We start from the raw sequence: 57266 nt of genomic DNA, 5'->3' as shown, positions 1-57266 counted from the left end.
GCGGCGCGTAGAGCCCCGCCGGCGGCGGCGGCTTCCAGAACAAAGTCCGCGGCCTTCTGCGCGGCGCTCGCGGCCTTGAAGATCGCCCGCTTGTCCTCTTTCAACACTGCGAGCCAGCTCTCGAGATAGGATGCCGCCTCGTCGATGGTCGGCTCGACGCCAATGCGCGCGCCAAGGAAGCAGCTGCCGATTTCGGCTATCAGCTCCTCGCGGGCATAGTCGGCCTTGGCGCTACCGACCTTGAAGCGGTCCAGCCGCGACCGATGACCGGTCCAATGGGTGACCTCGTGGCAGAGCGTCGCCGTGTAGTGCTGCGCGGAAATGAACGCGGACACAGGCGGCATCTGGATCCGATCCTCCGCCGGGATGTAACACGCCCTTGCACCGCCATGCGTAACTTTGGCCCCGACCGCTTGGAAAAACGCATCGACCTCCGGCAGGGGCTGGGTGCCAAGATCCTCCTGCGCCTCAGGGCGGCGGTAGAAGTCTTCCGGCAAGCCCTCGATCTGGTCGGCGTTGAAAACACGATAGGCGCGGGCATAGGGGATCGCGACCGCCTCGCCATCTTCATTCTCCCGCTCGACGGTCCCGTATTTCACCACGGTCGACGACTTTTGGCCCTTGCGCACATGCGCGCCCAACTCCTTCGCCTGCTTGAAGGTGAACCAATGCGCCGACCCGAACCCATTGGCATGGGCTGCAAGCCACAGCATCAGAACATTGATCCCGCGATACGGTTCGCCATTCGACCGCAGCGGGAACGATACGCCTTGCTCCCCGCCGGACCAAGGCTTGCGCCACGGCGAAACGCCCGCTTCCATCGCCTCGATGATCTGGTTGGTGACGTGCTGGTAGATGTCGAAATCCGATTTTGCCATTTGTGGCCTCCTTCAAAGTGAGACGGGGAGGCTGGGCGCCATCCTTCCGCCGATGGGCTGCGCCTCGGCCACCTGATCCGACCGAAAACGCATGTTTTCGGCGGAACAGAGTGGGGGAGGGCGAAGCCCGACCCACGGGCCTGAACCGGACAGTCAAAGGATCGGAGACGAGGTTGGTGCGGCCCGCAGGCCGAAGGCCGAGGACACGGCTTCGTCGGAGACGACGCGCCTGCGCGGCGCTTGTCTTTTGACTTTCCGGGTCAGGTCTGTTGGGCGGACCAAGAAAGAGAAAAAATGCCAGGGCGGGGGTGAGCGGGCGTAGCCCGTCGATCCCCTGGTCTGACCTCTGATTGGATCTGACCCGCGCAAGCTACGCGGGTCTCTTCTGATCTTTATGAAAAGGGCAGGGGCCGACGCTCGCCCCAGGGGCCGTCAGCCCTCCTCTGGTGGCCGATCGAGGTTGCGCGAGTAGCTGACCTCGACCTTCAGAAAGCCGGGGACGCTGAGCGCAACGGAGATCTTGAGGTTCGCTTTTGTGGCGAGGCTTCGCAGGATTGAGCGCAGACGGCCGATGATCTTGTTCATTGTGGTGCTCCTTTCGGTGTTGGACGATTTCGGGAGATCACCGCGACGGCTCAGATCGGACGGGTGCACCGCCTGCGGTCGCAACGAAGCGCAGCGCAGTGAAGAAGGGCCTGCCCTTGCACCGGGACGTGGCCGGCGCACGCTCTCTCAATCAAATCGCCACACCGCGAAGGCGCTTTCGCACACTGACGGATGCCCGAACCTGCGCGTTCTTTCCTGCGCTGCGCCACCCCGAACCGATCGCGAAATGCGGGCCAGACCTCTGGCCGAGACGGAGGCCGCTGAGCGACCATTCGGCCGCGCTAAGGGCTGGCTCGGAGAGACAGACCGCAGCTCTCTTGGTCGAAGGGAGCACGGGGGTGTCCGGCTCGGGGTGGAGGACGGCACCGCCGGCCGGAACCTCGGCACGCGCTCCCGCGCCCGCGCGGGATTCGCCCAGACCCAACGTCCCGCCGCGGTTTCCCACAGGCCCCTCTCTCGATACTTGGGGTCTCGTTCGGGGCCTGCTCCGGCCTGAAACTCCGCTCCCAAGGTCACTCCATTCCAGGCTGGAAAACCGCTCGCCCCCCAACCGCCCGTCGCAGGTCGGCTTGGAGAAAATTTGGTTTCGGATCGTATTCGCAATGCGCTATCCCAAAGTGGAATACGCGTAAAAGCTGAATCTCAGCCTTTAAAAATGGCTGGGACATATTCAAAAAATTTCATATTTTCAGGGTCTTGATATGAGTTTGATTGGCATTTTTCCGCGCAACCAGCGAATACCTAGGTGCAACTACAGGCTGTTTTACAGTAGCACGTCCACGCGTGGTTCATAGTGGTGCATGTCCACGATGACCGCTTTTCGCGTCTGTCTCAGTGAGGCCGCGAAGACCGGCGTCATGGGCTCCTTACTCCCGAGCCAGCATGACGTTCCCAGCCAACCGCTTCTTTCCAAGCGGCAAGCCGACACGACCCGTTGCGCCGCCGGTCACTCAATCTGTGGCTTGACGCAGATGAACCAAGAAGGAGATATAAATGGTCCAATCGAGCGAGGCTGTCCGACAACCGAAGCGCGCCCTACTGCTAGGCAACAGGGTACGCCAGTTCATCAAACGCGGGGGCCGCCTGCGCTACGAACCCCATAAAGACCCTTCGAACGGAAAAACCGTCTGGGTCGTCATGGGCGTCTTTCCCGACGAGACGGAAGAGCCGGTGTTCACATCATCGTCTGGCGAGCACAAGCACTTCCGCTCGGCCGACGCCATGATCCAGTATCACAGCCAGATGTGCCCGGATGAGGATGTTCTGATCGTTCCGATGCCCACGAGCCATTAACTCCCGGATTGGAACGGCCTCGTATGAGGCCATTTCGCCGCGACAGCGGCACCCGCGCGAGTGGTCTCGTCCCCGAATATACTTTTCAACTTCGCCGCCCTTTTCAACTCATCGGAGTTGAAAAGGGTCGGAAGGATAAATTTTAGGTTGATTAGATCGGGATGCCTGTGTGACGAACTCCGGACGCCTGGCACCTGCTTCTTGGGTGCGGAACAATAGCCCTTGTATCTGCGCTGACCGCCAAAAATGATCGCTATGTGAATATCGTGGCTTGGTCCTTATGGACCTCGACGCATTCCGACATGCGCGAAGTTACGGTTATAATGAACTGTAAATATGTACGACATTCAGGCGCAGATCCTCGCCTCCGGTCCTATCCGTGAGAGCCTGACATACCCGTTTTGAAGGATATTCGAAATTTCCTTCCGGGATGTTTTCCTGTAAATCCTGATCGGAGAAATCGTAATATATGCGAGGCATCCCAATGATCACGCAAAAGACGAAATATGCGCTGAAGTCTTTAATGGTGATGGCCGACGAGAAGGCCGGCGATGCCAAGGCGTTGCGCATCGAGGAGATCGCGGAACGTTCGGGTGCGCCGAAACGGTTCCTGGAGCATATCCTCCTGGATCTGAAGCGCGCAGGACTGATCGGTAGCAAACGCGGCCGCCATGGCGGCTACGAACTGATCAAACAGCCCGCGACAGTGTCACTGGCAGAAATCCTGCGGCTGATCGACGGTCCGATGGCGCCGCTGCCGTGCCTTTCACGCAATGCCTACCAGCCCTGCGAGGATTGCCCCGATGAGAAAGCCTGCCGTGTGCGGGCGGTTTTCGGCGCGCTTTATGCCAGCTATGTGCTGATGGTCGAATCGCTGACCATCGCCGATCTGATGGCCGATCAGAGCAAGCTGGAGGGCTTTTGCCTTCCCCCCTCCCCTACCGGAGAATAATCTTCTTTAATCACGATAAAAATAGACGTGATTTTTCCTTTGCAAATCACGAGTAACTCTGTCGTAATAGTCGTGTCATGAGGCGTGAAGCTTCACCGCTTCTGGCACGAGGGTTCAACAGGGTAAGCAAAGGACATCACATGCTCAGGACCATCCAGATCGGCAGCCATGTTCTGGCGCAAGGCACGTTCATCCGCTCGCTTGGCAATGGCCGGATCGAGATCGACACCGGCAATGCCCGCGTCTCGGGGCTTGCTGTGACCGGCCCCAGCCCAAGGACCGCAGAGGGCCTCTCCTTTATCGGAGCGTTCCGCCGTGCTGTAGCGCGGGGCTATATCGGGGCACTCGGAATCGCGGCACTCGGCGCGGGTCTGGCCCTTTCCACACCGGCGCCCCTACATGCCGAAAGTATTGATATTCTCAATGTCTCCTATGACCCGACGCGGGAATTCTACAAGGATTACAATATCCTGTTCAATGACTGGTGGGTTTCACAGGGCCATGATGCGGCCAATCTGCGCCAGTCGCATGGAGGATCGGGCGGGCAGGCCCGAGCGGTGATTGACGGGCTCGAAGCCACAGTGGTCACGCTGGCGCTGGCACCCGATGTCTCGGCCATCGCGGAAAAGACCGGTAAAATCCCCGCCGACTGGCAATCGCGCCTGCCGCATCAGGCTGCGCCCTACAGCTCGACCATCGTGTTCCTTGTGCGCAAGGATAACCCCAAAGGCATCAAGGACTGGGCCGATCTGGTACGCGACGATGTCTCGGTCATCACTCCCAATCCCAAGACCTCCGGCGGTGCGCGGTGGAATGTGATGGCGGCATGGGCATGGGCACAAAAGGAATTCGGCGGCGACGAGGCGAAATCGCGCGCCTATCTGGCGGACCTCTTCGCCCATGTGCCAGTGCTCGATACCGGTGCGCGCGGGGCGACCAACACATTCGTCAAGCGCGGTCTGGGCGATGTACTGCTGGCATGGGAGAACGAGGCGTTTCTCGCGCTGGCCGAACAGGGCGAGGATGCGTTCGAGATCGTGGTGCCGTCGGTCTCCATTCTGGCCGAGCCGCCGGTGGCGCTGGTCGATGGCAATATCACTTCGGAGGCGCAGCGCGAGACGGCCGAAGCCTATCTGACCCATCTCTACTCACCCGAGGCACAGGCGCTCGCACTTAAAAACTACTACCGCGCATGGGATCTGTCGCAGGCCGCGCCCGAAGATATCGCTCGCTTCCCCGAGCTTGACCGCGTCTCCATCGACCAATTCGGCGGCTGGGAAAAGGTGCAGCCCGAATTCTTCGGCGATGGCGGGATCTTCGACCAGATCTACGGGGCACAGTGACCATGGCGCTCCTGTCCCGCAGCCCCTCCCCCCTGCCCGGTTTTAGGCCAGCCTTCGGTCTTCTGATCGCCGCGCTGTCGATCGTGGTACTGGTGCCGATCGTGACCCTGCTGGGTCATGGCGCGGCGATCGGCCCCGCCGAGATCTGGTCTGTGGTCAGCGGCCCGCGCGTGCGGGCCGCCCTTGGCCTGTCCTTCGGAATGGCCTTCCTTGCCGCAGCGTTCAACCTTGTCTTCGGCGCGGCTCTGGCATGGGTACTGGTGCGCTACCGATTTGCCGGGCGGCGGCTGATAGATGCGGCGGTAGACCTGCCCTTCGCGCTGCCCACCGCCGTGGCGGGCATCGCTCTGACCGCCCTTTACGCGCCAAACGGGCCTTTCGGATCGGTGCTTGCGCCACTCGGGATTAAGATCGCCTATGGTCCGATCGGCATCTGGCTGGCACTGGTCTTCATCGGCCTGCCCTTCGTGGTGCGCACGGTGCAGCCGGTGATCGAGGAAATCGATGCCGAGCTCGAGGAAGCCAGCGCCACCCTTGGTGCGCGCCGCCCCTATACGCTGCGCCGGATCATCCTGCCCACGCTGGCGCCCGCCCTGTTGACGGGCTTCGCGCTGGCATTGGCGCGGGGGGTGGGGGAATATGGCTCGGTCATCTTCATCGCCGGCAACCTGCCCTTCAAAACCGAGATTGCGCCGCTCCTGATCGTGATCCGGCTCGAAGAGTTCAACTATGACGCAGCGAGCGCGATCGGTATCGCCATGCTGGTGATCTCGTTCACGATGCTTTTGCTCATCAATCTTCTGCATGTCTGGAGCCGAGGGAGAACCGGCAATGTCTGACACCCTGTCCCGCACCCCTTCCGTCACCACAGAACCCCGTCTGGCGCGGGGGCTGATGATCGCGGGCACCGTCACCCTGACGGCGATATTTCTCTTCGCGCCGCTGGTCATCGTCTTTATCGAGGCTCTGGCCGAGGGGATCACTGCGGCGCTGTCCAGCCTGACCTCCCCCGATGCGGCCTCGGCACTGCGGCTCACGCTGATCGTCTGCGCGATCTCGGTGCCGGTCAACGCAGTGATCGGGATCGCCGCCGCATGGGTGATCACCAAATTCGACTTCCGCGGCAAGGCGCTCTTGATGACGCTGATCGACCTGCCCTTCTCCATCTCGCCGGTGGTGGCGGGGCTGGCGCTGGTGCTGGTCTTCGGCGCGCATTCCACGCTGGGGTCATGGCTGATCGCCCATGATATGAAGGTGATCTTCGCGCTGCCGGGCATCGTGCTGGCCACGTTGTTCATCACATTCCCCTTTGTCGCCCGCGAGCTGATCCCCGTAATGATGGAACAGGGCCGCGCCGAGGAAGAGGCCGCGCTGACGCTCGGGGCCTCGGGCTGGCGGATGTTTTTCACCGTGACCCTCCCCAACATCCGCTGGGCGCTGCTTTATGGGGTGCTGCTATGCAATGCCCGCGCGATGGGCGAGTTTGGCGCGGTGGCGGTGATCTCGGGCAAAATCCGAGGTGAGACCGCGACCATGCCGGTCATGATCGAGATGCTCTACAACGAGTATCTATCGGTTGCGGCCTTTTCACTGGCCTCGGCGCTTGCCCTGATGGCGCTGCTGACGCTTGCCGCCAAATCCCTGATCGAATGGCGCTATGCGGGCCTCACCGCCGCCACGCGCCGCCATTGACCCTTTGCAGGAAAGGCTTTCACATGCTTATCGAAATCGACGCTATCGCCAAGGAATTCGCCGCAACGCGCGCGCTGCATCCGGTATCTTTGACCATCCCCTCAGGGGCAATGGTGGCGCTGCTGGGGCCATCGGGCTCGGGCAAGACTACGCTTTTGCGCATCCTCGCAGGACTCGAATATCCGAGTTCGGGCCGCGTGCTGTTTGACGGCCAGGATGCCACTGGCCTCAGCGTACAGGACCGCCGTGCGGGCTTCGTGTTCCAGCATTACGCGCTCTTCAAACATATGACCGTGTTCGAGAATATCGCATATGGGCTGCGCGCCCGTCCGCGCCGCCTGTGCCCGACCGAGGCCGAGATCGGGCGGCGGACTAACCGCCTCTTGGATCTGATCCAGCTGCCCGATATCGGCACGCGCTATCCCGCGCAGCTTTCGGGCGGCCAGCGCCAGAGGGTGGCGCTGGCCCGCGCGCTGGCGATCGAACCGCGAATGCTTCTGCTCGATGAACCTTTCGGGGCACTTGATGCGCAGGTGCGAAAGGATCTGCGGCAGGGCCTGCGCGAGATCCATGACACGACGGGACTGACCACCGTCTTCGTGACCCATGATCAGGACGAAGCAATGGAACTGGCCGATCTGGTGGTGGTGATGTCGATGGGCCGGATCGAGCAGATCGGCCGCCCCGCCGATATCCGCGCCCGCCCCGCCAGCGATTTCGTCCGTGCCTTTGTCCAGGCCTGACAACCGCAAAGGGAGGAGAGAGATGCAGCTTGACCGGATCGACCGCAAGATCCTTGATCTCATGATGCGCGACGCGACATTGCCCGTAGCTCAGATAGCCGAAGTCGTGGGCCTATCCCAGACACCCGCATGGAAACGATTACAGAAGCTCGAAGCAACCGGTGTCATCACAGGCCGCGTAGCGCTGGTTGACCCGGCCAAGATCGGCTTGGGGCTTATTGTCTTCATGGGGGTGGAGGCCGCCGATCACAGTGTGGAATGGCGCGAGACCTTCCGCGCGACGATCGAGGACTTCCCTCAGATCACCGAAGTCTACCGCATGGCGGGCGCGGTCGATTACCTGCTGAAACTGGTTTTGCCCGATACAGCGGCCTTCGACCGGTTCTATCTTGAGTTCACCACCCGTCTGCCCTGCCGCAATATCACCTCGAGCTTCGCAATGGAGACCCTGCGCCATCGCAGCGGCTGGCCCATTAATGTAACGACGGCCTGATACGAACTATACGGGTAGTAGTTGTCGCGCGAATATATGGACTGCATAGGCCCCGTTTGCTGAATGCACGCCAAAGGATGCCGGGTATTAGCGAAGGTGCTATGAGGCAATTCTGCGATAGACCGCCAAAATCTCCGCGCGGATCGCCCATAGCCTGCGCGGACGACAGACGCGACGCTACGACTCAAACGGGATACATCGCTAGCCCGCCACCAGCTTCTCAAGCTGATATGGCCAAATATTTTCGCGCTTAGGCGTTTCGTGACGGATAATTTGCGTCAAGGAACGAGGCTAAACGCCGATTTTCGCTAGGCCTGGAGCATTGCTCTTACGAAGATCTAAAAAACGAAGTAAAATACAGGTTCGGCACATGTTGACCAAAGAGTTAGTCCGCCTCCTATCGATTGCCGAACCGCGCGTGAGAGTATCCATCGCGCTCACCTATTGCCCGGCAACAGATACGTTAGCACCCGCCCATTCAACGAAGTATGCGGATCGTAGATGGATCTTTATATCTTCGACAGCGCAGGCATAGCGCTAGCCGATCGTCGGATGACGCAGAATACGGAATAATGAATTCATGCCCCATCAGGTTGACAGCCGTCAACCGAACGAAGGCACTGGGTAGTTGACCGCTGTCAACTGTAGCAATCTAATGACGCCGGAGACACCGAAGGCGTTGACTTGCTTTCTCTGGCACTGATTGAGCCAGCGTACGGAATATAGATGGCCGACATGCTTCTTTTTTGCAGCAGAACCCACGCCCTCCACAAGCTAATCGACTATGTGTTGAATTAGTTGAGTTTCACAGCCAGTAGATAACGACCGCCGCGACAGCGATGGCAAAGCTAGATGCTTTGGGGCATTGGTCGTACCTGGTTGCCACACACCCCCAGTCCTTGTGCCTGCTGAACATAATCTCGTTGCGATTACTCCGTTTGCACATGCGTTTGTCGCATTCGACCGGAGACTTGCGTCGCTTCCGGTGCGGACTACATATGCTCATCTTTTGTCCCGCGTGGCTCTTCAAAACCACGTAGCCTCATTGCCCCGGGACAACCGAGCACACGCGTCCAACTCTTCGACTGCTAAAAGCATCATACACCGGTTCATCACGACGGTGTTGACAGCCGTCAACACCGTGAGAACTCCGCTTTACCTAGCTAGGCTGATTGGTCCGCGTCTTGAGGTGGTAGTCCCAGCGACTACCATCAAAGATAAACCGCGCGACATTTCGAGCGTTGGCAATCGACCGTCGAAAGAAGGCCATATTTCAACAACACTTCATGCATACGCATAGAGACAAGATGTTAAAGTTTGGCTCAGGGGATTTTTCAAGACTTGCGCAGACATTACTAGATGCACCAAGGTCCGAGTCAAAACCTGGCGGCAAGCGGTCCTGGAGGATTTTCCAAGCGTTTCTTGCTAGGACGTCTCAAGTCGGCCTCAATACTCTGTTCAATTGATGTGTGAGTATCCATCATGGACTTCGCTCTGAGTGGCAAGGTTTCATCAGGTCAAGAGGTGTTAAACGCGTTTAGTGATATGTGAGCCACTGAGAACAGTCTTTATGCCGCCTGTAACTGACGTTTCTGCAACATTCGGAGCAATCCGGCGGGATTGTAACTGAAGGTCTCAGCTTGATGTGTTAGGCGGCGTAGATAGCCTCCGGGATTGCGGATCTCGGAAGAGCGTTGCAGGAGGGCTAACACCGTTGAGGCAGCCGCTTCAGGGCCCATCGTATCTTGAGCATGATGCAGGGTTTCTTGGGTAATGCCCATCATCGGCGCTAGATAATGGCTCAAAGCAATTGCATCTTGCCAGCTTTGCATCGGCGTTTCGCAGTAATCTGATGCGTCAGAACAGACGTTCAATACATTTTGCAGATCAAGTTCGGCTGGGGCAGGGCGCTTCTTTATTGTTTGCTCTGTTTTCTCAGTAGAGTCAGAATCTTTTATAAGTTTGTTTTTGATCTCTGAGTGACAGTCATTTTGGGATGCATTGCCAGTCAAATCTTCTGATTTTTCGTTTGGGATGAGAGATTTGAGTGCGGAGACTATAGTGTTGGCCACATGATAAAGCTCCTCGAGTGCGGCAGCCGTCAATTTGCGGCGCTTTTCACGCCAGATCTGGTTTATCTCCTCGGTCTGCGTTTGTTTCAGAGGGCTCAAGTGGAGCAGGGCGCTCGCATCGCGCAGCAGCAGGGAGATGGCATCATGTAAAGCTTTGCGTCGCTGTTGCGCGATATGGGCCGCCGCTGCTGCATCTGCGATTTCGCCTTCCCGCAGGATGAGGGGGCGAAGGTCAAACCCGAAGGCCATATAGATTTGCTCACCCGATCGGCGGGCATAGCGTTTGCCATTGGGGCTGTCGTGGCGAAGGATCAGACCGGCATTGACCAGTGCGTTCAAATGACGGCGCAGGGTGCTTTCGCTCATACCATTGCAACGTTCGATAAGCGAACGGTTAGCGGGAAAGACAATCGTTGTATCACCCTCGGCCAGAGTCCTATGCGGATGGAAGGTGAGAAGGGCGTTCAGCACCGCCAAAGCGGCGGGCTTCAGACCGTAGGTTTCGCGCGCGGCTGTCAACTGCTTGAACAGCTGCCATTTGTCAGCAGAGATTTCGGGCAAGGCATGACTTACCATACGCGCAGCTGTCACATCGGATGCGCGAAGACCCCGCCCGAAAGGCGTTATAGAGATATGTTGCATTTTATTGTCACAAAGACATGAAATATCGCCCCGCGGCATTGGCGGCTTGTTGACAGGAGTCAACAAAAGGGGATACGTTCAAGGTGCTAGAAAGAACGGCCCTTCGAGATTGGTAATGCCTGTCTTGGGGGGTCTTTTTCTGTCTGCCCGTGCCTCCTTGCTGTTATGGTTGTATCATTCGCCGCGCGATTTCAGATAATCGCGGTGAATTTCGTGTAGGTGTCTGGCCAGCCAATCGCCGAATTCTTTATCATGCATGTTCAGCACAGGTCTTCCTGCGCGAAGAGAAACTTCCGCCAATAAATCGCCATCCGGAGTGGTCAGGAGCTCGGGACCTTTCGTGACTTTTGGCTTGGCCAAAGCGTCAAACAGCGCCTGAAACCGCAGATCACTCGTCTCGCCACGCGCCAGAGCGACCACCGAGGCCACAGGGGTTTCGCCCAAGCGTTTGGCCAGCGCCACCCAACGGTCGCGCCCCGCCGACGGCGCCGCCCCGATCGCTTCGATCAACTCTTGTGGGATGGAGTTTGTCACGTTGAGCATGCGCGAGACAACGGTTTTATCTACATGCAACGCGTCGCAGATCACCTTGCGATCAAAGCCCGTATCAACCATCTGTCTGGCAAAGTTGGCTTTTTCGATAAACGATAGATCCTTGCGGGCAGCGTTTTCCTGCCCTTGCGCAACAACCAGCGAACGATCGTCCAGATCGCGCAGCATGGCCTTGATGGGCAGTTGCAGCGCCCGAAGGGCTGCAACGCGCCGCCGACCATAGACGATTTCATAGCGGCCTTCGACAGTAGGTGAATGGCGCAGCATCACCGGCACTTGTTGGCCATAGTCGCGGATACTGTCCATCAACTCGGCAAGGCCCGCATCATCGCGATCAAGGCGGTCCTTCAGGCCCGCATCATCAATCATCTCTGCGGGAACCTCGACCATGGCGCGGGTCTTCAGATCGGCCAATGATTGGCTTACCGCGCCAATCGCGCCGGTCTGACGGCGCGGGGCGGCCGGTTGCGCCGCTGCTGCGGGTTTCATCAGCCCTTCCAGAAGGTTCTTGCGTGCCATCAGCTGCGCCCCCATGCGGATTGGATAAGCCCCTCTATCTCGCCATTCACCAGGTTGAGGCTTTCAAGCGCGCGCTCATAGGTCGCACGGGTGAATTGCGATTTCTCGACCTCGTAAAGCGTCTGCTTGGTAATGCCAGCATCCGAAATCGCTGTGGATTTCAGGGCAGGGTGGTTGAGCACATGTTCGCCAAACATCGATCGCATGAAACTGACCATCTGGTTTTGCGGCCCGTCGCCTGGTTCGTAGCGTGTCACCAGATAGCGCAGCCAGTCGTAAGACATATCGCCGCCCGCATCGGCCACGACGCCCAAGAGATTAGAGGTCATTAACAGGAACTGGCACATCGACATCACATCCAGCATTTGTGGATGCACGGTCACCAATACGGCCGTGGCCGCCGAGAGCGCGGACATGCTGAGAAAGCCCAGTTGCGGCGGGCAATCGATCACAACGACATCGTAATCCGCCTCCACCTCGGCGAGTTTCTCGCCAACGCGGGTAAAGAACAGCTCGCGCGAACCCTGCGCCAGAACGCGCGGCGTATCATGTTCGAACTCCATCAGGTCCAGATTGCCCGGAATGATGTCGAGATTGGTGAAATAGGTTTTTTGGATAACCTCGCGCATGGGCAGCGGGTCATCATAGCGAATTGCATCATAAAGCGTGCCGCCATCCAGCAGGTCGAATTCCGGCTGGAACCCGTGAAGCGCCGAGAAAGATGCCTGCGGGTCTAGGTCGATCCCTAGCACGCGATAGCCATCCAGCGCCAGCTTTTGGGCCAGATGGGCGCTTGTCGTGGTTTTGCCTGAGCCGCCCTTGAAGTTGATCACCGAGATGACCTGCAGGTGGTCACCGTCGCGCCGCCCCGGCAAATAGGTGCCCGGACTTTTCGCACCCTTCTCCAGCATCTCGCGCAAAGCCTGAACATCCTCGGGCGAATAATAGCGTCGGCCGCCCGTGCGGATTTCCGGTTCGGGTCCGCGCCCATCCAGATGCAGCTTGCGTAGATAGGCATCCTTAACGCCCAGAAGGTCGGCCACCTCGCCGGAGGTGAATTTGCGCAGCACGCGCCGTGCATCCGGCGGATAGAGCGCCTGCCGATGTTCCTGTAGCTGTTGCGACAGGTTTGCAGCATGCTGCCCCACAAGCAGATCTATTCTATTCTGGCTTTGCGTATTGCGGCCTGTCATTTGCTCTACCATTATCCCGCAGGAGCGGATTTGTTCTAAAGCTCGAAGCGTTTGTTACGCTTTCTCGCGTCCTATTCGGTTATTTCCGTATAAATCACCTGAGGAAATCGAGTCTGTCCAGTGTTTTTTCTCGCTTTTAGGCGGATTTACTGTCCTGCGAGGGTTTTACACCATAATTCATGGAAACGGTCGTTGCCATCCAGGGTAAAACCCTAGAAATTCGCACTAAATGGAAATGATCCTTTCCTTTTCTGGACATTTCCCGATTCTCCACTTAGAAGGGAAGGGTCTTTTCCTTTTCGGGGCGTATCATGTCACTGTCTTCGCACTCTCTGGGGCTTGCGCTGCGCGAAAAGCGCCGTTCGATGGGGCTGACGCAGGAAGCTCTATCGATGCAGACCGGAATTTCGCGTCCCACGATTCGCGCCATCGAGCAGGGAAAACCCACCGCGCAGATCGGGCTGGTTTTACAGCTTTGCGCGGATCTCGGGCTGGTATTGGAGTTACGCGATGCTGGTGCTTGATGTTCATCTCGAGGGGGTCGCGGGGCCTGTGGCGGAGCTTGCGCGCGATGATCACGGGCGGACCTCGCTGCGCTATCTGCGCGAGGATCTTCCCCATCCCCTGTCGCTCTCCCTGCCTGTGCGCGAGGCACCCTATGGTGATGCGCAGACGCGAGGGTTTTTCGCGAATATGATGTTCGAGAATAACCAGCAGTTGGATCAAGTTCTTGCGCGCTATCAGCTGGAGCGTTCGGATTTCGTGGGGCTTCTGGAACATCTGGGTTCGGATTGTCCGGGCGCGATCTCTGTCGGGCCGAAGGGGCAGGGGGGGGCGAAAATCCCCGGTGATATGAGCCGCGACTACGACCCGCTGACCCCCGAAGACCTGCACCAGATCATCGCCGATCTGCGCGACAGGCGCCCCCCGCTGGGTCAGAGGAAGGATCCTTCGCCTCTGGCGGGTGTACAGGGCAAACTGGCACTGACCCGTTTGTCGGATGGGCGCTTTGCTCTGCCCAAGGCGGGGCGACGCGTGCCCACAACGCATATTCTCAAGGTGCCTCGCGCCTCCGAGATGGCACTTGTCGGGCAAGAGCAGACAGCAATGGCGCTATTAGCGCGTCTGGTCGACCATCCTGTGGCCCAGACCGAAATTCTGGGTGAAGGCGAGTTGCGCGGGCTGTTGGTCACCCGTTTCGACCGGCATATTCACGGCGAGACCCTGCACCGAATCCATCAGGAAGATTTCGCGCAGGCATTGGGGCTACCGCCGCTGTTGAAATATACGCGGAATGCGGGGCCGGGGGCGCGTTTCGACGCCGAGGCTATGGGCCGGATCATCGCCGCATGTGCCAGCCCGGGCGCTGCACGTCTCGCACTCTTTACCCTTACGATGGCCAATCTTCTGTTGGGCAATAGCGACAATCACGCGAAGAACCATGCGTTACTGTGGCAGGGTCCGCGGCCCGACCTCGCTCCGGCCTATGATGTGTTGCCGATCCTCATGGACCGCGAGGTAACGCATGAGCTGGCCTTTCCGATAGGGCATGCCCGGCTGCTGGACGAGGTCACCCATAGCGATCTGGACCAGTTTGCCCGCGCCTTGGGGATGCGGCGTATAACCGCAGCGCTGCAGGGGCGTATAAGGTCACTTCTGGGCACTGCCTTCGAGGCCCATGCGCTCATGCGGGGGCCACAGAGCAAGGGGTTGCGCGACGTGATCGCCGAGCAGGGGAGCCATTTGGCACAGCTGTTTGCGTATGACGATCCCATCCCTGAGGGAGATCTTGTGCCCCTCAACCGGCCCTGACGCCTGAAATATTCGCTGCTCCAATACGAATATGTTGCAATTCTCCGTCATCTTGTATGATAAGTTGTGTTACTTATCTGTGAGCTATGCGATGGATGTGTTGTCCGTCGGCAAGGAGGATCCGCAATGGCGAATACTGGCCCCGCCGGAGAGAAAGGCCCGCGCGCGCGAAGAGGAACGCTGGTCGCCCGGCTGGCCGCGACCTTGCGCGAGGAGATCGAGGAGGGCCGCGTGTTGCCCGGAGACCGTCTACCGAGCGAGAGTGCGCTGACCGAAGCGCATGGTGTGAGCCGAACAGTAGTGCGCGAGGCGATCGCGGCGTTGCGTTCGGAGGGCCGCGTCGAGGCGCGGCAAGGGGCGGGGGTCTTCGTGCTCGTGCCCAAGCCTCCCGTGGTCATGCCTTTCCGCAACCTCGATCCACAGCGGGTTTCTTCGACGATCGAGCTTCTGGAACTGCGCAACGCTATCGAGTCCGAAGCCGCAGCTCTTGCAGCGCAAAGGCTTGTGCCCCATTGGGAAGAGGCGCTTCTGGAGGCCAATGCGGGTTTCCGCGAGGCGGTTGCGCAGGGGCTGCCCACCGGCGAGGCCGATTACCGGCTGCATCTGGCCATCGCTCAGGCGACGGGCAATCCGCGGTTTCCCGAATTCCTTGAATTCATCGGCCCGGGGATCATTCCGCGGGCGGCACTCGGGGCGGGCGAGCCCAGGCACGAGGCCAGCGCCAAGGAGTATCTCGCGCAGATCAGCGACGAGCATGACCATATCATTCATGCGATTCTCGACCGTGACGAGGAGCGCGCCCGGGAGGCGATGCGCGTCCATCTGAAGGGTAGTTATCTGCGTTACCGCGCGGTTTTGCGCTAAAGAAAATCAATTCTCAACATATCATACAAATATATTGACTCTTGCCGAATTTGTTATTTACTTATCATACAAGCCCGAGGAGAGCGGGCATATTCGCGAGGAGGAGGCCATATGACCCCGCAAGAACTCAAAAATGCCCTAGGGTCAGGACTGCTGTCCTTCCCCGTCACCCATTTTGATGCCGAAGGGAAATTCGCCCCCGACAGCTACAAGGCCCATGTCGACTGGCTGTCCAATTACGATGCGCCTGTGCTCTTCGCCGCGGGCGGCACGGGCGAATTCTTCTCGCTGGCCCCGAACGAGATACCCGAGATCGTGGCGGCCGCGATCGAGGCGGCCGAGGGCCGCAGCGCCATCGTCTCCGGTTGTGGCTATGGCACCGCGATGGCCAAGGAGATCGCCCGTTCGGTCGAGAAAGTGGGCGGCGAGGGGATCCTGCTGCTGCCGCATTATCTGATCGATGCGCCGCAAGAGGGCCTTTATGCCCATGTAAAGGCGGTTTGCGATGCGACTGCGATGGGCGTGATGGTCTATAACCGCGACAATGCGGTGCTGCAGGCCGATACGTTGGCGCGGCTTTGCGATGCCTGCCCCAATCTCGTGGGCTTCAAGGATGGCACCGGCGATATCGGGCTCGTGCGCCAGATCACCGCCAAGATGGGCGACCGTCTGACCTATCTGGGCGGTATGCCCACGGCGGAACTCTTTGCCGAGGCCTATCTTGGGGCGGGGTTCACCACCTATTCCTCGGCGGTGTTCAACTTCGTGCCCGAGTTGGCGGTCGAGTTCTACCGTGCCTTGCGGGCGGGCGAGCGCGCCGTCTGTGAGCGCATCCTCAACGAGTTCTTCTACCCGTTCATGGCGATCCGTAACCGCTCCAAGGGCTATGCCGTCTCGGCGATCAAGGCTGGTGTGCGGGCGCAGGGGTTTGACGCCGGCGCGGTGCGCGCGCCGCTGAAGGATCTCGATAATGAGGAAATGGCGATGATGGAGGCGCTGGTCGCGCCCTATCGCCGCAAGATGGCCGCCTGAGGAGAGGCGCCCTGCGAGAGCGGGGAGCGGGAACGCTCCTCGCAAGGAGGACGGCCCCCGATCGCATTCGGGGAACCGCGGGAGGGATGGATAGATGAAGATCGTGGCGGTGCGCACGCACCTTCTGGATCACAGGCTCGCGACAGCCTTCGAGAGCGCATCGATGCGCTTTGACCGCCGGACCCATGTTCTGGTCGAGATCGAATGCGCCGATGGCACCATCGGCTGGGGCGAATGCCTCGGGCCCGCGCGCGCCAATGCTGCAGTGGTGGCCGCCTATGCGCAATGGCTGATCGGGCAGAACCCGCTCGAGACCGAGAAGATCTGGGCCGTGCTCTACAACGCGCTGCGTGATCAGGGCCAGCGCGGGCTGACGGTCACGGCGCTGTCGGGCATCGACATCGCGCTGTGGGATATTAAGGGCAAGCATTTCGGCGTGCCGGTCTCGACGCTTCTGGGCGGGCGCTTCCGCGAGACGGTCCGTGCCTATGCCACGGGCTCGTTCAAGCGCGACGGGGTGGACCGTGTAGAGGATAATGCCGCCGAGATGGCGGGCCACCGCGAAGCGGGCTTCCATGCCTGCAAGATCAAGATCGGCTTCGATATCGAGGAGGATCTGCGCGTGATCCGCGCCGTGCGCGAGGCGATCGGCCCCGAAATGCGGCTGATGATCGATGCCAATCACGGATATGATGCGATCGAGGCGATGCGTGTCGGTCAGGCCGCGGCGGAGTACGGGATCGCCTGGTTCGAGGAGCCGGTGGTGCCCGAGCAGCTTGACGCCTATCGTGAGTTGCGCGCGCGTCAGCCGATCCCGCTTGCAGGCGGCGAGACATGGCATACACGCTGGGGATTCCGCGAGCCTATCGAGACGCGGGCGGTCGATATTGTCCAGCCCGATCTGGCAGGCTGCGGTGGCTTTACCGAAGCACGGCGCATCGCCGATCTGGCGGAGCTGCACGGGGTGCGGGTCGTGCCGCATGTCTGGGGGACAGCGGTCCATATCGCAGCGGCTCTGCAATTCATGGCGGCCATGGTGCCCTCACCCGTGCGTCGCACACCGCTGGAGCCGATCATGGAATTCGACCGCACGCATAACCCTTTCCGTCAGGCCATCGTCACCAAACCCATTGAGCATGTGAACGGGGTCCTCACCATCCCCGATGGCCCGGGCCTCGGGATCGAGATCGACCGCGCCGCTCTGGCCGAATTTTCTCCGAAGGAGGATTGATCATGATCACCCGCAAACTCGAAGGCGCGGCGCTTGTGCCCGCTCTGCCCAAGGGCACGGTCGATACGCAGATGCATATGTATCTGGCGGGCTTTCCAGCGCGTGAGGGCGGGCCCGGGCTGCCGCCCGCGCCGCTCCCCGATGCGGATGCCTATCGCCGCGTGATGCGCTGGCTCGGGATTGACCGCGTGGTGATCACGCAGGGCAATGCGCATCAGCATGACAATGCCAATCTTTTGGCTTGCCTGCACGAGATGGGCGATATGGCGCGCGGCGTTGCGGTGATCTCGGGCGAGACGTCCGAGGCCGAGCTTGCGCGGCTCGATGGTGCGGGGGTCGTGGGCGCGCGGATCATGGATCTGCCGGGCGGTGCACTCGGGCTCGCGGCGCTCGAGGCGGTCGATGCGCGCGCATCAGAGATGGGCTGGATGATGGCGGTGCAGTTCGATGGCAACCGCATCCTCGATCTCGAGCCGCGTTTGAGGGCGCTCAAATCGCGCTGGGTTCTTGATCATCACGGCAAGTTCTTTGCCGGTGCGGGGCAGGCCGAGACCGCTGCCCTGAAACGTCTGATCGATGGCGGACGGATGTGGTACAAATTCGCCGGTGCCTACGAGAGTTCGCGCGCGGGCGGGCCGGATTTTGCGGATGTCGCCGTCTATGCCCGCGAGATTGCGGCCCATGCCCCCGAGCGGATCGTCTGGGGCACCAACTGGCCGCATAATGCCGCGCGTAGCAGTGAGGATTACCCCTGCGACAAGGCCCTCTGCGAGACCAGCCTCGGGTGGCTGCCGGATAGGGCAGCGCGCCAGAAGGTGCTCGTCGAGAATCCGCAGGAGCTGTACGGATTCGCCGCCCTCGGGTGAGAGGCGGCCCATGACATTCCGCGTCGCGCCTCGGGAGGAGGGCCGCGATCCGGTCGGGTGCGTCCCCGGAGGGACGCCCAATAGGACGGTCCGGCGGCCTGTCGCCTCCGGACTGAGAGAAAGGTCCATAGAGGCCATATCCAGGGAGGATACCATGAAGCTTCACACCACGATGATCGCAGCCCTTGCCGCCTCGACGCTCTGCGCGGGCGGCGCCATGGCCTGCGAAACAACCCTGCGCTCGGCCGATACCCATCCCGATGGCTATCCGACCGTCGAGGCCGTCAAATACATGGGCAAACAGCTCGAGGAGAAAACCGGTGGCCGGCTGTGCGTCGAGGTTTTCCCCTCCTCGCAGCTGGGCGAGGAAAAGGATTCCATCGAGCAGACCCAGTTCGGTGTCATCGATATGGTCCGCTCGAGCCTCGGCCCGTTCAACAATATGATCCCCGAGACGCGCGTGGTTTCGCTGCCCTATATCTTCCGCTCCGAGGAGCATATGCATCATGTGGTCGACGGCCCGATCGGGGAAGAGATCGCCGCGGCCTTCGTGCCCAATGATCTGGTGGTGCTGGCCTATTATGATGGTGGCGCGAGGAGCTTCTATAATTCCAAGCGTCCGGTGAAGAGCATCGAGGATCTCAAGGGGCTCAAGTTCCGTGTGATGCAATCGGATGTGTTCGTCGATATGATGGATGCACTTGGTGCCAATGCGACGCCCATGCCCTATGGCGAGGTCTATTCCTCGATCCAGACCGGTGTGATCGACGGGGCCGAGAACAATTTTCCCTCCTATGACAGCTCGGGCCATGCAGAGGTCGCCAAATATTACACGAATGACCAGCATCTGATCATGCCCGAGGTTCTCGCCATGTCGAAGATCACCTTTGACAAGCTCTCGCCCGAGGATCAGGCGGCGGTCAGGGAGGCGGCCAAGGCCTCGGTGCCTGTGATGCGCGATCTCTGGACCAAGCAGGTCGCAGCCTCGCTCGAGAAGGTCAAGGCGGCAGGGGCCGAGGTGATCACGGATGTCGACAAGCAACCCTATATCGACGCGATGGCGCCGCTCTACGCGAAATATGCCGACACGCCCGAGCTGAAGGACCTCGTGAAACGCATTCAGGATACCCAGTAATGGATACGCGCCCGCACATGTCTGACCAGTTCCACTCCCGCTCGGAACCCCATGGGCGGGCGGCCTCTTCCTACCGCCAGGCGATGCTTCGCCTGGCCATCCTCACCGGCTGGATCGGGACCGCCGCCCTGTGGGTGGCTGGCACGGGACTCGTGCTGATGACGGCGATGGTCTTCATGCAGGTGGTGTGCCGCTATCTCCTGGGCTTCTCGCTTCAGTGGGCGGAACCCGGATCGGTGCTGATTATGGGATGGTTCATCTTTCTTGGCGCCGCCGTGGGCATCCGCGAAGGCTATCACCTCTCTTTCGATGTCCTGCTCTATATCCTGCCGGGCTGGCTCAAACCGATCCTCTTCACGCTGTCGGAACTCGTGGTGGGGGCCTTCGGGGTCGGTATGGCCTATTATGGCTGGGAACTTGCCTCCAAGGTCGCCAAAAACGTCATGCCCACGCTGGGTCTCTCGCGGGCATGGGATTTCGCGCCGCTGATCGGTGGTGGTGTCCTTCTGGCCCTCTTCTGTGTCGAACGCATCCTGCGCCGCTGCGCGGGCCTGCCAACCGTCCGCTTCGGCGACGATGCGCTCGAGGAGTAATCCATGGAACTCGTTATTCTCTTCGGAAGCTTCGTCTTCCTTCTTCTGATCGGCACGCCGGTGGCCTTCTGCCTCGGGGCCGCAAGCCTCGCCACCGTCGCCTATATGGGCCTGCCGCCCGTGGTGGTCTTCCAGCGGCTCAATTCCGGCGTGTCGGTCTATTCGCTCATGGCGATCCCCTTCTTTATCTTCGCGGGCGATCTGATGGTGCGCGGCGATATCGCGCGCAGGCTTGTGGCCTTTGCCGCCGCCCTTGTGGGGCATCTGCGTGGCGGACTGGGCCAGGTGAATATCGCGGCCTCGCTGATGTTCGGCGGCGTCTCGGGCTCGGCCACCGCCGATGCCTCTGCGGTCGGCGGGCTGATGGTTCCGCAAATGCGCGCGCGCGGCTATGGCGCGGATTATGCGGTCAATATCACAGTGGTCTCCTCGATCATCGCGCTGATGATCCCGCCCTCGCATAACATGATCATCTATTCGATCGCGGCGGGGGGGCGGCTCTCCATTGCCGATCTTTTCACCGCAGGCATCATTCCGGGCTTCGTGCTGGCGCTGGCGCTGATGGCGGCGGCATGGTTCGTGGCCAAACGCCGCAACTATCCGCGCGAGACCTTTCCGGGCTGGTCGATGCTGGGGCAGCTGTTCCTGTCGGCCGTGCCGGGCCTGATCCTGATTGCGATCATCTTCGGCGGCGTGCGCTCGGGCGTCTTTACCGCCTCCGAAAGCTCCAATATCGCGGTGATCTATGCGCTTGGCGTGACGCTTCTGGTCTATCGCAGCCTCTCGTGGCGCGATTTTAAGGAGGCTACTCTGGCCGCCGTGCGCACCACCGCAATGGTGCTGATGGTGATCGGCTGTGCGGCCTGTTTCGGCTGGCTTCTGGCCTATCTCAAAGTGCCCGCGCAGATGGTGGCCTTCCTGCACAACTTCTCCGACAATCCGATCGTCATCCTGCTCCTGATCAACGTGATGCTGCTGATCCTCGGCACCTTCATGGATATGTCGCCGCTGATCGTGATCACGACGCCCATCTTCCTGCCCGTGGCGCAGGCCTTCGGGATCGACCCGATCCATTTCGGTGTCATCCTGATCCTCAATCTCGGGATCGGGCTTTGCACACCGCCTGTGGGGTCGGTGCTGTTTGTGGGCTGCGCCGTGGGGCGGATCGGGATCGGGCAGGTGCTGCGTTCGATCTGGCCCTTCTATCTGGCGGCTTTCGCGGTGCTTTTGCTGGTGACCTATATTCCCGCGCTCTCGCTCTGGCTGCCCGCGCTCTTCCATTGAGACAGGCGGTCCGACCGGCCCCCTGATGCGGGCCGGTCCGTTTTTTCCGAAGGAGATGACCTTGAAACGACTTCTGATCACAGGCGCGGCCGGTGGGGTCGGGCGTGCGATGCGCCCCCGCCTGCGCGATATGGCCCAGACCCTGCGTCTGGCCGATATGCTGCCCATTACCGATGCGGACACGCATGAGGAAACTGTGCTCTGCGACCTGAATGACGCACAGGCCGTGCGCGAGATGGTGCGCGGCTGTGATGGCATCCTGCATCTGGGCGGTAAGTCCACCGAAGGGGATTTCGAGACCATCCTCGAAGGCAATATCCGCGGCCTCTACAATCTCTACGAGGCGGCGCGGGCCGAAGGCATCACCCGCGTGCTCTTTGCCTCCTCCAACCACACGATCGGCTTTTACGAGCAGGATCAGCGGCTCAAGACAACCGATCCGATGCGCCCTGACAGCCTCTACGGCGTGTCCAAATGCTTCGGCGAGGCGCTTGCCTCGATGTATCACGATAAATTCGGCATCGAGACCGCCATCGTGCGGATCGGCTCGTGCTTCGAGACGCCCGCCAATCACCGGATGCTTTCGACATGGCTCTCCTATGATGATTTCGCGGATCTCGTGGCTTGTGTCTTCCGCGCGCCTAAACTCGGCTGCCCCGTGATCTGGGGAGCGTCGGCCAATCCGGCGGGCTGGTGGGAAAGCGTGGGGGCCGAGGCGATTGGCTGGCATCCCAAGGATAGCTCCGAAATCTTTCGGGCCCAGATCGAGGCGATGGGACCCAAACCCCCCGCCGATGATCCCAATAGCCGCTATCAGGGCGGTCTCTTCACGGTGGAGCCGATCCACCAGCGTCAGGGCGGGACGTGAGGCCCCTTTTGTCCCTGTTCCATAATTCCTAACGAGACGGAGAGTTCACATGAGTTTCATCCCGCATGGTAAGCATCTGGTTGCAGGCGCATGGATCGGCACCGAGGAGCGCTTCGCCTCCGATCCCGCGCATGGTCCGGCGCACCGCTTCTCGGTGGGCACGCCTGCGCTTGTCGATCAGGCCTGCAAGGCCGCCGAAGAGGCGTTCTGGAGCTATGGTTATAGCACACGCGAGACCCGCGCGTCTTTCCTCGAGACCATCGCCGAGGAGATCGAGGCCCGCGCCGAGGCGATCACCGAGCTCGGCACGCAGGAAACCGGCCTGCCAATAGCGCGGCTGCAGGGCGAGCGGGGCCGCACCACGGGCCAGCTGCGCCTCTTTGCCGCCCATATCCGCAAGGGCGAGTATCTCGACCGCCGCATCGATCCGGCCCAGCCCGAGCGTAAGCCCGCGCCGCGCCCCGAGATCCGGCTGATCGAGCGCCCCATCGGCCCCGTTGCGGTCTTCGGCGCCTCGAATTTCCCACTCGCCTTCTCGACGGCGGGGGGCGATACGGCGGCGGCCCTCGCCGCGGGCTGCCCCGTGGTGGTAAAGGGCCATTCGGCCCATCCCGGCACCGGCGAGATCATCGCCGAGGCGGTGGCCGCGGCGATTGCGCGCTGCGGGCTCGATGCGGGGGTCTTCAGCCTCATTCAGGGCGGCAACCGCCATGTGGGCCAAGCCCTTGTCGAGCATCCCGATATCAAGGCGGTGGGCTTTACCGGCTCTCTGGCAGGCGGGCGCGCGCTCTTCGATCTCTGCGCCAAGCGGCCCGAGCCGATCCCGTTCTTTGGTGAGCTGGGTTCGGTCAATCCGATGTTTGTGCTGCCCGCGGCCCTTGCGGCCAGAGGGCGCGAGCTGGGGGCGGGATGGGCCGCCTCGCTCAGCATGGGGGCAGGGCAGTTCTGCACCAATCCGGGGATCGCGGTCGTGCCTGCGGGCGCCGAGGGCGATGCCTTTGTCGCGGCCACTGCCGAGGCGCTGGCCAAGATCGGCCCGCAACCCATGCTGACCCAAGGGATCGCGCGGGCCTATAACGAGGGGAAGGCCCGGTTTGACGCGCGCAATTCGGTCCGGCCGGTGATGACCACCGAAAGCACGGGCCGCGAGGCCCGCCCCAATCTCTACGAGGTCGCGGCAGGGAGCTTCCTCGAGGATCATGCGCTGAGCGAGGAGGTCTTCGGGCCGCTCGGGCTTGTGGTGCGCGTGGGCGCTGCCGAGGAGATGCGCGATCTGGCCAAGGGATTCGAGGGGCAGCTGACCACGACGATCCTGATGGAAGAGGCCGATACCGAACTGGCGCGCGGGCTTCTGCCGGTGCTCGAGCGCAAGGCGGGGCGTGTGCTCGTCAACGGTTTCCCGACAGGGGTCGAGGTGGTGGACAGCATGGTCCATGGCGGGCCCTATCCGGCCTCGACCAATTTCGGCGCAACCTCCGTCGGCACGCTCTCGATCCGCCGTTTCCTGCGCCCAGTCAGCTACCAGAACCTCCCCGCGACGCTTCTGGGCGACGATCTTGTGGCCGCGCCCTGAGAGAGGGGCTATCGCGGCCTCGAGCGTAGGTTTCCGTCTCGCGCGCGGAGGGGGGAGGGGTCAGTCCGGCTCATAGCCCAATGCGCGCGAGACATCCGCGCCCGCGTCGCGCAGCATGGCGATATAGTCCTCGCGCCGTGCGGGGTCGAAGCGGAAGAGCGGGAAGGCGATGGAGATCGCGCCGACCGACTTGCCCAGATGGTTGCGGAGCGGCACCGCCATGCAGCGCACCCCGGCCTCGCTTTCCTCGATCTCCTCGGCAATTCCCTGCTCCCGCACGGCCGCGAGTTGTTCGAGCAGGGTTTCGGGCGTGGCAATCGTATTGGGCGCGCAGGGTTCGAACTGCATCTGCGCCAGACGTTCTGCGATTTCCTGTGGGTCACGGAAGGCCAGAAGCGCCTTGCCGAGCGAGGTGGAATGCAGCGGGTTGCGCATGCCTGTCGTGCATTTCATCGCGAGGTTATACATGGAAGGATAGCCGTGGATATAGACCACGCGCTGTTCGCCCGCATCCAGCACTCCCAGATTGATCGACTCCCCCGTGGCCCGCGAGAGTTGACCCATGGCCCGGTCGGCGACCTGCAGGAGATCGCTCTCCTGTTTGAGAGCCCGCGCCGCGACCGAGAAGAGCTTCATGGTAAGCCCGTAGCGTTCAGTCTCGGGGTCCTGGCTCACATAGCCCAGATCGACCATGGTCTGCAGAAGCCTGTGGGTCGTGCTCTTCGAGGTCATCGCATGTTGCGCGATCGTGGCCAGACTGGCCTGTCGGTCCTGCGAGAGCGTCTCGAGCACCGCGAACACCTTCAGCACCGAGGCGACATTGTCGGATTTCTGCGCTTTTTCGTCCATCCAGCCATTCCTATTATTATGAAACTGCATTCTGAAAAAGTTACATACGAATGTCAATCACTCATACGGCATCGTAAGATACTGTTGTTTATGCGAATTATAAAAATGGATTGGTGTTTTATTTTTCTTGAATCTGGATATGAACTATGTTTCCTTAATTTACGGAATAGCGTTCCATAAAAATAAAGGATGGGGCGTTAGGAGGAGGAGACATCGTTATGCACCCGTTGCTGCGACAAAAAGAGCGGTTCATGCCGCGCGAGGAGGTCTGCGAGCTGATCGACCGCCTGACCGAGAACCTGATCTCGATCGAGGACCGTACGGGCGAGTTCCTGCTGCGCCTCGAGGATGGCCGTGTGATCGATACCAAGGGCTGGGCAGGCTGGGAATGGACCCACGGAATCGGGCTTTACGGGCTTTTCCGCTACGCCCAACTGACCGGGCAGGCGCGGGCTATGCAGATCATCCGTGACTGGTTCGACGCGCGGCTGGCCGAGGGCACGCCCACCAAGAACATCAATACGGTCGCGCCGTTCCTCACCATGGCCGAGCTATATGCGCAGGATCGCGATCCCAGATGGGTCCCCTATCTCGAGGAATGGGCCGAGTGGGTGATGTACGAGATGCCGCGCACACGGGTCGGCGGGCTCCAGCATATCGTCTATAACTCGGTCAACGACCAGCAGATGTGGGATGACACGCTGATGATGTCGGTCCTGCCGCTGGCGCGGATCGGGCAGGTTCTGGGGCGGCCCGAGTATATCGAGGAGGCCAAATACCAGTTTCTCGTCCATGCCCAATATCTGATGGATACGCAGACGGGACTGTGGTTCCACGGCTGGACCTCGGAGGGCAATCACAACTTCGCCCGTGCGCTCTGGGCGCGGGGCAATAGCTGGATCACCATCGCGATCCCCGAATTCATCGAGATGCTGCGCCTGCCCGAGGGTGATCCGCTGCGCCGTCATCTGGTGATGATCCTTGCGCGGCAGGCACAGGCGCTGCGCGCGATGCAGGCCGAAAGCGGGCTCTGGCACACGCTTCTCGATGATCCCGAAAGCTACGAGGAAGCCTCGGCTGCGGCGGGCTTCGGTTATGGGCTTCTCAAGGCGGTGCGGCTGCGGCTTCTGCCGCCCGACTATGCGCAGACGGCCGAGCGGGCGGTGCGGGCGGTGATCGGGCGGATCTCGCCCGAGGGAGAGTTGCGCGATGTGTCCTTCGGGACCGCGATGGGGAGCGATCTCGACTATTACCGGCAGATCCCGCGCACCTCGATGCCCTATGGGCAGGCGATGGCGATGTTCTGCCTGAGTGAATATTTACGCGGATATATCTGATTTCATTGGATCTTAGGGAGGAGAGCCATGAAGGGACTGATGATGGGAGCGGCGCTTTTGGCGCTGATGGCGGGGGCCGTTCAGGCCGAGACCTTGCGTTTCGGCTATGCCAGCAATGCGACCCCCACCAAGGAGGCGATGACCAAATTCGGCGATCTGGTGGCCGAGAAGACGGGCGGCGAGGTCACGGTGACCTTTTTCCCCGATGGCCAGCTTGGCGGCGAGCGCGAGCTTGTCGAGATGGTGCAGGGCGGACTTCTCGATATGACCAAGGTTTCGGGCGGGCTGATGGAGAGCTTCTCGCCGATCTACGGGGCTTTCTCGATGCCCTATCTCTTCGATGATACCGCGCATTTCTACCGTGCGATGGAGGATGACGCGATCATGGGCCCCGTTTATGCCTCGACCGAGGGGCAGGGGATGGTGGGCCTCACCTATTACGACTCGGGTGCGCGCAGCTTCTATACGGCCAGCAAACCGGTGGAGACGGTTGCGGATCTCAAGGGTCTCAAGATCCGCGTGATGCAGAGCCCGACCTCCATCGAGATGGTCAAGATGCTGGGGGCCGCCCCCATCGCGATGGATCAGAGCGAGGTCTATACCTCGATCCAGCAGGGCGTGCTCGATGGCGCCGAGAATAACGAATATGCCCTCACGGTCGCGCGTCATGGCGAGGTGGCAAAATACTATAGCTATGACATGCATACCCGCATCCCCGATATCGTGCTGATCTCGACGGCGGCGCTCGAGCGCCTGACCCCCGAAGAGAGGGTGGCGGTGCGCGAGGCTGCTCGCGAGAGCACGGCCTTCCAGAAGGAGGCCTGGACGCAGGCTACCGAGGCCGAGAAGAAGACCGCCGCCGAGAGTTTCGGCGTCACCTATACCCATCCCGATGTCGCGGCCTTCCAGAAGGCGGTGCAACCCATGTATGACGCGCTCTCGGAGACCCCCGAGAAACAGGCGCTAGTCGAAAAGATCCGCGCGCTGGCGGGGCAGTGAAGATGGGGGCGGCAACAGCGGCCCTGCGCAGGGTCCTCGATCTCCTGATCGGCACCTTTTGTTGCGGGCTTCTGGCGGGGATGGTGGCCATTCTCGCCTGGCAGGTCTTCAGCCGCTATGTGCTGGGCGATCCCTCGACCTTCTCTGAGGAACTCCTGCGCTACGGGGTGATCTGGCTCTCGCTTCTTGGTGCCGCGCTTGCGACGGGGCGGGGTGCGCATATGGCCATCGATCTGTTGCCGGCACTCGTGCCTGCGCGCGCGCGGGTCTGGTTTGCCGCCCTCGGGCCGCTTTCGCTCATGATCTTCGGTGCGATGGTGCTGGGTTGGGGCGGCTGGCACGGGGTGCAGATTGCCTCGGGCCAGACGAGTGCGGTGCTGCGACTGCCGATGGGGGCAGTCTATGCGGCGCTGCCGGTAAGCGGCGCGCTGATCGTGCTCTACAGCGCCCTCAATCTTCTTGATCTCGCCCGTCGCAGAGCCGCCCGCGAGACTGACCCGATAGAGCATGCCCTGAGCGTGGGAGACTGACATGGCTGGACAGGCAAGTCTGATATTGCTGGGCGTCTTCGGGATGCTCTCGATCCTCGGGGTCCCGCTTGCGGTTGCGATCGTGGCGGCGGCGCTGGCGGCGGTCATGCTGGCGGTGCCGCTCGATATGGCGCTTTTCACGGCGGCGCAGAAGATGATGGCGAGCCTCGACAGTTTCTCGCTCCTGGCCGTGCCCTTCTTCATCCTCTCCGGGGTCATGATGAATTCGGGAGGTATTGCGGTGCGGCTCGTCGATTTCGCGAAGCTGATCTCGGGGCGTGTGCCGGGGGCGCTCGCACAGACCAATATCGCGGGCAATATGCTCTTCGGCTGTATCTCGGGCTCGGCCATCGCCGCATCCACCTCGATCGGGGGGGTGATGGTGCCCATGAGCCGCAAGGAGGGCTATGACAACCGCTTTGCCGCCGCGATCAACATCGTCTCTGCGCCGACGGGGATGCTGATCCCGCCGACCACGGCCTTTATCATCTATTCGCTCGTCTCTGGCGGCACCTCGATCTCGGCGCTGTTTATCGGCGGTGCGGTTGCGGGGCTCCTGTGGGGGCTGGGGCTCATGGTGGTGACGGCCATCATCGCGCGCAAGCGTGGCTATGGCCACACCGGCTTTCCGGGCTGGGCGGCGGCAAGGCGGATCACATGGGCGGCCGCGCCTAGCCTTATGCTGATCGTCCTCGTGATCGGCGGTATCACCTGCGGCATCTTCACCGCGGTCGAAGCCTCGGGGATCGCGGTGCTCTACACGCTCCTTCTGGCGCTGGTCATCCACCGCACGGTGCGGCTCCGCGATGTGCCGAGGTTCCTCATCGAGACCACGCAGATCACCGGCACGATCATGCTTTTGCTGGCGGCCTCGGCGGCACTGAGCTTTGCCATGGCCTTTACCGGCATTCCGGCGGCGATCTCGGCGCTGATCCTCGGGGTCAGCGACAACCCTCTGGTGGTGATGCTGATCATCAATCTCATCCTCCTCGTGGTGGGCTGTTTCATGGATATCGGCCCCGCCATCCTGATCTTTACCCCGATCCTGCTGCCGATCGTGCAGAAGGTGGGCTATGACCCCACCCATTTCGGGATCATCCTCGTGTTCAATCTCGCGATCGGCACGATCACCCCGCCGGTGGGCACTGGCCTCTTTGTCGGGGCCGCCGTCGCACAGGAAAGGGTCGAGCGGATCATTCCGGTCCTCGGACCCTTCTATGTGCTTCTCTTCACCCTGCTGCTCCTGGTCACCTATGTGCCCGCACTGACGATGACCCTGCCGCGGCTCTTCGGGCTCCTCTGAGGCCGAACCACTATCCCAAGGAGATATCTTGCAATGCTGAGCGTCGAAACACGTCATGGCGTCCATCCCGATCATGCCAAGACCATGGATACAGAGGGGCTGCGTGCGGCCTTTCTGGGGCAGGGGCTCTTTGCTCCGGGCGAGATCCGTCTGATCTACACCCATTACGACCGCTTCGTGCTGGGGGCAGCGGTGCCTCAGGGCGCGCCCCTTACACTCGATCATGTGCCCGAGACCAAAACCCCTTCCTTCCTCGACCGCCGCGAGATGGGCATCGTCAATATCGGCGGGGCGGGGATCGTGCACGCGGGCGGCGAGACCTACGAGATGGCGCAGGGCGATGTGCTCTATCTCGGGATGGGCAGCGGGCCTGTGACCTTCGAGGGGGAGGGGCGGTTCTATATCACCTCCTGCCCCGCGCATAGGGCCTGCCCCTCGCGCCTCGTGACGCTGGCCGACTGCAAGGAAGTCGCCATGGGCGATGCGGCCAGCTCGAACAAGCGCATCATCAAGCAGTTCATCCATCCGCAGGTAATGGAGAGCTGCCAGCTGATCCTCGGCTATACGTCGCTGATCGAGGGCTCGGTCTGGAACACGATCCCCAGCCATATCCATGACCGCCGGATGGAGGCCTATCTCTATTGGGGGATGGCGCCCGAAGCGCGCGTGCTGCATCTGATGGGCGCGCCCGAGGAGACCCGCCATCTCTTCGTGGCCAATGAGGAGGCCGCGATCTCGCCGCCCTGGTCGATCCATTCGGGCGCGGGGATTGGCGCCTATACCTTCATCTGGGCGATGGCGGGCGATAATGTCGATTATACCGATATGGACTTCATCCAACCCGGAGATCTGCGCTGATGTCGGGGCTGTTTTCCCTCGACGGGCAGAAGGCGCTGGTCACAGGCGCCAATACCGGCATCGGCCAGGCCATCGCGGTGGCCTTGGCGGGGCAGGGGGCGGATGTCACCTGCGCGGGGCGGCGCAGCTGCGCCGAGACGGTGGCGCTGATCGGGGCGGCGGGGGGCAGGGCCTCCGACCTCCGTCTCGATTTCGCCGATCCCTTTGCCGCGCGCGATGTGTTTGCGGGGGCCGAATACAGCCTTCTGGTCAATAATGCGGGCATCATCCGCCGCGCCGACAGCGTCGGTTTCCCGGAGGAGGATTGGGATGCGGTGATGGATGTGAATGCAAAGGCGCTCTTTTTCACTTGTCAGGCCTTCGGGCGGGCACTGATCGCGCAGGGCGGGCAGGGCGCGATCGTCAATATCGCCTCGCTCCTGTCGTTCCAGGGAGGTATCCGCGTGCCCTCCTATACCGCGTCCAAACATGCGGTGGCGGGGCTGACCAAGATCCTTGCCAATGAATGGGCACCGCATGGCATTACCGTCAATGCCATCGCGCCAGGCTATATCGCGACCAATAACACCGAGGCGCTGCGCGACGACCCTGCCCGTTCGCGTGCTATTCTGGAGCGCATCCCCGCAGGGCGCTGGGGCGCGCCCGAGGATATCGCGGGCACGGCGGCCTATCTGTGCTCGCCCGCCGCGCGCTATGTGACGGGGGCGATCCTCAATGTCGATGGCGGCTGGCTCGCGCGCTAGCTTCTAGCGCGCCTCCCTCGGGGGGGCGCAGCTGCCGCGCTGCGTAAGCTGGCAGCCCAATTCGATCCGCCGCGCCAGAAAGCCGTTCTTGCGGCGCAGTGCCAGCTCCAGCTCGTCGAGCGCGGTCACCGCGATCTCGTCGAGCGGCGGGTGGATCGAGGTGAGCGGCGGCTGCGACATCTGGCCTGCAAAACTGTCGTCAAACCCCATGACCGAGACATCCTCGGGGACGCGCAGCCCGTGGTCCTGCAAGGCTTTCATCACCCCGAGCGCGATATTGTCCGACAGGCACAGCATCGCCGTGACCGGCATCCGCCCGCCTTGCGCTGCAATCCACGCGCCCATCTCCCGCGCCACGATATCGGGCGCAAAGCCCGAAAGCCGCAATATCCGGTCCTCGGGCGCGGCAATGCCATGATCGCGCAGCGCCTCCCGAAAGCCCGCCTCGCGGCGGCGGATCGTGAAGCGACCCGACCACGAGACACAGAGGATCTCGCGATGCCCCAAATCGAGGAGATGGCGTGCGCCGAGGGCTGTGGCATAGGTATTGCCGATGCCCACCGAACTCACCCGTGACGTCGGATCGAGGCCGAAAAGGAGCACCGAAGGCCGCTCCTGCGCGGCCAGCCGGTCGAGAAGCAGGGGGTTCTCGTCGAAATGGATCACGATCGCCTCGGCATCGGAGGCCGCGATCCCCGCCATCACCAGATCGGGGTCGAGCGTCTCGCCGGGGCTGAGCACCGGATCGAGACGCACGCCGCGCGCCTCGCATTCGGCGCGCAGCTTCTCCAAAATCCGCCATGAGGTGAAATTGGTCTCCGAGGGGCGCAGCATCGCCTCTGGGATCGCCAGCACGATGGATTGCAACCCCGCCTGCGAGGCGCGGCGGACGCGGGTGTCGATATAGCCCTGCGCCCGCGCGATCTCGAGAATGTCGCGCCGCTTCTCGTCGGAGATCCGGTCATGGCCGCTGAGCGCGCGGCTGACGGTGCTGACGGAGACGCCCGCGACTTCCGCGATCTTCTTCAGGCTCATTCACTTCACTCCGGAATTGGCAACGCCTTCGGTAACGTATTTCTGCAGGAAGAGGAATATGATCGTCACCGGCAGGAGTGCCACAACGGTCATGGCGAGGATATAGTGCCACTCGACCGTAAACTGTCCCTGAAAGGCGTTGAGACCCAGTTGGAGCGTGTAGTTCTTGGGGCTCGACAGCACGATGAGCGGCCAAAGGAAGTCGTTCCAGCGCCAAATCACCGAGAAGATCGCCAGAACGGCCAGCGCCGGCGCCGAGAGCGGCAGGATGATCTTCCAGTAGATGCGGAACTCGGAGGCCGCATCGACGCGGGCCGCCTCGATCAGGTCATCGGGGATGGTCAGCATATATTGACGCAGAAGGAACACGCCGGTGGGGGTGGCCACCGTTGAGAGGATCACGCCCCAGAGGTTGTCGGCAAGATTGAGCCCCACGATCACCATGAAGGCTGGCACCATGATCACCGAAAGCGGCAGCATCAGCGTCGACAGGATCAGCACGAAAATCGTGGTGGAGCCGCGGAAGCGGTATTTCGAGAGCGCGAAGGCCGCCATCGAGTTCAGCAGGAGCGTGAGCACCGTCGCCACCACCGTCACGAAGACCGAGTTGTGCAGATAGGTCGCAAAGGCGAAGCGCTCGAGTGGCTCGGTATAGTTCGACCATTGCGGCGCGATCTCGGTCTGTTTGCGCAGCGCCTCTGCGGGCACGCTCAGGCGGGTATCGGGCTGGGCTGGGTCGATCACCGTGGCCTTGAGCCCGATCCGGCGCACAAGCCCCACGACCCGTGCGGCCTCGCCCTCTCCCATGATATAGGCGGGCAGGGGCACATCCTGCCCTTCGACCGTGACCGTCTCGGCGGCATATGGCAGCAGCGTCGGCGGGAAGCTGTTGATCTCGGCAGGCGGTTTGAACGAGGACAGGAGGGCCCAGCCGATCGGAATGGCGATCACCAGCGTGCCGAGGATCAGCCACAGATAGGAGAGGATATCGGTGATATCCATACGCCCTTTGGTACGGGTGCGGGTGAGGAAAGCGAGCATCTCAGTTCTCCATTTTCTTGCCGAGCCAGAGCTGCAGGAGCGTCAGCACCAGAAGCGCGAGCCCCATCAGCACCGAGGCCGCAGAGGCCAGCCCGTAGAGCCGCACATCGGTGGCAAAGGCGGTCTCGTATATGAATTGCACAACGAAAGTATTGGCCGTGCCCGGCCCGCCGCCATCGGTGAGCACCCATGCCTCGTCGAAGACCTGCACGCTGCGGATCAGCAGAAGCACCATCACCACCAGAAGGTTGGGAAAGAGAAGCGGCAGCGTCAGCCGCCAGAACTGCCGCCAGCGGGAGGTGCCGTCGATCCTGGCGGCTTCGTAGATATCGCGCGGGATGGCCTGAAGCCCCGCGAGGATGATCAGCGTATAAAAGCCCATATGGAACCAGATCGAGACATAGATCACCCAGAAGCGTGACCAGAGCACCTCGAGGAAAAAGATCACCTGCGTCCCCAGCAGATCGGCAAGCATCGCGTTCAAAAGCCCGTTACGCGCCAGAAACCACTTCCACACCAATGCCACCACCACCGGCGATAGGAGGACCGGATAGAAGAAGACCGCGCGGAAGAAAGCCTTGCCGCGGGTCAACCGGTTGAGAACCAGCGCGGTGATCAGCGCCACGACCAGCGTGCCGGTCGCGTTGAAGGCGGTGTACCAGAGCGTGTTGAAGACCGCGGTCCAGAACAGGTCGAGCTGGCAGGTGGCGGGCGCGAGATAGCTTTCGCAATCAAAAAGCTGCGCGAAATTCTCGAAGCCCACATAGGGCCGTTCCCATAAAAGCAGATTGGTGCCGCCGGTGAAGGCATAGCCGATAGCCAGCAACACTGGCACAAAAACAAAGATCGCGAAGAGAGCCATATTCGGTGCAACGAACACATAGGGCATGCGCTTGGGCCCGATGCGGCTCTGGAGCGCGGCAAAGGGCCATTCAACGGCGCGCATGAGCCATGTGCCTGCCTCGGACAAGGGCTGGACGGGGGGCGTAGGTTCGGAAGCATCGGTTTTGAGTGTGGCGGGGGACGTGGTGGAGCGCGCCATTATGCCGCCCCCAGCCGCAGACCACTTTCGGTATCGAAAAGATGGACATGCCCCGCTTGCGGCCGCACGCGGATGACATCGCCTGTACGGGCCTCGAAATGGTTTTGCACATGCAGGATCGAGAGGCTCTCCGCCCCGTTGAGCCGCCCGTGCAGATAGGTCTCGTGGCCCAAGCTCTCGGCGCGATCGATGACCAGATCGAGCGCGTCGGGGCCCGTGACCCCCACCTCGAAATGCGAGGGCCGGATGCCGAGCGTCACCGCGCGTCCTGCCTCGACGCCGCCCAGAGGCAGGGTAAGGCCGCCGGTCTCGCGGGTGGTGATGCGCGCGCCCTCGGGCGACAGCGCCGTGACCTCGCCCGGATAGAGGTTCATCCGCGGGCTGCCGATGAAGCCTGCCACAAACAGATTTGCGGGGCGCTCGAAGAGATCGAGCGGGCGGCCCACCTGCTCGACCCGCCCGCCATTCATCACCACGATCTTCTGCGCCATTGTCATCGCCTCGACCTGATCGTGGGTCACATAGATCATCGTGGTGCCGAGTTGCTGGTGCAGGCGGCTGATCTCGCCACGGGTCTGCACGCGCAGCTTCGCATCGAGATTGGAGAGGGGCTCGTCAAAGAGGAACACCCGCGGCTGGCGCACGATGGCGCGCCCGATCGCAACCCTTTGCCGCTGCCCGCCCGAAAGCGCCTTGGGCTTGCGGTCGAGATAGGGGCCCAGCTCGAGCATCCGCGTGGCCTCCGCGATCCGTGCCTCGATCTCGGGCCGTGGCATACGCAGGTTCTCGAGCCCGAAGGAGAGGTTCTTGCGCACGCTCAGATGCGGATAGAGCGCATAGGACTGGAACACCATCGAGATGCCGCGTTCGGTCGGGGTGAGGCGGTTGACCACCTCCTCATCAAAGCGCAACTCGCCCTTCGAGATGGTCTCGAGCCCCGCGATCATGCGCAGCATCGTCGATTTGCCACAGCCCGAAGGCCCCACCAGCGCGACGAACTCCCCTTCGTCGATCTGCAGGTCGATGCCGTGGATGACTTCGAGCCCGCCATAGGCTTTGGTGAGCCTTTTCAATTGGATAGACGCCATGTTTTCCTCCTCCCAAAGGATGCGCCGCAGATCGTGTTCCCGATCAGACGGCGCGGTCGTATTCCATCAAGAACAGGCTTCCCAGCGCCTGTCCGTAAGGTGTGGGCAGATTGGGGATCTGCCGGTAGAATTCGAGTGTCTCGCCCATTGGTGTCCCGTCGGACACATCGTTAAGGAAGCCCGCCTCGTCGATCCGTCCGATCAGGGCGGGCAGGGCGCGGGTGACGATGTCGCCATATTCGGGCCCGATCAGCCCCTCGCGCAGCCCCGCAAGCACGCCATAGGCGATGCCCGCCGTGCCCGAGGCCTCGACGGGGCTTGCCGGATCGTCGAGGAGCGTATGGAAGAGCCCTTCGGGGTTTTGCAGCGCGCGCAGGGCCCGCACCTGTGTCAGATAGACCTCGCGCAAATAGTGCGCGATCGCCCCTTCGGGCGGGCAAATGCGGAAGAGCTCGGGGATCGCGATCGTGACCCAGGCATTGCCGCGCGCCCAGAGGGCCCGCGCATAGTTATGCCGCCCCTCGAAGGTCCAGCCATGGAAAAAGAGCCCTGTCTCGCGGTCGCCCAGAAACCTGACATGGGTCAGGTATTGATAATGAGCATCCTCGATCCAGTCGCGCCGCCCGAACATCCGCCCCGCCTGCGCCACAAAGAGCACGGCCATAACGAGCGTGTCATCCCAGAGCTGGCCGTCATTTTCGCGCTCCTTGACGGTATGCTGGTAGCCGCCTTCCTCGGTCTTGGGCATGGTGGTGTGGAGCCACGCGGCCCAATCGTGGATGAGGCCGCGCCAGTCCTCGCGCCCCTCTTCGGGGCCCAGCCTCTCGGCCAGAAGCGCCAGAGCCAGCATGGGGGCGGTCGAGTTGACCTGTCGGCGCGGCAATCCGCGCGCGATCTGGCGGTCATACCAGCGCGCGAGCCGCGCCAGAGCGGCCGTGTCGCCCTCGGCTTCGGCGCGACGGAACTCGCCATAGAGCCCGACGCCAACCTCCCAGTCCCATTCGTCGAAATCGATCTCGTCACCGGCGTCCATCCCTTCGTCGCCGATGCCCTTGAGACGGCGGAAACCGGTGGAAAGCGCGGCAATGGCGCGACGCAGATCGAGGGCTGTATCGAGGGTCATTCATACCTCCAGAGGCGTGAGGGGCGCCCCGTCGAAACCGACATGGGGCACAAGGGAGAGGGGAGAGAAGGGCAAGGCCGCCCCGTCGCGAAGCGCGCCCATGGCAAAATCCGCCGCATAGCGATGTCCGTCATGCTGCCAGTCGAGCCGCAGCGCCCCCGTATCGAATTCGGGCGCGAGCGCGCGGGCCGCGGCGATGAACCGCCCAAACGTTCCATGCGTCGCCTTTGATCCGGCAAAGACGAGCCAGCCCGCCTGCGCCGCGTGATTGCGCCATTCCTGATGGCGGTAGAGGCCCGTCTCGAGCGCCTCGAGCGGGGCCGAAGACCAGATCGCCGCATAGCCCTCGCCCGAGCGCTCGAAAAGCCATTGCCCCTCGAGCCGGCACTCGTCCAGAAGTTCGACCGGCGCGAAAACATGGGTGAAGCGCACCGGATGGGCATGGCGGTCGAGATCATAGACAAGCGCCGCCACCGGCCCCTCCTGACAGACGCGCGGCACGGTTCCATTGGCCATCCAGTAGGAGGGCCGCCCTCCGCCCCAGACTTTCAACTCGCCCGGATGGCTGATCCAGCTGCGGGCCAGCGGATGGGCGGCAAACTGCACCTCGCTCACATGTTGCTGATGGCCCGGATCGCCGGTGCGATGGCCGGTGACGGATGAAAGCTGCACATCGCGCGATTTCCACAAGACGAGCTTGGCGGTGTCGTCAAGCCCCTGCGTGTATCGCGCTACCAGCGTCTCGTGTCCGCCCAGATCCGCAAGCCCTGCGCAGGCCGCAGGCGGCACATAATCGGAGAGCGCAAAGAGGGCTGCCGCCCGCTCGTGGCCCGGGCACCAGATGCCGCCAAAGGCGATGGCCGCCACCGCGCCAAGCTCGGTCGCAGGCCCCGCGAAGAGCTCCTTCTCGTAGACGCGCCCCTGCGTGCCCACCGGCATTCCCTCGACACAATGGAGCGCGCACATCACGAAGATGCGGTCGATCAGCGCATCGGCACGGGCGCGCAGACCCGCATCGGGGCAGCATTCGCGCAGCGTGAAAAGGCCCAGAAGATCGATCGGATAGTAGCAAGACGAGTTCCATTCGGCCAGACCGTGCTCCTCGACAGAGGCAAACCAGCGCTGGAGTCGTGCTTCGGCGCGGGCTTTCTGCTCGCGCCCCGTGCGCCCACTGCCCGGGAAGATCTCGTCGGGGAAGGTCTCGCCCGCGAGGTATTGCGCCACATGGAAGGAGAAGGCGTGGTTCTCGCTCCAGAACCACATCACATCATTGCCCGGCTCGTCGAGCCAGTAGCGGAATCCCAGGATCGACTGGCGCACCCGCGCCCAGAGCGCCTCGGGCAGCACCGTTCCGGCATGGTCGCGATAGGCCCAGATCAGCGGCAGAAGCCAGAAATCGGCGCAATCATGGCGGCGGTCGATGGCCTGCATCGTATGCGCAAAGATCGCCTCGATCTCGGAGGCCGCGCCCCCCTCGCGCAAGAGCAAAAGCCCGCGCGAGATGCTGCCGCCTGCCTCGCGCAAGATGCGCGCCCGCGCCTTCGCCTTGCGCGTGGCGAGATCGGCGCCCTCGAGCCGCGTGATCTCGCCCATGATCGTGGTGCCGAGCGCGTGGTCGAGCCGCACATCGCCCACCTGCGCGCTGAAGGCCAGCCCGTAGCAGCCCGGTGCGATGCCTGCCACATCGAAAAGCGGATGGATCTCGCCCGCCCGTGCGATGATGAAGCGCACAGGCGCGGCCAGAGGAAGGCGGTCGGCCAGCACGTTCATCGTGGTGCTGGCATCGGCAAAACTGCCATCATGCAGGGTGATTTCGACGGGGGCTGCGGGGGTATGATCGCAGGTGACGCAGAGCTGCCCCTCGAGATGGAAGAGCTTTGTCGTGCGCAGCGCGGCCAGCGTCGCCTCGACATCCCTGAGCCGCGCCGGATCGACCTCGGCCTCGACCCCCGCGCGCAGATCCGCCCCCGCGACAAGCCCGAGCCGGAAGAAGCAGCTGGTGTCGCGCTCGTGCAGATCCTCGAGCCGCATTACCAGCTCATGCGCCCCCGCGCCCAGATCGAGCGTGACGCGGGCGCGATGGGGGATGTTGCGATCGAGCGGCGCATGGGTGGCCACAAGCGTGCCATCGCACCACAGATGGAGCACGCCGCAGGTCTCGAGTTCGAGCGTGACGGCTTGCGCCACAGGGCTTTCGAGACGGGCGCGGGCAAAGCGCGCGATCCGCGTGGGCTCGAAGCAGAAGGTCGAGAAATCGACCCGTGGGTTTTCGCCTCCGAAATAGACCTCGGTAAAGGTTTCGGATGCGGGCGGCACCGGTGCCAGATCGGGCAACATCGTGCGAAAGGCTTCGCGGCAGGGCAGATCGCCGGTCGCGACCCAGCCATTGACGAAGCGGTAATCCACCTGATCGGGATGGGGGCGCGCCACGCCGTGATAGAGCTCGGCCTCGGCGGGGGTCAGTAACCACCGATTGATCGATTCGCCCTCCCCGAGCGGCCACCAGACGGTTTGCGTGGTATTTTGCGCAAAAGTTTTCTTATGAATTGATGCGGACAGCGTGGGGCTGTTTGCGGTCGTGATCAAGGCTCTACCTCCCAAATATTGCCTTAACACAAGCCAAATCGGCTCAATATTGTTGACTTAGGCATAGAGCTGACAGAATGTCTAGAAGTCTTTCGGAGGAGCGTTGGGGCATTTTTCTCGACGGCAAAGACAAAAGCGCAAAAGATTGCGCAAAATAGGGAGGAGACCCATGTTCAAGATCATTACAACCGCAAGTCTTCTTGCGCTGGCCGCAGGCGCGGCCTTTGCGCAAGACAAGATCAGCTTTGCCTTTACCGATGACGACCCCGCCTATATCGCGCGGATGCAGGAGCTGGTGGAGGAATTCGAGGCTGAGAACCCTGATATCGATGTCGATTTCATCACCGCAGGCTATGCGCAGCTCGTCGAGCAGCTGCCCTTGCAGCTTGCGGTGGGGCAGGGGCCGGATCTGGCCAAGATCGCCGATCACGGGCTGATGCGCTACACGCTCGATCTCAGGCCTTATATGAAGGACCCCGACGGGTTTGCGGCCCTGCATGGCGCGAGCCTCGATCTGCTGAAGACGCCCGATGCGCCAAAGGACAAGATCGGTGGCTTCATGCTCTCGCAGACGCTCAACCTGCCCTTCATCAACAAGACGCTCTGGGATCAGGCGGGCGAACCGCTGCCCGCAAGGGGGGCCACGCTCGAGGATATCGTCGAGGCGTCGCAGCGCGTAGCAAAAGCTACGGGGATCGATATTCCCTTCACGATGGACCGCTCGGGACACCGCTTCACAGGCCCGGCCTTCTCCTACGGCGCGCATTTCGTCAAGGATGGCAAGATCGTCTTCCCCGATGCGGCGGCCAAGGCCTATATCACCGATCTCTACAGCTGGACCCAGTCGGGCGCTTTCCCGCGCGAGATGTGGGGGGCGGCGGGCGGTTCGCGCTACAAGAATATGGGCGATGAATTCATCGATGCGAATGTCGCCACCTATTTTGCGGGCAACTGGATGGTGAACCCGTTCCAGACCAAGATCGGTCAGGATTTCGAATGGACGGTGCTCGACGCGCCCTGCGGCGAGGGCGGTTGCATCCCGATGCCGGGCGGGACGTTCCTTGCCGCCTTCAACACGACAAAACATCCGGAAGCGGTGGCGCGGCTCGTCGAGTTCCTTGGTTCCGAGAAGGTGGTGCGCGAGCTGGCCGAGCGCTTCATCGTTATTCCGGGAGCACAGATCAGGGACCTTCACTATCAGATTGACGATCCGAGCGCCAAGGCCGCGATGGAGGTGTTTGTGCGCAATGCGCCACAGGTCACGCCCGAGATCCGCGCCTGGTCGGCCTTCCCGGGGATTCAGGCGGTGCAGGCGGCAATCGTGCAGCGGATGTCGCAGCTGATCGTCGGTGAGCTGGACCTGCCCGAGACCTTTGAGCGGCTCGAAGGCGACATGGCGGGCATCAATGCGGAGCTTGCAAACCGCTGAGGTCTTCCCCCGTCCAGACCTGAAGAGATCGCGGACAGCAACGCTCTGCCTAAGATCTCTTTGCACGAACGACGCTGCGGGAAGCCTGCGGCCGTCGCGAAGGGCTTGACCCGATGCATGCCGCATGGGCTGACCCCATGCCAAAGGATCGGACGCCATCACGCGCACCGCATGATCCACCTAAGGCAGGCTGGCACGCTTCCGGATCATCTCCGGCCGGAGCTCGGAGAGGCTGGCGCAGCCCATGAGCTGCATGTCACGGATGATTTCGTCGCGCATGCGCGAGAGCATGCGTTCGATCCCCGGTTGGCCGGCGGCGGCGAGCGGAAACAGATAGGCCCGCCCCAGCCCCACCGCCTTGGCCCCCAAGGCGAGCGCTTTGAGCACATGGGTGCCGCGCTGCACGCCGCCATCGATCATCACATCGATCCGGTCACCCACCGCCTGCACGATCTCCTCGAGCTGGTCGAAGCCCGTGCGCGAGCCATCGAGCTGGCGGCCGCCATGGTTCGAGAGCACGATCCCCGCACAGCCGATATCGGCGGCACGGCGCGCAGCCTCGACGCTCATCACCCCCTTGAGGCAGAACGGCCCGCCCCATTCGGCCACCATCCGCGCCACATCGTCCCAATCCATCGAAGGGTCGAGCATCTCGGTGAAATAGCGCCCGATGGTCAGGCTGTCGCCCTTCATGTCGATATGCTGGTCGAGCTGCGGGAGCGAGAATTTCTCGCTGCGGACATAATTGATCCCCCATGCGGGCTTGAGGGCGAATTGCGCCATTCCGCCCATAGTCAGCCGGAACGGGATCGAGAAGCCCGTGCGCAGGTCGCGCTCGCGATTGCCGCCGGTGATACTGTCGACGGTCAGCATCATCACCTTGATCCCGCAGTCCTTGGCTGCCTGCATCATCGCGGAATTGAGGGCCCGATCGCGGTGGAAGTAGAACTGGTAGACCTGCGGGGTCCGGTGTTTCTGCGCAAGTTCCGCCATGGAGACGGTGCCGAGTGAGGACACACCGCACATGGTCCCGAAATTTTCGGCAGCAGCGGCGGTCGCCCGTTCGCCCTGATGGTGAAACAGGCGCTGGAGCGCGGTCGGCGAGAGATAGACCGGCAACTCGATCCGCTGGCCCATGACCGTGGTCGACAGATCCACCTGTGCCACCCCGCGCAGGATATTGGGCACCAGATCCACGGCCCCGAAAGCGGCGCTGTTGCGACGCAGGGTCACCTCGTCATCGGCCCCGCCATCGATATAGTCAAAGATGGGCCGCGGGAGACGTCTTTTCGCCAACAGACGGAAATCGTGAAAATTATGGCAATCGTTCAGGCGCATGTCGTCTCTCCTACCTCGTATGACCAATGTGCGGCGTAACGGCGCATGGCGTCTGCTGGCCCGCCTGTGGGCGGCGCAACGGGGAGAGGAAATGCCATCGCCCCCAATGCCTGCGGTCCGGTCACCAGAAGCGCCGCCCCTATGCTGGTGCCGGTGGCCGATCCCGCGATCCGCACGCCCTCGGGGCTGAGGATCGCAAGCATCTGGGCAAAATCATCATTGCGGGCAAAGGGTCCTTCGATGATGACCGGTCCGCGTGCGCGCGCCAGATCAAGGCAGGTGCGGGTCACGAGCGCGAGATACCACGAGAGGGCAAGCATCCGCTCGCCGGGGGTCCGGGGCGTGGATGTCCAGTGATGGTGACGCCCTTTGAACGGCCCGCTATCGGCGCTGACCGAGGGCATCAGCCGCACGTCCCGCGCCAGAACGCCCGCGCGGTCTTCGGGCGTGGGTGGCGCGACGCCCTCTTGCGAGATCAGCTCATAGGCGCGACCGCCCATATAACGCCCCGAGGGCACGGGCCGGCCGAGCGCATCGACATTGACCAGAAGATCGCGGTCCGGATCGAGGTCACCAGCTTGGCTGCCGACTGCCATCGCCACGACCCATGTCCCTGTGGAGACAACCGAGAACGGCGCCTCATTGGCCAGAAGATGTGGGTAAAGAGAGGCGTTGCTGTCATGGATGCCGCAATGGACAGGTGTGTCTGCCGCCATACCGGTGAGGGCCGCGATCTTGGGCGTGATCGGGCCCAGTACCTCGGCACTCCGGCGCGGGGGGGCGATCTTGTCGGCGACCCCGAGCCTGTCCGGTAGATCCGAAAACCGCCCCCTCTGCGGCTCCCACAGATCGGTATGGCAGCCAAGCGAGGTCACATCGCTAGCAATCTCGCCCGTCAGCCGGAACCCCCAATATTGCGGATAGGTCACGATATGGGCCACGCGCCCCGCCAGCGCTGGATCACGGGCCAGAAGCCAGTGCAGTTGAGCGCCCAGGTTCAATCCCGCGCCCAGACGCGGGCTACCGGTGCGGGCAAAAGGCGGGCGGAGCGCCTCATAATCCGCCGCCAGTTCCTCGGGGCCGCGATCCTCGTAATCGAGCATCGGGCAGGCGGGCTGGCCTTGCGCATCCAGAAGGACGGCCGCTGCGCCATGGGTCGTGACCGAGATCGCGTCGATCCCGTATTCCGACTGTAAGCGTGTCAGCTCGGCAAGAAAAAAGGCCCAGTGACCCTCGAGATCGATATGGCGATAGGGCGGGCCCTCTATCACATGATTGGGGCGGGTGACAACGGCCAGCTCGCTCAGGCTCCGTGCATCGACCAGCGCGAGTTTGGCATTGGTCTTGCCGACATCGATGACAGCGATATGGCGCGGGGTCATGGCATATGGAACACCGCGACGAGCGGCGTCTCCACGGGGCGGTTATCGGGATGGGTCTGCATGATATCGGCCATATGTGCCCACCAGCGTTTCATCACCGGATGGTCGGGCAGGGGGGCCATGGCGCTGGCGCTCTCGCGCCACATCACACCAAAAAGCGCATTGGTCTCGGGGTCGAGATGGATCGAGTAGTCACGGACCCCTGCCTCGCGCAAAAGCGCGGTCAGTTCGGGCCAGATCTCGTCATGGCGCTTGCGGTATTCTTCGAGGCAGCCCGGATTGAGCTGCATCCGGAACGCGTATTTCTCCATGATCAGGCCCTCCGGATCCGGTTCGACCAGATCTTCCACAGGCGCGGTAGCGCAATGACGCCGATCAGGAGCGCGCCGATCACGATCGACATCACGATGCCGGGTACATTGAGAAGCCCCAGCCCGAAGGTCACGAGCCCCATCACGATGGCCGCGAGCACCACGCCCATAATGGTGCCCGAGCCGCCGAGGATATTCACGCCGCCAAGCACGACCATAGTCACCACCTCGAGTTCCATCCCCGTGCCGATCGAGGGGCGGGTGGAGCCCAACCGCCCGGTCAGGCACAGCGCGGCGAGCCCCGACATCAGCCCCGTCATCACGAAGAGCACCATCTTCACCCGCTCGACGCGGATGCCCGAGAACATCGCGGCGGTGGCGTTGTTGCCCACCGCATAGACCGCGCGACCGAAATTGGTTTTGTGCAACAAGATGCCATAGGCCACCGCCAGCAAAATGAAGATCACCAACTCGACTGAGATCACCCAGAAGGCATAGCCCTGACCGAACCAGCTGATCCCCGCCGGATAGCCCCGGAACGCCCCATCGCCCAGCACGATATAGCTGATGCCACGGAAGAGGCTCATGGTGCCGATTGTCACCACGATGGAGGGTAGGCCCAGCCGCGTGACGAGCACACCGTTGAGGATACCGCAGACAAACCCGGTGAGGAGCGCGGCCGCCACGATCGCGGGCGTGCCGAACCCCGCTTGCATCACCACCCCCATCATCGTCGAGGCTAGCGCGACGATGGAGGCGACCGAGAGATCGATCTCACCCGCGATGATCAGCAGCGCCATCGGGAAGGCGATCATCGCCTTCTCGGTGAAGTTGAAGGTGGCATCCGAGAGGTTCCACGCATCAAGGAAATAGGGCGAGGAGAGCGCGTTGAGAATGAAGATCGCCACCGCGACCACGGCCAGAAGCGTCTCCCAGCTTTTGAGATAGCGCTGCGCGGGCGAGTGCAGGCGGTCGGGGATCTGGCGGCCTGTCATGGGCGCCGTGGCGGGGGAATAGTCGGTATCGCTGGATATGATGCTCATTTCGCGGCCTCCGCCGATTTGAGGATGATCCGGCCCTTGCTTCGGCTAGAGCGCGAGTTGACGGTCACGGCGATCAGGATGGCCGCGCCCGAGATGGCAAGCTGCCAGAAGGGCGAGATCGAGGCGACGGGCAGGGCGTTCTTGATCACGCCAAGGAAAAGCGCGCCCAGAACCGCGCCGGTCACGGTGCCCGCACCGCCCGCGATCGAGATACCGCCGATGACGCAGGCCGCCACCACATCGAGCTCGAACCCGCCCGCGATATCGACATAGGCGACCGCGTAGCGCGAGATCCACAGATAGCCCGCAAGCCCTGCCAGCGCCCCCGAAAGGGTGAAGGCGGTGAATTGCGTGCGCCCGACATTGAGGCCTGTATAGACGGCTGCATGCGGGTTGCCACCCACGGCAAAGAAGGCGCGCCCGAGGGGGGTGCGGGTCATCACGAGCCCCATGACGAGCGCCACCGCGATCCCGATCCAGCCCAAGAGAGGCAGGCCGAGGATCTGCGCGCGCGGCAGGCCGGTGAAGGCGGCGCTCATCTGATAGGCATTGATCCACTTGCCATCCGACAGAAGGAAAATGATGCCACGGAAAATGGTCATCGTCCCGAGTGTTACCACGATCGGCGGGATGGAGAGCTTCCAGACGAGCACCCCATTGATCGCGCCGAGCACCGCACCCAGACCCACCGCGACGAGTACGATGACCCCGATGGGCAGATCTGGGTAGGCCACGTTGAGCATAGCGCAGACCATACCGGTAAGCGCGAGATTGGCCGCGACCGACAGATCGATACAGCGCGTGAGGATCACCACCATCTGCCCCAGTGCCAGAATGACCAGAGGCGAGGTGTCGGTCCAGACATTGAGCAGATTGCCGGGCGCGATAAACTCGGGAAAACGGCTCGCGACCAGCGCCACCAAGATGATGATTGCGCCGCACAGAAGCGCCTCGCGCGATTTCAGGACGCTCATGCCGCTTCTCCTCTGGGCTGGGCGCCGGAGATGCCTGCGGCATGGCGCACGAGGGTTTCGGGGGTCAGGTCATCGCCTGTCAGCTCGGCCGCGATCCGGCCCTCGCGCATGACGATGACGCGGTCGGACATTCCCAGAACCTCCGGTAGCTCGGAGCTGACCATGATCACCGAAAGCCCCTCTGCGGCCAGTTCGGACATGAAATCATGCACCGCCGCCTTGGAACCGATATCGATGCCCTTGGTCGGCTCGTCAAGGATGATGACGCGGGGCTTGGTGGCCAGCCATTTGGCGATGACCACCTTCTGCTGGTTGCCACCCGAGAGGCTGCCCACCGTGGTGTCGAGCGAGGCCGCGCGCAGATCGAGCCGCTGGGTATAGTGCCGCGCGAGGGCGAATTCCTCGGCCATACGGGTGAAGCCGCGCGACGAGAGCCGCCCGAGCGAGGGCAGGGTGACATTCTGGAAGATCGGCAGGGCGAGGATCGCGCCCTGTTTGCCGCGATCCTCGGGCACATAGACGATACCGGCCTCGATGGCGGCAGCGGGCGAGCGGATGATGCGGACATCGCCATCGATCCGCGTCACGCCCTTGGAGGGGCGGGTAAGCCCGATGAGCGATTGCATGAATTCCGAACGCCCCGCGCCCACGAGCCCGTAAAAGCCGAGAATCTCGCCGCGATTGAGCGTGAAATTGATATCCTCGAACTCGGTCGGATGCGAATATCCCACGACTTTCAGCAGCTCCGGCCCGATGCGGGCAGGGCGCTTGGGATAGATCTGGTCGACCGAGCGACCCACCATCAGCTGCACCAGCTGGGCTTCGGTGATATCCGACATCCGCCCCTCGCCGATGAACTGCCCGTCGCGGAAGACCGTCCAGTGATCGGCGATGCGGAAGATTTCGTCGAACTTGTGGCTGATGAAGAGGATGGCCTTACCCTGCGCCTTCAGGTGCTCGACCAGCTCGTAAAGCTCCTCGATCTCCTTCTGGCTGAGCGCGGCGGTGGGCTCGTCCATAATAACGACCTTGGCGTCCACAGAGAGCGCGCGGGCGATGGCCACCAGATGGCGCGAGGCGATGCCGAGATCGCGCAGCTTTACCTGCGGGTCGATCTCGGCGCCTATGGAGTCGAGGATCTCGGCCGCCCGTGCCCGCATCGCGCGGCGGTCGATCAGCCCGAAGCGGGTGCGCGGCGCATGGCCGATGAAGATATTCTCGGCCACCGACAGTTCCTCGAAGAGCACCGTCTCCTGATGGATCGCGGTCACGCCCGCATCGGAGGCCGCCCGTGCCGTCGGGAAGGAAACCGGTTGGCCATCGAGCAGGATCTGCCCGCCATCGGGCTGGTAGATGCCGGTCAGGGTCTTGACGACGGTGGATTTTCCCGCGCCATTCTCGCCGATCAGCGCGGTCACCTCGCCTGCATGAAGATTGAGTGTGACCTGATCGAGCGCCTTCACGCCCGGAAAGCTCTTGGTGATCTTGTCGAGCGACAGCACCGGACATGCGGCACCAGCCCGCGCAAATTGCTTGCTCATGGGGGCCTCGTTAAACGGATGGAAAATGCGGGGAGCCGCGGCCCCCCGCCATCGTCTCGGGATCAGAAGATCGACTTGAACTGGTCGATATTCGATTTGTCATAGACAAAGGGCTCGGCCATGGCGGCGGAGTTGGTGTCGTCGAGCGTCACCGACCCCATGCGCCCGATCGGGATCTCGGCGCCCGGCTTGGCCTCGGCGTCGCCTTTCTTCAGGTGATAGGCCATCATGACCGCCGAATAGCCCAGATCGATCGGGTTCCAGATCGCGAAGCTCTTGGACGCGCCGGACTCGATGGCCCCCGCCATCTCGGAAGGCAGGCCGAGGCCCGTCACATTGACCTGGCCCACCTTGCCCGCATCGACGACGGCCTGTGCTGCGGCCACGATCCCCACCGAGGTCGGCGCGATGATCGCATCAAGAGCCGGGTTCGACTGCATCAGCCCTTGTGCCTCGCGATAGGACTTATCGGCCAGATCATCGCCATAGACGGTGCCGACCAGATTGATCTTGGGATAATTCGGCAGATCCTTCTTCATCTCGTCGATCCAGATGTTCTGGTTGGTCGAGGTCGAGGTGGCGGAGAGCACCGCGACATTGCCGCCCTCGGGCAGGTTGTCAGCGGCAAGCTTGATGATCATCTTGCCGATCAGCTCGTTGGACGAGGGGTTGAGATGTGCCATGCGGCCATCCGGTGCCACCCCGCTGTCAAAGCTCACCACCGTGATCCCGCGCTGCATGGCCTTCTTGAGCGTCGGGACCAGCGCATCGGTGTCATTGGCCGAAATCGCGATGGCATCGACGCGCTGCGCGATGAGTGCGTTGATCACCTCGATCTGACCCTCGGCCGTAGTATCGGTAGGGCCGGTATAGATGATATCCACATCGCCCAGTTCCTTGGCCGCTTCCTCGGCGCCCTTGTCGGCGGCCTCGAAAAAGCCGATGCCGAGCGCCTTCACCACAAGGGCGATGCGCATGTTTTCGGCGGCGGCCTGCTGGGCCAGAAGGCCCGAGGCAAGCGCCACTGTTGTCAGAAAAGTTCTCAGCTTCATGTTTCCCTCCCAAAAAACCCGAAACCTGCCTCCCCTCGCCACCGCTCCTCTTCAGGGGCTCGGGGAAGTCGTGACCGAGGCGTTCGGGTGCGCCACGATCAGTTTTACATCCGCAGCGTCGAGCATCTGCGCATCCTTGTCGCTGATCCCCTCATCGGTGATCAGCACATCGATCCGGTCCAGCGCGCAAAGCACCAGAGACGACCGGCTCTCGAATTTCGAGCTATCCACCATCAGCACCAGCTCTTCGGCCTGTCCAATCAGCTTCTGCTCCGCTTGAATAAGCAGGGGATCGGCCTCCATCAGCCCCAGAGGCCCCACACCCTGCGCCCCCATGAACATGCGCCGCGCATAGAAATTGCGGGTCACGTCATTATCGAAGGGCGAGAGAATGATATTCTGCTCGCGATAGACCACGCCCCCCGACAGAAGCACCGTATTCTTCGAGTTATGCAGAAGATGCTCGGCAATCGGAAAGCTGTTGGTAAAGACCTGCAGGCGTCGCGAGGCCAGCGGATGCACCATCTGGAATGTAGTAGTCCCGCCATTGATGATGATCGACTCTCCCTCGCTACATAATTCGACGGCGGCCCGCGCGATTGCCCGCTTTTGATCGATCATGATCGTTTCATTGACCGAGAACGGCCGTCCCGCCAACCCGCGGAAATGGCCGGGGTGAAGCGCTTCGGCACCGCCACGCACACGGCGAAGCTTTTTGTGTTCATCGAGAGAAACAATGTCGCGACGGATCGTCGCCTCGGAAGCGCCTGTCAGCGCACAAAGTTCGGCCACCGTCAGAACGGGGCGATCCTGTACGGCCGACAGAATGATCCGGTGGCGTTCTTTCTCGTGCATCTTGCTCCTCCTTGACCATTGCTACGAATCTTTAAGGGCGCCTGTCAATCAAAAACAATCAAACACCATCTTATTTGGTCAATAATGATCAGATATGACCGAATATGATTGACAACGCCTCCACGCTTCCCCCAGTTTAAGGGCATACCCCTGTCTACACTGTTTCTCGGGAGGAGAATACCGATGACAACTGTCGATCAACGGCTGCATGCGCGGCTGCAATCACTTTGGGATGAGACGCTGGCCGCAACGATGAGCGAGCCCGAAAAGCTACTTTACCGTTCGAACCTGCTCGGCTCGGACAAGCGGATCACCAATTACGGCGGCGGCAATACCTCGGCCAAGGTGATGCAGCCCGATCCGCTGAGCGGGGAGGAAGTGGAGGTCCTCTGGGTCAAAGGGTCCGGCGGGGATGTCGGCTCGATAAAGATGGACGGGTTCTCGACCCTCTACATGGACAAACTGCGCGCGTTGAAGGGGAAATATCGCGGGCTGGCCCATGAGGACGAGATGGTGGGCTATCTGCCGCATTGCACCTTCAATCTCAATCCGCGTGCCACCTCGATCGATACACCCCTCCATGCCTATGTGCCCAAGAAACATGTCGATCACATGCATCCCGATGCGATCATTGCGATTGCCGCATCGGTCAATTCCAAGGAGCTGACCGCCGAGATTTTCGGCGACGAGATCGGCTGGCTGCCATGGAAGAAACCGGGCTACGAACTGGGTCTTTGGCTTGAGAAATTCTGTCTTGAAAACCCGCATGCCAAGGGGGTCGTGCTGGAAAGCCACGGGCTGTTCACATGGGATGATGACGCAAAGGCCTGCTACGAGCTGACGCTCGAGATCATCAACCGCGCGATGGAGTATTTTGCGACCGAAACGAAAGGTGTGGCGGGTTTTGGCGGGCCGGTGCATGAAAGCCTTGATCCGGCGGCGCGGCGCGGGGTGGCGGCGCGTCTGATGCCCGCGATCCGTGGCATGGTCTCGGGGCAGCAGCCGATGGTGGGCCATTTCAACGATAGCGAGGCGGTGCTCGAATTCGTCAATGCCCGCGACATGCGTGATCTGGCAGCGCTTGGAACGTCGTGCCCCGACCATTTCCTGCGTACCAAGATCCGCCCGCTGGTGGTCGATTTCGTGCCTGCCGAGAACAATCTCGAAGCGGTGATGGCGGGGCTGCCCGACCAGATTGCGGCCTATCGCGAGGACTATGCGGCCTATTACGAGCGCTGCAAACATCCCGACAGCCCCGCGTTGCGCGACCCCAATGCCGTGGTCTATCTGGTGCCTGGGGTTGGGATGATCACCTTTGCCAAGGATAAGGCCACGGCGCGGATCGCGGGCGAGTTCTATGTCAATGCGATCAACGTGATGCGCGGCGCCTCGACGGTCTCGACCTATCGCGGCCTGCCCGAGCAGGAGGCCTTCGATATCGAATACTGGCTCCTCGAGGAGGCGAAACTCCAGCGTATGCCCAAGCCCAAATCGCTGGCCGGTCGCGTGGCGCTCGTCACAGGCGGGGCAGGCGGGATCGGCACGGCCACCGCCGAGCGTTATCTGCGCGAGGGGGCCTGTGTGATGCTGGCCGATATCGATGGCGGCGCGCTGGCCTCGACGGTCAAGATGCTGGCGCAGGCGCATTCGGCGGATGTGGTGCGGACCGTAGAAATGAATGTGACCGATGAAGGTGCCGTGGCCCGCGCCTATGAGGCGATCGCGGTCGAGTTCGGCGGGATCGATATTCTGGTGTCGAATGCGGGGATCGCTTCCTCGGCGCCCATCGAGGAAACGACGCTGGAGCTGTGGAACCGCAACATGTCGATCCTTTCGACGGGCTATTTCCTTGTCTCGCGCGCAGCCTTCGGGGTGATGCGGGCGCAGGATATGGGCGGCGCGATTGTTTTTGTGGCGTCGAAAAATGGGCTTGCGGCCTCGCCCAATGCCTCGGCCTATTGCACGGCCAAAGCGTCGGAAATCCATCTGGCGCGCTGTCTGGCGCTGGAGGGGGCGGAGGCGGGCATCCGCGTGAACGTGGTCAATCCCGATGCGGTGCTGAAGGGGTCGAAGATCTGGTCGGGCGAATGGCTGGACCAGCGCGCCTCGACCTATGGCACCGACAAGGGCGGGCTGGAAGAGATGTATCGCGCTCGCTCCATGCTCAAACGCTCGGTCCTGCCCGAGGATATCGCGGAAGCCGCCTATTTTCTGGCCTCCGACGCCTCGGCCAAGTCGACGGGCAATATCATCAATGTGGATGCGGGCAATAAGGAAGCCTTCACCCGTTAAAATAAAAAGACGCCCATGGCGCGGTGAGATGCGCCATGGGTCTATCAGGCGGGCGGAGGAGCCTGCGCGGAGGAAAAGATGATTGATCAGGATGTTATTGCACAGTCCAACGAGGCGCTCGTTGGAGCGCTTGCGCAAGATTACGCCAGTCTGGGTGAGCGGCTTGCGCGGCGCGGGGTGGAGATCGATGCGCTCAAGGCGCGGGCCAGGGCCTTTGCCGTCGCTGTTCCGAGTTGGGGCACCGGCACCGGTGGCACCCGTTTTGCCCGTTTTCCCGGTGCGGGCGAGCCGGCCTCGATCTTTGACAAGCTCGACGATTGTGGCGTGATCCAGAGCCTGACGCAGGCCACTCCCAGCGTCTCGCTGCATATCCCGTGGGACAAGGCCGAGCCCGCCGATCTGACGGCCAAGGCCGAAGAACTGGGCTTGCGGTTCGATGCGATGAACTCGAACACGTTCTCGGATACGGAAGGGGAATATAGCTACAAGTTCGGCTCGCTCAGCCATACAGAGGCCGCGACCCGCGCACAGGCTGTCGAGCATAATCTCGAATGTATCGAGATCGGCCAGAAAATCGGGTCGAAGGCGCTGACCGTCTGGATCGGCGATGGCGCGAATTTTCCGGGCCAGACCCATATGGGCCGCCAGTTCGAGCGCTATCTGGGCTCCATGAAGGAGATCTATAAAGGCCTGCCCGAGGATTGGCGGATCTTTTCGGAGCATAAGATCTACGAGCCCGCCTTCTACTCGACCGTCGTGCAGGATTGGGGCACGAGCCTGCTGACCGCGCAGGAACTGGGCGAAAAGGCCATGTGCCTCGTCGATCTGGGCCATCATGCGCCCAATGTGAATATCGAGATGATCGTGAGCCGCCTGATCCATGCCGGAAAGCTCGGCGGCTTCCATTTCAACGACAGCAAATATGGCGATGACGATCTCGATGCGGGCACGATCGAGCCCTACCGGCTGTTCCTTGTCTGGAACGAGCTGGTGGATGCCGAAGGGACCCCCGGTCTCGATCTGGCGCATATGATCGACCAGTCGCATAACGCGACCGATCCGATCGAGAGCCTGATGATCTCTGCCATGGAGATCCAGCGCGCGGCTGTGCAGGCGGGCCTCGTGGACCGTGTGGCGCTTGCGGGGTATCAGGACGAAAACGACGCGCTCATGGCCTCGGCCACCCTGCGCGCGGCTTTCCGCACCGATATCGAGCCGATCCTCGCGATGGCCCGCCTCGAGGCGGGCGGGGCCATCGATCCGGTCGCGACCTATCGGCGCTCGGGCTATCGCGGGCAAGTGGCGGCCAAGCGTCCCGTAGTCAGGGGTGGGGGCGGCGGCATCGTGTGACGCCGATGGGGGAGGGGCGGGGCCCCTCCTTCGCAACCCGGGCAGGGGCGCGATCGCGCGCGACAGGCCTTAGGATCCGCCCCGCACGCGTCAAACCGCCAGACGGTTGAAGCGCAGCGAGGAGACCAGCGAGAGCGCAATGATCCCCGCCCCGATCAGACCCGTGACCACTTCCGGCACATGGACGAGGCTCTGCGCGAACATGACGACCGAAAGCGCCAGGATCGAATAAAAGGCTCCGTGCTCGAGAAACCGGAACTGGCTCAATGTCTTGCGCTCGACAAGCATGATGGTCATCGACCGCACATACATTGCCCCGATCCCGAGGCCGATCGCGATGAGGAAAAGGTTATTGGTGAGAGCGAAGGCTCCGATGACTCCATCGAAGCTGAAAGACGCATCCAGCATTTCGAGATAGAGAAACGCGCCGAAGCCACCGGCACGGGCCGCGTCTTTGACCGCGCGCCTTCCATCCAGAAGATGGGCCAGTGCCTCCACCCCCATGAAAACGACGAGCCCCAGAATCGCGGCCATGAAGAATGTTGCCTGATCGGTCGTGCCAAGCTGCATTCCGACGATCAGGACAAGTGCCAGAACGAGCCCGTAACCGACACCGCTGATACTACCGACCGCCCGCATGCGGCTCTCGATGCGGGAAATCCAGTCGATCTCCTTGGCCTCGTCGAGAAAGAACGAGAGGGCGACCATCCCGAGGAAGGCGCCGCCAAAGGCGGAGATGCCAAGATGGCTTTCGCGCATGATCCGCGCGTAATCCTGCGGTTGCGTGGCGGCGAGGCGGATGGCCTCGACGGGACCGATATGTGCAGCGATCGCCACAATGGCCAATGGAAACACGATCCGCATCCCGAAGACCGCGATCAAGATGCCCCATGTCAGAAAGCGCTTTTGCCAGCGTGGGGCCATTGTCTTCAGCTTATTGGCATTGACGATGGCATTATCGAAGGACAACGAGATTTCGAGCACGGCAAGTACCGCACAGATCAGCAGGAAAGAGCTTCCAGCCGCGAAAGTGCCGCCAAAGCGCCAGCCGAGCCAGAAGCTTGTACACAAACCGAGGAGCGTCACGGCAAACGCCCATTTGAAGTAGTGAAATGCCGTGGTCATTGCGCTGTTCCTTTGGTTGAGGTGCCGGTGCACTATGCTCCGGCAGGACATTTCGTAAGATACGGTTGCAGCCTCCATTGCGGGACATGTAAAGCCGCTTTCCGTCCGTCTTAACCGGCCGCGAGCGCCACTCGCGCGGCACGGCGCTCGGACTGGATATCGGGATCGGCATCGAGCCCTGCGGCCAGAAGCTTTTGCGTATAGCTCTGGCGCGGCGCCTCGAAGATCTGGCGCACCGGGCCCTGTTCGACAATTTCGCCGCGTTTCATCACCAGGACCCGATCGGCAAAATCGCGCACCACCGGCAGGTCATGTGCGATGAAGATGAAGGCGATGCCCAACTCGTCGCGCAGCTTGCCCAGAAGGTCGATGACTTGCGCCTGAATGGAGACATCGAGCGCCGAGACCGCCTCGTCGCAGATGATGAGATCGGGCTCGAGCGCGAGCGCTCGGGCGATGGCGATCCGCTGGCGCTGTCCGCCCGAGAACTGATGTGGCGCGCGGGCGGCATGGGCGGGCTCGAGCCCAACCTGCGTCAAAAGCTCGGCCACGCGCGCTGACCAGCGGTCTTTGGGCAGGATATCGCGATGGATCACCCAGGCTTCCGAGATGATCTGGAAAATGGTCATATGCGGATTGAGCGATTGGGTCGGGTCCTGAAACACCATCTGCATCTGCCGCCGGAAGGGCGCCATCTGGCGGGGCGACATCGGGAGAAGATCCTGTTCCTTCCAGCGCACCGAGCCGCCGCTCGCGGCCTCGAGTTTCAGGAGAAGTCGCGCTACTGTGGACTTGCCCGACCCGCTCTCGCCCACCACCGCCAGCGTCTCGCCACGATTGAGGGTGAAGGTGATCTCCTTGAGCGCCTCGAAGCCGCCGTAATTCTTCTTGAGCCCACGCACCTCGAGGATCGGCTCGGGGGCAGGGTCGATGCCGCGCATTTCGCCCTTGCCCGGGGCTGCGGCCAGGAGCTTGCGGGTATAGGGGTGTTTCGGCGCGTGATAGAGTTCCCGTGGCGTGCCGGTTTCCACAACGAGACCGCGCTCCATCACCACGGCGCGGTCGGCGGCCTCGGCTACCACGCCCAAATCATGGGTGATCATCAGAAGACCCATGCCGGTCTCATGCTGCAACTCGTCAAGGAGCGAGAGCACCTCGGCCTGCACCGTCACATCGAGCGCGGTGGTGGGCTCGTCGGCAATCAGAATATCGGGCTTGAGCACCAGCGCCATCGCGATCATCAGCCGCTGGCGCTGCCCGCCCGAGAATTCATGCGGGTATTTGCCCATCGAGGCGCGGGCCTTGGGGATCCCCACCCGCTCCATCAGCGAGAGTGCGCGCTCATAGGCCTTGGTCCGGCCCATCCCATGCGCCATTGCCGTCTCCGCGATCTGCCAGCCCACAGGATAGACGGGGTTGAGATGGCCCAAAGGGTCCTGGAAGATCATCGAGATCCGCTTACCATTGAGGCGACGGCGTTCCTCGGGCCTCGCCTTGAGGAGGTCGCGCCCCTCGAAGAGGATCTCGCCCGAGGTGATCTCGCCCGGGGGCATGTCGATCAGGTTCATGATGGCCGAGGCCGAGACCGATTTGCCCGAGCCGCTCTCGCCCAGGATCGCAAGCGTCTCGCCGCGGTCGAGATGCCAAGAGATGCCATTGACCGCATTGACGATGCCTTGCGCGGTATGGAAGCGCACCGAGAGGTCTCGCACTTCGAGAAGATGATCGGCCATGTCATTTGTCTCCTGTCTTGCGGGCTGTATTGGAGAGTTCGAGCCGCCAGCGCTGGGTCGGGTTGAGCGCGACGCGCATCCATGACGACAAGAGATTCAGCGACATGGTGGTGAGGATGATCGCAAGGCCGGGCCAGAAGGCGAGCCACCATGCGGAGGTGAGATATTGCCGTCCTTGGCTCACCATCAGCCCCCAGGTGATCTCAGGCGGCTGGATGCCGATGCCGAGGAAGGAGAGCGCGCTCTCGGCCAGCATCACAAAGGCGAAATCGAGCGTTGCGATGGTCAGCAGCGTCGGCAGGATCACCGGCAGGATATGGCGGAAGATGAGGCGCGGGGTCGAGGCGCCCATCACGATCGCGGCCTGCACGAACATGCGCTTACGCACCTCGAGCACCTCGGCGCGGGTGGTGCGCAGATAGATCGGGATGCGGGTGATGGCCAGCACCAGCACCAGATTGCCGATGGAGGGGGCGAGCATATAGAGCACGATCACCGCCAGAAGGAGCGAGGGGAAGGACATGATCACATCGGCCAGACGCATGATGATCTCGCCGGTGTTGCGTCCGCGATAGCCCGCCACGAGCCCCAGAAGCGTGCCGATGACGAGTGAGCCACAGACTGCGCCCGCTGCAATCAGCATGGTATTTTGCGCAGCCATAGCGATACGCGCGAGCAGTGGGCGCCCCAACGCATCGCCCCCGAGGATATAGGCAAAACCACGGTTCAACTCGAAAGGCGGCGCGTTGCGGGCGCGCAGATTGGTGCCGGAGGCCAGGTCCTGCAGATAGAGCGGCGCGATGAAGGCGCAAAGCACCACGATCAGTAGAAATACTGCCGAGGCAAGTGCCAGCTTATCCGCGCAGAGCATGCGCCACAAACGGCGGGGGCCGAGCGTTCCGCTTGCCGCGGTGGCTTCGGTGCGCGGGGCATCGGTTGTGGTTTCGGTCATGGTCATGGCCTCAGGTCCGGATACGGGGGTCGAGCAACGCATAGGCGATGTCGATCAGGATGTTCATCAGGAAGATTGCGATGGCGGTGACCATGATCGCGGCGAGGATCACGTTGAAATCACGCTGCAGGATGGAATCGATCATCAGTTTGCCCACGCCCGGAAAGCCGAAGATCGTCTCGACCACCACCGCGCCGTTCAGCAGGGCCGCAGCCTGGTCGCCGATCACCGTGATCACCGGCAGCATCGCATTGCGCAACGTATGCACGAAGATCACAGGACGGTTTTTCACCCCTTTGGCGCGGGCGGTTTTGACATAGGGAGATCCCAGAGCGGTAATCATTGCGCCGCGCACGATCTGCAGGATCAGCCCGAAGGGGCGGATAAATAGGACCGCAATCGGCAAGATCCAGTGCCAGATCGTGCCGGTGCCCGAGGTCGGCAGCCAGCCCAAGCCCACGGAAAAGACCACGATTCCGATGATCGCGACCCAGAAATCGGGGGCCGAGGCACCGATGAGCGAGAGTACCGAGGCAAAACGGTCGAAAGGCTTGCCCACATTGAAGGCCGCGATCGCGCCTACAGTGATAGCAGCAATGCTCACAAGCACCATGGTGATAAGCGCTAGGGTTAGCGTCCATGTGAACGCCTCAAGGACGACATCGATGGCAGGGCGCGCCTTGCGTAGGCTCTCGCCAAAATCGAGCTGTACGAGATCCGCGATATAGCGCCCGAACTGGACGATAACCGGATCGTTGAGACCGTGGATTTCACGGAAGTTCTCCCGCATGGCTTCCGACGCATCGACCGGCAGATAGAGCGCGGCCGGATCGCCGGTAAGCCGTGACAGGAAGAACACGAGGATAATGAGCACCAGAAGCGAGACGAAGCTCGAGAGGGTGCGTTTTCCCAGCATAGCCTTCATGGGGATCTCCCTTGGTTGGGATGAATAGGTAAGGGCTTTGCACGCACTGGTCGGACGTGCTGCCAGCCGGGGTTCGAGCGGCGCCCGGCGCCACCCGCCCTGTCGCTTACTTCAGGCTTATTTCGGACAGCTGCAGCTGACTATTGGTGGCAATTGTCGGGGTAAATCCGATATTGGCGCCCACACGGGCATGA

The 57266-nt window shown here is 62.1% G+C and carries 52 protein-coding genes (2 of these 52 only partly in view); 27 read left to right on the top strand and 25 right to left on the bottom strand.

Translation table 11 applies throughout. The features are described 5' to 3' along the window. Positions 1-878, bottom strand: the 5' portion of a protein-coding gene (locus ABEB22_RS20965; RefSeq protein WP_349294742.1) for a zincin-like metallopeptidase domain-containing protein. Its footprint begins 4 nt before the window's first position; only the first 878 of its 882 coding nucleotides appear in the window; the start codon lies at positions 876-878; its stop codon lies beyond the left edge, outside the window. Positions 879-1310: 432 nt separating this feature from the next. Continuing rightward, a complete protein-coding gene (locus tag ABEB22_RS20960) occupies positions 1311-1463 on the bottom strand; it encodes a hypothetical protein (RefSeq protein ID WP_349294741.1) in 153 nt (50 codons plus the stop codon). A gap of 1014 nt (positions 1464-2477) precedes the next feature. On the opposite strand from ABEB22_RS20960, the gene ABEB22_RS20955 reads away from it, so the two are divergent. The 7 genes from ABEB22_RS20955 (at position 2478) to ABEB22_RS20925 (ending at position 8000) form a co-directional block, all read left to right on the top strand. After that, positions 2478-2777 (top strand): hypothetical protein, encoded by a 300-nt coding sequence (locus tag ABEB22_RS20955; protein WP_349294740.1) that lies wholly within the window; start codon positions 2478-2480, stop codon positions 2775-2777. A gap of 484 nt (positions 2778-3261) precedes the next feature. Continuing rightward, a complete protein-coding gene (locus ABEB22_RS20950) occupies positions 3262-3729 on the top strand; it encodes an Rrf2 family transcriptional regulator (protein ID WP_349294739.1) in 468 nt (155 codons plus the stop codon). A 140-nt stretch (positions 3730-3869) separates the two neighbouring features. After that, the gene (locus ABEB22_RS20945) at positions 3870-5072 is read left to right on the top strand and encodes a sulfate ABC transporter substrate-binding protein (protein WP_349294738.1); all 1203 of its coding nucleotides are present in this window, start codon (positions 3870-3872) and stop codon (positions 5070-5072) included. A 2-nt stretch (positions 5073-5074) separates the two neighbouring features. Next, positions 5075-5911: a sulfate ABC transporter permease subunit CysT gene (gene cysT, locus ABEB22_RS20940; protein ID WP_349294737.1), complete on the top strand. Its 837-nt coding sequence runs from the start codon at positions 5075-5077 to the stop codon at positions 5909-5911. Beyond that, on the top strand, positions 5904-6764 hold the full coding sequence (cysW, locus tag ABEB22_RS20935; RefSeq protein WP_349294736.1) for a sulfate ABC transporter permease subunit CysW: 861 nt from the start codon (positions 5904-5906) through the stop codon (positions 6762-6764). Before cysT ends, cysW begins: the two co-directional genes overlap by 8 nt. A 23-nt stretch (positions 6765-6787) precedes the next feature. Next, complete coding sequence (locus tag ABEB22_RS20930; protein ID WP_349294735.1) at positions 6788-7507, top strand: sulfate ABC transporter ATP-binding protein; 720 nt, start codon at positions 6788-6790, stop codon at positions 7505-7507. 22 nt (positions 7508-7529) lie between these two features. Beyond that, on the top strand, positions 7530-8000 hold the full coding sequence (locus tag ABEB22_RS20925; protein ID WP_349294734.1) for an Lrp/AsnC family transcriptional regulator: 471 nt from the start codon (positions 7530-7532) through the stop codon (positions 7998-8000). Between the two features lie 1568 nt (positions 8001-9568). On the opposite strand, the gene repC is transcribed toward ABEB22_RS20925, so the two are convergent. The 3 genes from repC to repA all read right to left on the bottom strand — a co-directional run bounded on the left by repC (position 9569) and on the right by repA (position 12978). Next, the gene (gene repC / locus ABEB22_RS20920) at positions 9569-10714 is read right to left on the bottom strand and encodes a plasmid replication protein RepC (protein WP_406871223.1); all 1146 of its coding nucleotides are present in this window, start codon (positions 10712-10714) and stop codon (positions 9569-9571) included. Between the two features lie 174 nt (positions 10715-10888). Next, complete coding sequence (repB, locus tag ABEB22_RS20915; RefSeq protein ID WP_349294732.1) at positions 10889-11785, bottom strand: plasmid partitioning protein RepB; 897 nt, start codon at positions 11783-11785, stop codon at positions 10889-10891. Continuing rightward, the gene (gene repA, locus ABEB22_RS20910; protein ID WP_406871222.1) at positions 11785-12978 is read right to left on the bottom strand and encodes a plasmid partitioning protein RepA; all 1194 of its coding nucleotides are present in this window, start codon (positions 12976-12978) and stop codon (positions 11785-11787) included. The genes repB and repA overlap by 1 nt, the downstream gene beginning before the upstream one ends. A 311-nt stretch (positions 12979-13289) precedes the next feature. Between repA and ABEB22_RS20905 the strand changes: the two genes are divergently transcribed. The 11 genes from ABEB22_RS20905 (at position 13290) to ABEB22_RS20855 (ending at position 24236) form a co-directional block, all read left to right on the top strand. Continuing rightward, positions 13290-13502, top strand: a complete 213-nt coding sequence (locus ABEB22_RS20905) for a helix-turn-helix domain-containing protein (protein WP_349294730.1) — start codon at positions 13290-13292, stop codon at positions 13500-13502. Next, positions 13489-14790 carry a HipA domain-containing protein gene (locus ABEB22_RS20900; protein WP_349294729.1) on the top strand — a complete coding sequence of 434 codons (1302 nt, stop codon included), beginning with the start codon at positions 13489-13491 and terminating at the stop codon, positions 14788-14790. The genes ABEB22_RS20905 and ABEB22_RS20900 overlap by 14 nt, the downstream gene beginning before the upstream one ends. A 126-nt stretch (positions 14791-14916) precedes the next feature. Continuing rightward, on the top strand, positions 14917-15654 hold the full coding sequence (locus tag ABEB22_RS20895) for a FadR/GntR family transcriptional regulator (RefSeq protein WP_349294728.1): 738 nt from the start codon (positions 14917-14919) through the stop codon (positions 15652-15654). 111 nt (positions 15655-15765) lie between these two features. Next, the gene (gene kdgD / locus ABEB22_RS20890) at positions 15766-16686 is read left to right on the top strand and encodes a 5-dehydro-4-deoxyglucarate dehydratase (RefSeq protein ID WP_349294727.1); all 921 of its coding nucleotides are present in this window, start codon (positions 15766-15768) and stop codon (positions 16684-16686) included. Positions 16687-16780: 94 nt separating this feature from the next. After that, on the top strand, positions 16781-17917 hold the full coding sequence (locus ABEB22_RS20885) for a mandelate racemase/muconate lactonizing enzyme family protein (protein ID WP_349294726.1): 1137 nt from the start codon (positions 16781-16783) through the stop codon (positions 17915-17917). A 2-nt stretch (positions 17918-17919) separates the two neighbouring features. Next, the gene (locus ABEB22_RS20880; RefSeq protein ID WP_349294725.1) at positions 17920-18783 is read left to right on the top strand and encodes an amidohydrolase family protein; all 864 of its coding nucleotides are present in this window, start codon (positions 17920-17922) and stop codon (positions 18781-18783) included. Positions 18784-18937: 154 nt separating this feature from the next. Continuing rightward, positions 18938-19918: a TRAP transporter substrate-binding protein gene (locus tag ABEB22_RS20875; RefSeq protein ID WP_349294724.1), complete on the top strand. Its 981-nt coding sequence runs from the start codon at positions 18938-18940 to the stop codon at positions 19916-19918. Between the two features lie 83 nt (positions 19919-20001). Beyond that, positions 20002-20511, top strand: coding sequence for a TRAP transporter small permease (locus ABEB22_RS20870; RefSeq protein WP_349294835.1), 510 nt, complete (start codon positions 20002-20004; stop codon positions 20509-20511). 3 nt (positions 20512-20514) lie between these two features. Continuing rightward, positions 20515-21795, top strand: coding sequence for a TRAP transporter large permease (locus ABEB22_RS20865; RefSeq protein WP_349294723.1), 1281 nt, complete (start codon positions 20515-20517; stop codon positions 21793-21795). Positions 21796-21856: 61 nt separating this feature from the next. Next, complete coding sequence (locus tag ABEB22_RS20860) at positions 21857-22663, top strand: NAD(P)-dependent oxidoreductase (protein ID WP_349294834.1); 807 nt, start codon at positions 21857-21859, stop codon at positions 22661-22663. Between the two features lie 49 nt (positions 22664-22712). Continuing rightward, positions 22713-24236 (top strand): aldehyde dehydrogenase (NADP(+)), encoded by a 1524-nt coding sequence (locus tag ABEB22_RS20855; protein ID WP_349294722.1) that lies wholly within the window; start codon positions 22713-22715, stop codon positions 24234-24236. Positions 24237-24296: 60 nt separating this feature from the next. Here ABEB22_RS20855 and ABEB22_RS20850 read toward each other — a convergent pair whose 3' ends face one another. After that, on the bottom strand, positions 24297-25085 hold the full coding sequence (locus ABEB22_RS20850; protein ID WP_349294721.1) for an IclR family transcriptional regulator C-terminal domain-containing protein: 789 nt from the start codon (positions 25083-25085) through the stop codon (positions 24297-24299). 218 nt (positions 25086-25303) lie between these two features. Here ABEB22_RS20850 and ABEB22_RS20845 point away from each other — a divergent pair, with 218 nt between their 5' ends. From ABEB22_RS20845 to kduD, 6 genes are read left to right on the top strand one after another with little or no spacing between them, the layout of a single operon-like run. Then, positions 25304-26422 carry a glycoside hydrolase family 88 protein gene (locus ABEB22_RS20845; RefSeq protein ID WP_349294720.1) on the top strand — a complete coding sequence of 373 codons (1119 nt, stop codon included), beginning with the start codon at positions 25304-25306 and terminating at the stop codon, positions 26420-26422. Between the two features lie 27 nt (positions 26423-26449). Further along, positions 26450-27421 (top strand): TRAP transporter substrate-binding protein, encoded by a 972-nt coding sequence (locus ABEB22_RS20840; protein ID WP_349294719.1) that lies wholly within the window; start codon positions 26450-26452, stop codon positions 27419-27421. 2 nt (positions 27422-27423) lie between these two features. After that, positions 27424-27951: a TRAP transporter small permease gene (locus ABEB22_RS20835; RefSeq protein WP_349294718.1), complete on the top strand. Its 528-nt coding sequence runs from the start codon at positions 27424-27426 to the stop codon at positions 27949-27951. Between the two features lies 1 nt (position 27952). Continuing rightward, positions 27953-29254, top strand: coding sequence for a TRAP transporter large permease (locus tag ABEB22_RS20830; RefSeq protein ID WP_349294717.1), 1302 nt, complete (start codon positions 27953-27955; stop codon positions 29252-29254). Between the two features lie 33 nt (positions 29255-29287). Beyond that, positions 29288-30112: a 5-dehydro-4-deoxy-D-glucuronate isomerase gene (gene kduI, locus ABEB22_RS20825; protein ID WP_349294716.1), complete on the top strand. Its 825-nt coding sequence runs from the start codon at positions 29288-29290 to the stop codon at positions 30110-30112. Then, positions 30112-30855, top strand: coding sequence for a 2-dehydro-3-deoxy-D-gluconate 5-dehydrogenase KduD (gene kduD / locus ABEB22_RS20820; RefSeq protein ID WP_349294715.1), 744 nt, complete (start codon positions 30112-30114; stop codon positions 30853-30855). Before kduI ends, kduD begins: the two co-directional genes overlap by 1 nt. A gap of 3 nt (positions 30856-30858) precedes the next feature. On the opposite strand, the gene ABEB22_RS20815 is transcribed toward kduD, so the two are convergent. The 6 genes from ABEB22_RS20815 to ABEB22_RS20790 form a co-directional block, all read right to left on the bottom strand. Beyond that, positions 30859-31890 carry a LacI family DNA-binding transcriptional regulator gene (locus ABEB22_RS20815; protein WP_349294714.1) on the bottom strand — a complete coding sequence of 344 codons (1032 nt, stop codon included), beginning with the start codon at positions 31888-31890 and terminating at the stop codon, positions 30859-30861. Continuing rightward, the gene (locus tag ABEB22_RS20810) at positions 31891-32931 is read right to left on the bottom strand and encodes a carbohydrate ABC transporter permease (protein ID WP_349294712.1); all 1041 of its coding nucleotides are present in this window, start codon (positions 32929-32931) and stop codon (positions 31891-31893) included. It abuts the gene before it with no gap. Between the two features lies 1 nt (position 32932). After that, on the bottom strand, positions 32933-33877 hold the full coding sequence (locus ABEB22_RS20805; RefSeq protein ID WP_349294711.1) for a sugar ABC transporter permease: 945 nt from the start codon (positions 33875-33877) through the stop codon (positions 32933-32935). A 95-nt stretch (positions 33878-33972) separates the two neighbouring features. Beyond that, positions 33973-35061 (bottom strand): sn-glycerol-3-phosphate ABC transporter ATP-binding protein UgpC, encoded by a 1089-nt coding sequence (locus tag ABEB22_RS20800; protein ID WP_349294710.1) that lies wholly within the window; start codon positions 35059-35061, stop codon positions 33973-33975. 43 nt (positions 35062-35104) lie between these two features. Then, positions 35105-36184, bottom strand: a complete 1080-nt coding sequence (locus ABEB22_RS20795; RefSeq protein WP_349294709.1) for a glycoside hydrolase family 88 protein — start codon at positions 36182-36184, stop codon at positions 35105-35107. Further along, a complete protein-coding gene (locus ABEB22_RS20790) occupies positions 36185-38770 on the bottom strand; it encodes a hypothetical protein (RefSeq protein ID WP_349294708.1) in 2586 nt (861 codons plus the stop codon). Between the two features lie 169 nt (positions 38771-38939). Here ABEB22_RS20790 and ABEB22_RS20785 point away from each other — a divergent pair, with 169 nt between their 5' ends. Next, positions 38940-40199 carry an ABC transporter substrate-binding protein gene (locus ABEB22_RS20785; RefSeq protein ID WP_349294707.1) on the top strand — a complete coding sequence of 420 codons (1260 nt, stop codon included), beginning with the start codon at positions 38940-38942 and terminating at the stop codon, positions 40197-40199. Positions 40200-40379: 180 nt separating this feature from the next. On the opposite strand, the gene ABEB22_RS20780 is transcribed toward ABEB22_RS20785, so the two are convergent. The 8 genes from ABEB22_RS20780 to ABEB22_RS20745 all read right to left on the bottom strand — a co-directional run bounded on the left by ABEB22_RS20780 (position 40380) and on the right by ABEB22_RS20745 (position 48695). Continuing rightward, positions 40380-41537 carry an alpha-hydroxy acid oxidase gene (locus ABEB22_RS20780; protein ID WP_349294706.1) on the bottom strand — a complete coding sequence of 386 codons (1158 nt, stop codon included), beginning with the start codon at positions 41535-41537 and terminating at the stop codon, positions 40380-40382. Next, positions 41528-42919, bottom strand: a complete 1392-nt coding sequence (locus ABEB22_RS20775) for an FGGY-family carbohydrate kinase (protein WP_349294705.1) — start codon at positions 42917-42919, stop codon at positions 41528-41530. Before ABEB22_RS20775 ends, ABEB22_RS20780 begins: the two co-directional genes overlap by 10 nt. Then, complete coding sequence (gene rhaM, locus ABEB22_RS20770) at positions 42916-43230, bottom strand: L-rhamnose mutarotase (RefSeq protein WP_349294704.1); 315 nt, start codon at positions 43228-43230, stop codon at positions 42916-42918. The genes ABEB22_RS20775 and rhaM overlap by 4 nt, the downstream gene beginning before the upstream one ends. Before the next feature lie 2 nt (positions 43231-43232). After that, positions 43233-44273 (bottom strand): ABC transporter permease, encoded by a 1041-nt coding sequence (locus tag ABEB22_RS20765; protein WP_349294703.1) that lies wholly within the window; start codon positions 44271-44273, stop codon positions 43233-43235. Continuing rightward, the gene (locus tag ABEB22_RS20760) at positions 44270-45247 is read right to left on the bottom strand and encodes an ABC transporter permease (protein WP_349294702.1); all 978 of its coding nucleotides are present in this window, start codon (positions 45245-45247) and stop codon (positions 44270-44272) included. Before ABEB22_RS20760 ends, ABEB22_RS20765 begins: the two co-directional genes overlap by 4 nt. Further along, positions 45244-46788, bottom strand: a complete 1545-nt coding sequence (locus ABEB22_RS20755; RefSeq protein WP_349294701.1) for a sugar ABC transporter ATP-binding protein — start codon at positions 46786-46788, stop codon at positions 45244-45246. The genes ABEB22_RS20760 and ABEB22_RS20755 overlap by 4 nt, the downstream gene beginning before the upstream one ends. Before the next feature lie 62 nt (positions 46789-46850). Continuing rightward, on the bottom strand, positions 46851-47840 hold the full coding sequence (gene rhaS / locus ABEB22_RS20750; RefSeq protein ID WP_349294700.1) for a rhamnose ABC transporter substrate-binding protein: 990 nt from the start codon (positions 47838-47840) through the stop codon (positions 46851-46853). A gap of 51 nt (positions 47841-47891) precedes the next feature. Next, a complete protein-coding gene (locus tag ABEB22_RS20745) occupies positions 47892-48695 on the bottom strand; it encodes a DeoR/GlpR family DNA-binding transcription regulator (protein WP_349294699.1) in 804 nt (267 codons plus the stop codon). 183 nt (positions 48696-48878) lie between these two features. Here ABEB22_RS20745 and ABEB22_RS20740 point away from each other — a divergent pair, with 183 nt between their 5' ends. Together ABEB22_RS20740 and rhaI are read left to right on the top strand one after the other, a co-directional pair. Beyond that, a complete protein-coding gene (locus tag ABEB22_RS20740) occupies positions 48879-50987 on the top strand; it encodes a bifunctional rhamnulose-1-phosphate aldolase/short-chain dehydrogenase (RefSeq protein ID WP_349294698.1) in 2109 nt (702 codons plus the stop codon). A gap of 78 nt (positions 50988-51065) precedes the next feature. Next, positions 51066-52337, top strand: a complete 1272-nt coding sequence (gene rhaI / locus ABEB22_RS20735; protein ID WP_349294697.1) for an L-rhamnose catabolism isomerase — start codon at positions 51066-51068, stop codon at positions 52335-52337. 90 nt (positions 52338-52427) lie between these two features. Here rhaI and ABEB22_RS20730 read toward each other — a convergent pair whose 3' ends face one another. From ABEB22_RS20730 to ABEB22_RS20710, 5 genes are all read right to left on the bottom strand, one after another. Continuing rightward, a complete protein-coding gene (locus ABEB22_RS20730; RefSeq protein WP_349294696.1) occupies positions 52428-53462 on the bottom strand; it encodes a DUF475 domain-containing protein in 1035 nt (344 codons plus the stop codon). Between the two features lie 110 nt (positions 53463-53572). Next, positions 53573-55195, bottom strand: a complete 1623-nt coding sequence (locus ABEB22_RS20725; RefSeq protein ID WP_349294695.1) for an ABC transporter ATP-binding protein — start codon at positions 55193-55195, stop codon at positions 53573-53575. Position 55196: 1 nt separating this feature from the next. Beyond that, on the bottom strand, positions 55197-56153 hold the full coding sequence (locus ABEB22_RS20720) for an ABC transporter permease (protein WP_406871221.1): 957 nt from the start codon (positions 56151-56153) through the stop codon (positions 55197-55199). Between the two features lie 4 nt (positions 56154-56157). Further along, complete coding sequence (locus ABEB22_RS20715) at positions 56158-57072, bottom strand: ABC transporter permease (RefSeq protein ID WP_349294694.1); 915 nt, start codon at positions 57070-57072, stop codon at positions 56158-56160. Between the two features lie 106 nt (positions 57073-57178). Beyond that, a protein-coding gene (locus tag ABEB22_RS20710; protein WP_349294693.1) for an ABC transporter substrate-binding protein crosses the window boundary here: on the bottom strand, positions 57179-57266 show its end. The gene runs 1415 nt beyond the window's last position; 88 of the gene's 1503 nt are visible here — the last part of the coding sequence; its start codon lies beyond the right edge, outside the window; it ends in the stop codon at positions 57179-57181.

Origin of the sequence: Thioclava sp. 'Guangxiensis' (assembly GCF_045348365.1) — a bacterium.
Taxonomy (GTDB): domain Bacteria; phylum Pseudomonadota; class Alphaproteobacteria; order Rhodobacterales; family Rhodobacteraceae; genus Thioclava; species Thioclava kandeliae.
Note: the sequence above shows the minus strand (reverse complement) of the source record. Positions and strands in the feature narration are given on the sequence as shown.

Coding starts and splice junctions, on each gene's coding strand:
- ABEB22_RS20960 (WP_349294741.1), bottom strand. CDS start 1,463: ATGAACAAGATCATCGGCCGTCTGCGCTCAATCCTGCGAAGCCTCGCC.
- ABEB22_RS20955 (WP_349294740.1), top strand. CDS start 2,478: ATGGTCCAATCGAGCGAGGCTGTCCGACAACCGAAGCGCGCCCTACTG.
- ABEB22_RS20950 (WP_349294739.1), top strand. CDS start 3,262: ATGATCACGCAAAAGACGAAATATGCGCTGAAGTCTTTAATGGTGATG.
- ABEB22_RS20945 (WP_349294738.1), top strand. CDS start 3,870: ATGCTCAGGACCATCCAGATCGGCAGCCATGTTCTGGCGCAAGGCACG.
- cysT (WP_349294737.1), top strand. CDS start 5,075: ATGGCGCTCCTGTCCCGCAGCCCCTCCCCCCTGCCCGGTTTTAGGCCA.
- cysW (WP_349294736.1), top strand. CDS start 5,904: ATGTCTGACACCCTGTCCCGCACCCCTTCCGTCACCACAGAACCCCGT.
- ABEB22_RS20930 (WP_349294735.1), top strand. CDS start 6,788: ATGCTTATCGAAATCGACGCTATCGCCAAGGAATTCGCCGCAACGCGC.
- ABEB22_RS20925 (WP_349294734.1), top strand. CDS start 7,530: ATGCAGCTTGACCGGATCGACCGCAAGATCCTTGATCTCATGATGCGC.
- repC (WP_406871223.1), bottom strand. CDS start 10,714: ATGCAACATATCTCTATAACGCCTTTCGGGCGGGGTCTTCGCGCATCC.
- repB (WP_349294732.1), bottom strand. CDS start 11,785: ATGGCACGCAAGAACCTTCTGGAAGGGCTGATGAAACCCGCAGCAGCG.
- repA (WP_406871222.1), bottom strand. CDS start 12,978: ATGACAGGCCGCAATACGCAAAGCCAGAATAGAATAGATCTGCTTGTG.
- ABEB22_RS20905 (WP_349294730.1), top strand. CDS start 13,290: ATGTCACTGTCTTCGCACTCTCTGGGGCTTGCGCTGCGCGAAAAGCGC.
- ABEB22_RS20900 (WP_349294729.1), top strand. CDS start 13,489: ATGCTGGTGCTTGATGTTCATCTCGAGGGGGTCGCGGGGCCTGTGGCG.
- ABEB22_RS20895 (WP_349294728.1), top strand. CDS start 14,917: ATGGCGAATACTGGCCCCGCCGGAGAGAAAGGCCCGCGCGCGCGAAGA.
- kdgD (WP_349294727.1), top strand. CDS start 15,766: ATGACCCCGCAAGAACTCAAAAATGCCCTAGGGTCAGGACTGCTGTCC.
- ABEB22_RS20885 (WP_349294726.1), top strand. CDS start 16,781: ATGAAGATCGTGGCGGTGCGCACGCACCTTCTGGATCACAGGCTCGCG.
- ABEB22_RS20880 (WP_349294725.1), top strand. CDS start 17,920: ATGATCACCCGCAAACTCGAAGGCGCGGCGCTTGTGCCCGCTCTGCCC.
- ABEB22_RS20875 (WP_349294724.1), top strand. CDS start 18,938: ATGAAGCTTCACACCACGATGATCGCAGCCCTTGCCGCCTCGACGCTC.
- ABEB22_RS20870 (WP_349294835.1), top strand. CDS start 20,002: ATGCTTCGCCTGGCCATCCTCACCGGCTGGATCGGGACCGCCGCCCTG.
- ABEB22_RS20865 (WP_349294723.1), top strand. CDS start 20,515: ATGGAACTCGTTATTCTCTTCGGAAGCTTCGTCTTCCTTCTTCTGATC.
- ABEB22_RS20855 (WP_349294722.1), top strand. CDS start 22,713: ATGAGTTTCATCCCGCATGGTAAGCATCTGGTTGCAGGCGCATGGATC.
- ABEB22_RS20850 (WP_349294721.1), bottom strand. CDS start 25,085: ATGGACGAAAAAGCGCAGAAATCCGACAATGTCGCCTCGGTGCTGAAG.
- ABEB22_RS20845 (WP_349294720.1), top strand. CDS start 25,304: ATGCACCCGTTGCTGCGACAAAAAGAGCGGTTCATGCCGCGCGAGGAG.
- ABEB22_RS20840 (WP_349294719.1), top strand. CDS start 26,450: ATGAAGGGACTGATGATGGGAGCGGCGCTTTTGGCGCTGATGGCGGGG.
- ABEB22_RS20835 (WP_349294718.1), top strand. CDS start 27,424: ATGGGGGCGGCAACAGCGGCCCTGCGCAGGGTCCTCGATCTCCTGATC.
- ABEB22_RS20830 (WP_349294717.1), top strand. CDS start 27,953: ATGGCTGGACAGGCAAGTCTGATATTGCTGGGCGTCTTCGGGATGCTC.
- kduI (WP_349294716.1), top strand. CDS start 29,288: ATGCTGAGCGTCGAAACACGTCATGGCGTCCATCCCGATCATGCCAAG.
- kduD (WP_349294715.1), top strand. CDS start 30,112: ATGTCGGGGCTGTTTTCCCTCGACGGGCAGAAGGCGCTGGTCACAGGC.
- ABEB22_RS20815 (WP_349294714.1), bottom strand. CDS start 31,890: ATGAGCCTGAAGAAGATCGCGGAAGTCGCGGGCGTCTCCGTCAGCACC.
- ABEB22_RS20810 (WP_349294712.1), bottom strand. CDS start 32,931: ATGCTCGCTTTCCTCACCCGCACCCGTACCAAAGGGCGTATGGATATC.
- ABEB22_RS20805 (WP_349294711.1), bottom strand. CDS start 33,877: ATGCGCGCCGTTGAATGGCCCTTTGCCGCGCTCCAGAGCCGCATCGGG.
- ABEB22_RS20800 (WP_349294710.1), bottom strand. CDS start 35,061: ATGGCGTCTATCCAATTGAAAAGGCTCACCAAAGCCTATGGCGGGCTC.
- ABEB22_RS20795 (WP_349294709.1), bottom strand. CDS start 36,184: ATGACCCTCGATACAGCCCTCGATCTGCGTCGCGCCATTGCCGCGCTT.
- ABEB22_RS20785 (WP_349294707.1), top strand. CDS start 38,940: ATGTTCAAGATCATTACAACCGCAAGTCTTCTTGCGCTGGCCGCAGGC.
- ABEB22_RS20780 (WP_349294706.1), bottom strand. CDS start 41,537: ATGCGCCTGAACGATTGCCATAATTTTCACGATTTCCGTCTGTTGGCG.
- ABEB22_RS20775 (WP_349294705.1), bottom strand. CDS start 42,919: ATGACCCCGCGCCATATCGCTGTCATCGATGTCGGCAAGACCAATGCC.
- rhaM (WP_349294704.1), bottom strand. CDS start 43,230: ATGGAGAAATACGCGTTCCGGATGCAGCTCAATCCGGGCTGCCTCGAA.
- ABEB22_RS20765 (WP_349294703.1), bottom strand. CDS start 44,273: ATGAGCATCATATCCAGCGATACCGACTATTCCCCCGCCACGGCGCCC.
- ABEB22_RS20760 (WP_349294702.1), bottom strand. CDS start 45,247: ATGAGCGTCCTGAAATCGCGCGAGGCGCTTCTGTGCGGCGCAATCATC.
- ABEB22_RS20755 (WP_349294701.1), bottom strand. CDS start 46,788: ATGAGCAAGCAATTTGCGCGGGCTGGTGCCGCATGTCCGGTGCTGTCG.
- rhaS (WP_349294700.1), bottom strand. CDS start 47,840: ATGAAGCTGAGAACTTTTCTGACAACAGTGGCGCTTGCCTCGGGCCTT.
- ABEB22_RS20745 (WP_349294699.1), bottom strand. CDS start 48,695: ATGCACGAGAAAGAACGCCACCGGATCATTCTGTCGGCCGTACAGGAT.
- ABEB22_RS20740 (WP_349294698.1), top strand. CDS start 48,879: ATGACAACTGTCGATCAACGGCTGCATGCGCGGCTGCAATCACTTTGG.
- rhaI (WP_349294697.1), top strand. CDS start 51,066: ATGATTGATCAGGATGTTATTGCACAGTCCAACGAGGCGCTCGTTGGA.
- ABEB22_RS20730 (WP_349294696.1), bottom strand. CDS start 53,462: ATGACCACGGCATTTCACTACTTCAAATGGGCGTTTGCCGTGACGCTC.
- ABEB22_RS20725 (WP_349294695.1), bottom strand. CDS start 55,195: ATGGCCGATCATCTTCTCGAAGTGCGAGACCTCTCGGTGCGCTTCCAT.
- ABEB22_RS20720 (WP_406871221.1), bottom strand. CDS start 56,153: ATGACCATGACCGAAACCACAACCGATGCCCCGCGCACCGAAGCCACC.
- ABEB22_RS20715 (WP_349294694.1), bottom strand. CDS start 57,072: ATGAAGGCTATGCTGGGAAAACGCACCCTCTCGAGCTTCGTCTCGCTT.